We start from the raw sequence: 57,671 nt of genomic DNA, 5'->3' as shown, positions 1-57,671 counted from the left end.
TGACATATGACGACGCAGTGCCGCGATCCACAACACCCTTCATCATTGACGTCAGCTGATACGCTGTAATGGCATCCATAACTTGGCTGCGGTTAGTTTCGATAGTCGGCGATTCATCGGGCTCCAACCAGGTGGAGTTACAATCCAGGCACTGGCGGTCATCGTGGCGATAGATCGTCTTGCCGAAACGGTCTTGAATACGGTCAACCAGAGTGGGTTCTACCCGCTCGCCACCATTGGCAAACATCGCGTAGGCGGCGACCATCTTGTAGAGCGTGGTTTCCTCGGACCCCAGCGAGTTCGCAAGGAATGCTCCCATCCGGTCATAGACGCCAAACCGTTCGGCATAGCCAGCTACAACAGGCATTGTGACCTCTTGCGCCAAACGAATGGTCATCAGGTTCCGCGATTGTTCGATACCTGTACGCAGAGGCGTCGGACCGTAGAATTTGTTCGACGAGTTCTTAGGCCGCCACAGACCCTGCGGTGTGTCCACTTCGATCGGAGCATCAACGACAATAGTGGCCGGGCTGTAACCACTGTCCAGGGCCGCAGCGTAGACAAAGGGCTTAAAGCTTGAACCGGGCTGGCGCTGCGCCTGCGTGGCGCGGTTAAACACCGAGTCCTGATACGAGAAGCCACCCTGCATCGCTAGAACTCGGCCCGAGTTCACGTCCATCGCGACAAAGCCGCCTTGCACTTCGGGCACCTGGCGAGCGGACCACTGGCCCTCTTCCGCTGCCATCACCAGAATGACGTCACCGCGTTTAAAGTTGGCCGCGAAATCGCCCTGCATCCACTTGATGTCTGAGCGCGGAACGACTCCATCCGATGGGCCATCCTCGATACCGACTGTCAGGGATTGATCGCCCACGTTAAGCACGACCGCCGGGAACCATTGTGTTGGCAACACTACGTCACGGGGAATTTCCATGATTGCCAGCGCCTCACGCCACTGAGCTTCATCGGACAGTTTTTCCTCGGGGATAACTTCGCCAGTGCCACGCCATTTTCCGCGCGATCGGTCGTATTTCTGCAGTGCTGTCCGCAAGGCTTCGGCCGCTTCGACCTGCATTTCCTCGTCCACCGAGGCACGCACAGTAAAGCCGCCAGTAAAGAACTCCCCTTCCCCAAAATCTTCGCTCAGCTGACGGCGGATTTCGTCGGTGAAGTAATCACGCGGTGGCAACGCAGTGCGGAAGCTCTCGAAATCACCATTCTGAACCGAACGCAGGGGCTGCTCGACCTCGGCCTGGTAAGTGGCCTGATCGATATAACCGTTCTGCTGCATTTCGCGCAGAACATAGTTGCGGCGCGCCAAGAGCCGGTCTTTTTGTCGGACAGGATGGTAATCTGAGGGCGCTTTCGGCATAGCGGCCAAAGTCGCGGCCTCATGCGGGGCAAGCTCTTGTAGCGTCTTGTTGAAATAAGTTTGCGCTGCAGCAGTCACACCATAAGAGTTCTGACCCAGAAAGATCTCGTTCATATAAAGCTCGAGGATCTGTTCCTTGTCCAACGTATCCTCAAGCCGTGTGGCGAGGATGATCTCTTTGATCTTGCGTTCGGCCCGGCGGTCACCAGACAGCAAAAAGTTCTTCATCACCTGCTGAGTAATGGTCGATGCACCGCGGACGTTTTCGCCCTTGGATTTCACCGCCTCAACCCCGGCGGCGATGATACCGCGCGGATCATAACCCTGGTGGGTATAGAAATTCTTGTCTTCGGCAGAGATAAACGCCTGCTTTACCAGATCGGGAATATCTTCGGACGGTGTGAACAGGCGGCGTTCCTGCGCAAACTCGTCGATCAACTGACCTTCGCCCGAGTAAATCCGACTGATCGTCGGTGGCTTGTACTGCGCCAGCGACTCATGGCTGGGCAGGTCGCGCCCATACATCCAGAAGACCGCGCCAATCACCAGCGCAGCCATAAAAATACCCAATGTGACGAGGCTGAAGATCGCCCCGAAAAACGAAAGAATAAAACGGATCACGTTACTGCCTTTTACTCGCGGTGCAGCCTATATAGGGATGACCCGGCGCAGGGTCAAAACACGATGGCCAATAATAGCCGTTTTGCGCCGCAAGGTCACTGACCAATCAGGGACCGCTTAACCAAATCGTCTTGGCGCCATTGCTCTAAACCATTCAAAATCCCTAGCGCCATACCCTTGCGCCATTCCGGGTTTTGTATGTTTTTCAGATCCCTAGGACTAGAAAGAAACCCAAGTTCGACCAAAACCGATGGAATGTCGGCAGCCTTTAGCACAGAAAAAGACGCCGTTCGGATTGGGCGGCTGTTCATCGGACCACCCTGCTGAGTCATCCCAGCGGCCAAAGCACGCGCCAACGCATCAGTGCGCGGTTTGGTTTCCTGCCGGGCAATATCGAGCAAAACGTCAGCCACTTGATCGTCAGCGCCGCTCAGGTCCACGCCTGAAATAAGGTCGCCACGGTCGTGCCGCTCGGCCAGTTTGTGGCTGGCCACATCCGAGGCATCGTCAGACAGCGTATAAACGGTCGCTCCGTGCGCACGGCCCTCTGCCAGAATATCCGCATGTATCGAGATAAAGACGTCCGCCTCTGCCCGGTGTGCCAACGCAATGCGGCGTTCAAGGCTGACGAACTGATCGTCGACCCGCGTCATGACAACTTGATATCCACCTGCGCGCAACAGTGCCTCTCGCAGTTCGCGCGCGAAAGTCAGCATCAGAGTTTTTTCGTCTGTACCTCCGGCTTCGGCCCCCGGATCGATCCCGCCGTGACCGGGATCCAGCATAACCAATAAAGGCCGCCCACCATTCGCCCCTGGAGTAGCGGGAGTAACTGCAGGCTCGGGCAAATCCCACCCCGGCTGACTTGGCGCACCCGCACTGGCTGCAAAGCTGTCGAAATCTGTACCTCGCAGGCTGAGAGCCAATTTCGCCGTTCCAGAGGCTTCGTCCACCCTCAGATCAGCCACGTCTACAGCCAACGGCGCCCCAAGTTCGAGCACCATTCGGGACCAGCCCGGAACATAAGCTCCAAATTGTACTCCACTGATACGATCGGTTTGCAGGAAGGTTTCACTATTCAGACCAGTCCAATCGACCTCCTGAAAGTCCAGAACCATGCGATAAGGGTCGCGAAGGGTAAAAACCCGGTACGGCACGCCTTGGCTCAGGCCGAGTTCGACACGCACACCGGCACGCCCGTCATCAGCGATGCGGCTTTCATCCGGCAACACACGTGCTAAGGCGCTAAAATCATGCGCAAAAGCAGCGCTGGTCAGCGCCCAAAACAGCGCGATGGCGAAGATAATCCTGCTCATGGCCTCAAGTTTTTCTGAGATCGTTTGATAACTAGCCTATCTCACCCAAGCGCTTTTGTGAACGGTTTAAGCCTGTTCAGCGACTGTTCCCCGTTCAGCCACGAACTGCCTGAGCCTGCTTAAACCTTCCTCGATATCCGAAGACGAACGCGCGTATGAGAACCGCAGCGTCCGGTGCCCGCGCTCAGGATCGAAATCCAACCCCGGAGTTACAGCGACCCCGGCTTTCTCCAAAATCTCAGCAGCAAAAGCGCGACTATCATCTGTCAGATCAGAGACGTCAGCATACACATAGAAAGCGCCATCAGGCGGAGCGATGTTGGTGAAGCCAGCTTTTGGCAGCCCCTCAAGCATCAGCGCGCGGTTACGACGGTAGACGTCCAGATTGGCTTGCAGTTCATCATCACAATCCATCGCCGCCAAAGCAGCCACCTGACTGGCATGGGGCGCGCAAATGAACATGTTCTGGGCGATCCGCTCGACCACGCGCACCTGGTCCTCTGGCACCACCATCCAGCCAACGCGCCAACCAGTCATCGAAAAGTACTTCGAGAACGAATTGATCACAAAGCACTCATCGGTCAGCTCCAGCGCAGTGACGGCCTTTGCCTCATATTCCAGCCCGTGATAGATTTCGTCGCTGATAAACGACGCTCCCTGACCTTGGGCAGCATCAATCAGAGCGCCCATCGAAGAATGATTCAACATTGTTCCAGTCGGGTTGGCCGGCGATGCAACCATAAGCCCCTGTAAATCCAAACCAGAGAAATCGGCGGGCATAGGTTGCAGACGATTTTCTGGAGAAGTCGGCAAATCGACAGGTACCAGACCCAGAGCTTTCAGAATTTGGCGATAAGACGGATATCCCGGCGCCCCGATTCCTACCCGATCACCGCTGTCGAACAGCGCGGTGAAGGCCAAAAGGAATCCTCCGGACGAGCCCGGAGTAATCACCACCCTCTCAGGGTTAAGATCGACGTTGTACCATTCGCCATAGAGCCGCGCGACCCGCTGACGCAACGCGGGCAACCCCAACGCCACCGTGTAGCCCAAAGGCCCTTGCTCCATCGCTTTTGCAAGCGCCTCAACGGCACCCTTAGGCGCGCCGGTTCCAGGCTGGCCGACCTCCATATGAATGATGTGGCGCCCGGCGTCTTCGGCCTTTCGCGCAGCTTCCATCACGTCCATCACGATAAAGGGATCGACCTCGGACCGGGTTGAGTTTCGCATGTCCATCTCCCATGTTGCAGCCATGGCTTTTGAACGTGTATCCAGGCTGGCGTCAATCCCGGCCCTGTTGCTGGTTGCAGTGACATGGATGACAAGCGCTGTTCAATCCGCTGCTCAGGGGCTGATCCGCGACCCCGACATCGAATACGGCTTGCGCGAACTGGCCTTTCCAGTTTTACGCGCTGCTGGGCTGAACACGAACCGGGTGCGAATTCTTGTCGTCAACGACAGCACCTTCAACGCCTTTGTCATCGACTACAACGCAATCTACTTGAACTACGGGCTGATCCTGACAGTTGAAAGCCCCGAGATGTTACAGGCCGTCATCGCCCATGAAGCCGCACATATCGCTAACGGTCATTTGGCCCGCCGCGCCGAGAACCTCAGGGCTGCACAACGCAATGCGCAGCTGGGTACGGCGTTGGCGCTGGTCGCCGCAGCTGCAGGGGGTGGTGAAGCCGCAGCAGGAATTGCCGCTGGTGCATCATCGGCCGCTTTGCGCAGCTTTCTAGGTCACACCCGTGCCGAGGAGTCGTCGGCAGATCGCAGCGCAGCCAGCTATCTCAGATGGGCCGGTATATCCCCTAGCGGGATGGTTGCCCTGCATCAAAAATTCGCCGGTCAGGAATTGCTGAGCTTGGCCAACCAAGACCCCTACATGCGATCCCATCCCACCAGCCGAGAGCGTTTACGCGCGGCCGAAGCGTTTATGGAGGAGTTCGGTGACAAGTCGACGCCGAACGAAACCGCCGACTATTGGTTTGCCCGCACTAAAGGAAAACTGTCCGCCTTCCTCAGGTCTCCGACATGGACCATGCGGCGCGCGAAAGAGGAAAGCGCCGAAGATATCCGACTGATGCGTGAGGCAGCAGCCTATCACCAGAACCGAGACCTTGTTAACGCGCGTCGCTCTATCAACGGTGCATTGGAAATTCGCCCCGATGATCCGTTTTACTATGACCTAAAAGGGCAAATTCTTCTTGAAAACAGGCAACTACAGGGCGCTGTAGAGGCATACGAGAAAGCGGTTGAATTGGCTCCGAACGACGCTTTGATCCTCGCAGGATATGGCAGGGCATTGTTGGCTCAGGGGAAGACTAAGAACGCCCTGCAAGCGCTTGAAAAGGCACGCGCACGTGACTATCGAAACGTGCGGCTGATGCAGGATCTTGGTGTGGCATATGCCAGGGTTGGGAATACAGGAATGGCTTCTGCGGTAACGGCAGAGCGCTATGCCTTGCAAGGCCGGCTAGCTGATGCCGGCATCCACGCAAAACGAGCAGTCAGGCAATTGCCTGAAGGTTCACCGGGTTGGCAACGGGCGCAGGATGTGCTGATTGCTGCTGAAAGAATTGAGAAAAAGAAAAGGAAACGGAAATGATCCTAAGACACGCTGCACCGGCCCTTCTGGGTCTTTCCCTGATCACCGGCCCCGCGCAGGCGCTGGACCTGAACGCCATGAGCGACTCCGAGCGCGCGGAATTCGGGGCGCAGGTTCGGGAATACTTGCTGGAAAACCCCGAAGTGATCATTGAGGCGATCAACATTCTGGAACAGCGCAACGCCGTTGCCGAGGCTGCCGCGGACAAAGAGCTTGTAACCGCTAACACCGACGAGCTGTTCAACGATGGCTATAGCTGGGTCGGTGGCAATCCAGACGGCGACATCACCTTGGTTGAGTTCATGGACTATCGCTGTGGTTATTGCCGTCGCGCGGTGCCCGAGGTGGCAAGCTTACTGGCCGAAGACGGCAACATCCGGTTGGTGATCAAAGAGCTCCCTATCCTGGGTGAGGCCTCTGTCATGTCTTCTCGCTTTGCGGTCGCAACCAAACACGTCGCGGGCGATGATGCTTACAAGCAAGTACATGATGCGCTGCTTGAGTTCAGCGGTGATCCTTCCGACGTCACCTTGCGCCGAATTTCAGACGGCCTTGGGCTGGATAGTGATGCGATCTTGGCGGCGATGGACAGCGACCAGGTAACAGACGAGATCAACCGCACACGTGCCTTGGCGCAGCGGATGAAAATCTCGGGCACGCCGTCATTTGTTCTGGGTACTGAAATGCTGCGGGGATACCTGACTGCAGATCAAATGCTGCAAATTGCCCAAGGCGTACGTGCTGAGCAGGGCTAACCCGAAACGGAGGCGGAGATCCCGCCTCCCACCGCTCCTCTAAGAACGATGTGCGCCCTATCAATAGGGATAGGGTGCATCACACTTAAGCCAAACCGTCCATCGCGGTGTTCCATCCGATCGGAATTCCGCAGCAGGTACACGCGAACCTTTAACACTTGCAGGTATGACATCCCGCCCCTGTTTTCTGCTTTCAATCAATACAGCATTGATATCTTGCGGGTTTGTAATTCTGCGGACACCGTTATCCGGCGTTATTGGTCCTGACCTGCAATATGTCGAACGGGCGACTTGCTTAGCGACACCTAACGCGGCCTGAGAATCGCTCCCGTTGCGAAGTGAAACCGCAACCCGAGAAGCCAACGTCGGATCCGCCAAAACCTGCGACTTTCCTTTGGGGATTTTGGTTTGGCCACCTGGTGACAATGTAACAATTATGCTGGTCACAGTCCCATTGACGTTGTACGGCGCGAGATTGGCGGACAAATACCGCAACGGAGTCTTTGCGACCGCTTCTGGTATTGGCACGTATACGTAGGACGGCCGTTTATCCAATTCTCCCGAGCCAGTACTGCAAGCGCCCAAAAGAATGCTAGCAATTGCAGCTATGTATGATTTTAGCTTCATGAAACTGTGCCTCTAAACCAATCGAATTTAGAGGCTTTGTTCACGTTAATTTTGGCAAAAGCGTGACAGGCTATACGAGAACTTCCGGAAAGATAATCAGCTGCGGCGAGTATATGTCCGAACGGCAATTTCATGCATGCGGAGCAAAGAAACTCTCAGCGTTTGTTACTCTGCGGCTTCCGCCGCAGCATCCAGCTCTGCAGCCTTCTTCTCGACCTCTTCGACGATGTGGTCGATCATTTGGTCGTTCGACATTTTGTGGCTCGCCTTGCCTGCCAAATAGACCATGCCCGACCCTGCCCCACCGCCGGTAAAACCTACATCGGTCATCAAAGCTTCGCCCGGCCCGTTCACCACGCATCCAATGATCGACAGGCTCATTGGTGTTTTGATGTGTTCCAGTCGCTGTTCCAGCGTCTCGACCGTCTTGATCACGTCGAACCCCTGCCGCGCGCAAGACGGACACGAGATGATGTTGACGCCACGATGGCGTAGACCAAGAGATTTCAGGATCTCGTAGCCGACTTTCACCTCTTCGACCGGGTCGGCGGACAGGCTGACGCGGATCGTGTCACCAATCCCCATCCACAACAGATTTCCCAACCCAATGGCAGACTTGATTGTGCCTGAAACCAATCCCCCTGCCTCGGTGATACCAAGATGAATGGGGGCGTCAGTTGCTTCAGCAATACCCTGATATGCAGCTGCTGAAAGGAAGACGTCACTGGCCTTGACGCTAATTTTGAAGTTGTGGAAGTCGTTATCTTCCAGAATACGGATGTGCTCGAGTCCGCTTTCGACCATCGCTTCTGGGCACGGCTCACCGTACTTTTCGAGCAGGTGCTTTTCCAAGCTGCCTGCGTTCACTCCGATCCGGATGGAACAATTATGGTCACGCGCAGCATTGATGACTTCCTTGACCCGCTTTTCATCACCGATATTGCCCGGGTTGATCCGCAGGCAGGCCGCACCGGCCTCGGCTGCTTCAACACCGCGACGGTAATGAAAGTGGATGTCAGCAACGATCGGCACAGGGCTTTCGCGCACGATTTCTTTTAGGGCCTTCGATGACGCTTCATCTGGGACTGAAATCCGTACAATATCCGCCCCTGCCTCGGCTGCCGCTTGTACCTGAGCGACAGTCGCTGCCACATCGGTTGTCAGAGTATTCGTCATAGTCTGTACCGCAATCGGGGCATCGCCTCCGATGGCAACGTCCCCGACCATGATCTGACGGGATTTACGGCGATAAATATTGCGCCACGGACGAACGTGATTGAGCGACATGGGAGCGGGTCCAAGACAGCCTGAGTTGGGTTTTAAATAGTCCGCCTACCGGGGCATCGCAATGGCTAGATCACTCAGCCGGTGCGTCTGTTACTTCGGCCTGGAGTTCCGCGACCAATTGTTTCAGGGCGCTGTTCTGCTCCGCTTCCAGGTCCGCAACCGCATAGACTTCGGCAACTGCGTCTTTGGACAGCACGACGCCCTTGGCAACGGTTCCGGGCGCCCCGGCCGGACCATAGTGTTCGCCGTTCATCGAGAAATATACGGAACCTGAAGCACCCGCGCGAAGCTGAGGTGGCTCTTCAGTCAAAGGTACTTCGAACACGCTGCCCTGCTCGACTGTGCCAAGCGTACCTTCGAATATGATGCTGCCATCTGCGGCAGTCACACGCATCCATGCAGGGTCAACGGCGACGATTTTGAGAGTCGTATCAATCTGCTCAACCACCTGCGGCAACGCCTGACGCTCAACTGTGTGAACTTCGGCCACTTCGACCTGAGGCAGTTCTTGTGGGCGGAATGTCCCAACCGTGCGCGGATCCAAGGTCGAAATCGGCGCGTCCCGAGCAACCAGTACCGGAACGTCCAACGCCTGAGGGCGATAGAGCCGGTCCAACGCTTCTGCACTTGGCGTTTCTACGGCTGCCAATTCTGTGTCGACCGAATTCCGAGCAGCGTCCAGCGGGTCAAGATCAGACAAAACGACCGGCGCCTGTTCAACCGGGCTAACCTGCACTTGTTGAATCTTGTTCAACACGGCCCACCCCCCGTATCCGATACCGCAAATCACGGCCATCAGTACAAGCGAAGATCCTATGGCGCGTGGTTCAATCTGGCTGACCAGAGACTCACGACCAGGAATGTATGGTGTGTTGGGTGAGATAAAGGGATCGCGTCCCATCGGACCACGTGCAGGCAAATCGCCAGAAGGCTTTCGCACGACAGAGGCCTCTGCAGACATGCCATGCGCAACCTCAAACCCACTTTCCCTGCAGAAAACCGCGAAAGTTTCGTCAGGGTTCATACCCAGATATCGGGCGTAAGAACGCACATACCCGGCGATAAAGCCGGGTGTGTCAAACGCTTCTGGATCGGCGTCCTCGATTGCAGCGATGTAGTTGGCTTTGATCCGCAGTTCCCGTTGCACATCCAAGAGAGACTTGCCCATGGTGGCACGCTCACCGCGCATCTTGTCACCCAAGCGCACCTCATAGTCGTCATAGCCCTTTGGCCTAACGTCAAGATCACCTTCGGAATCGCGCTGAGATCTGCGCCCAATCATCCCTGCTGCCCCATTCTGCCTATGCGTGTTTCACGCTAATGGCGAATCATTCCCATAACGATTCGTCCATTACTTTTGTTAGCGTAAGCTTAACACGCGACAAACTCGTTGCACACTTTAGCGTGAGGTTAACCTGCAAGTTCGGCGCGATTTAGCGCACAATGTGACCAAAGTTCGTCCATAGCTTGTACCAGACGGTTCATTTCGTCGGGTCCATGCACCGGTGAAGGTGTAAAGCGCAGACGCTCAGTTCCGCGCGGAACAGTGGGGAAGTTGATCGGTTGAACGTAGATTCCAAAATCATCCAGCAGTTTGTCGCTGAGAATTTTGGTGTGAACAGGGTTTCCAACAATAACGGGAACGATGTGGCTGCCGTGATCAATCAGCGGCAAGCCCATTCCCTTTAGGCGCAGCTTGAGAATTTTAGCCTGCGTCTGATGCTGTTCGCGCAGTTCTGGCGCAGTCTTAAGGTAGGCGACTGATGCCGCCGCACCCGCAGCTACCGCAGGCGGTAGCGAAGTGGTAAAGATGAATCCCGGCGCATAAGAGCGCACGGCATCACACATTTTCTCACTGGCCGCGATGTAGCCACCCATCACGCCATAGGCTTTCGCCAGCGTGCCGTTGATGATGTCGATGCGGTGCGCCAGACGATCACGCTCGGTCACACCGCCGCCGCGCGGACCGTACATGCCAACTGCGTGCACTTCGTCGATATAGGTCAGTGCGCCGAATTCGTCGGCCAGATCGCAAATCTCTTCGATCGGACCAAAGTCGCCATCCATGGAATAGACCGACTCAAACGCGATCAACTTTGGCGCTTTGGGATCGTCAGCTTCCAGAAGTTCGCGCAGATGCTCTACGTCATTGTGGCGGAAGATACGCTTGGCGCCACCGTTGCGGCGCACGCCCTCAATCATCGAGGCATGATTCAGCGCATCAGAATAGATGATCAGACCGGGGAAAAGCTTTGGCAGAGTGCTGAGCGTCGCGTCATTGGCAATATAGGCGCTGGTGAACAACAGAGCAGATTCTTTGCCGTGCAGGTCAGCCAACTCAGCTTCAAGCTGCTTGTGGTAAACCGTGGTGCCCGAGATATTGCGCGTACCGCCCGACCCTGCACCGGCGGCATCAACAGCTTCGTGCATCGCGTTCAAAACGACGGGGTTTTGCCCCATGCCCAAGTAGTCATTGCCACACCAAACGGTGATGTTTTGCTGCGACCCGTCAGGGCGCGTGCGCACGGCATGCGGAAAGTGGCCGTTCCGGCGTTCGATATCGATGAAGGTCCGATAGCGTCCTTCGTCATGCAGCCTGGCAATCGCTGTATCGAGCTGAGCAGTATAGTCCACCAATGTCTCCTTGCATGCCCGGCCTTGTTCGCGCTGAACCGGACGTCTTTAGCGGCACCATAACAGAAGAGTCCGCTCTGGCACCAATGCGTTTCCTCTTACCCCCAAACATATAGACGACAAAAGCAAAGCATATTTGATTTGCATCAAATATCCGCTCTACGCCACCTCGACAAGTAAACTTACGGCTATAGGGCGTGGGGAAACGACGCAGGGTTGTCGGCGCGCGTATCCATCCTTTGCATATAATACCTGATTTACGGCAAAGCGCACTGGACGGCACTGTTGGCGCTGATAGGGTTCGCGCAAACATTTACCCAATCAGGAGCCCCCTATGTCGCTGGACGCTGTTCTGAACCGCATCGATTCTGATCTGCAAACCTCGATCGACCGACTGATGGAACTGCTGCGCATTCAATCCATCTCGACGGACCCGGCCTATAACGCTCAGGTCGATCAGGCCGCCGACTGGCTGGTCGCCGATCTAAAGAGCATTGGCATCGCAGCGGAAAAACGCGAGACAACCGGCCACCCCATGGTCGTCGGCCATATCGGAGAGGACACCGACACGCCGCATGTCCTGTTTTATGGCCACTATGATGTGCAGCCAGTTGATCCAATTGAGCTATGGAATCGCGATCCATTCGACCCTGCCATTGAAGAGACCGAAAACGGCCCGGTCATTCGTGGTCGCGGTTCGTCAGATGACAAAGGCCAGCTTATGACCTTTGTCGAGGCCTGCCGGGCATGGAAAGCCGTGCATGGCACCCTTCCCTGTCGCATAACCTTTTTCTTTGAAGGAGAAGAAGAGTCGGGGTCTCCGTCTCTGGTTCCATTCCTGCGGGAAAACGCTGCTGAACTAAAGGCCGACTTAGCTCTGGTCTGTGATACCTCGATGGTATCACGCGGCGTTCCGTCAATTGCGTCACAGCTGCGCGGAATGCTCAAGGATGAGTTCACCGTTATCGGCCCTCGGATTGACCTGCATTCGGGCCACTACGGCGGCCCCGGTCTCAACCCGCTGCGCGAACTTTCCAAGATTGTAGCCTCGTTCTATGACGACGAAACCGGTCGCGTCGCTGTCGAAGGCTTTTACGAAGGTGTTCACGAAGTACCCGCCGAACAACTGCGCCAGTGGGAAGGTTGTGGGTTTGATGAGGCTGAATACCTGAACTCTGTTGGCTATTCACAGCCCCACGGTGAAAAAGGCTATTCGACACTGGAACAGCAGTGGGCACGCCCGACACTTGAGGTGAACGGCCTTTGGGGTGGTTACAACGGAGCGGGATCGAAAACAGTGATTCCATCTCAGGCTCACTGTAAAATCACTTGTCGCCTTGTCGGAGATATGGATCCCGACGCCCTGCGCGATAAAATTCGAAAGCACGTGGAAGAACGCCTTTCACCAGACGCTAAAGTTGAGTGGGACAACGATCTGGAGGGCTCTCCCGCCTCGGTCATGAACCTCGACCGCCCCGAATTCGAAGCTGCGCGCGGCGCATTGTCTGACGAGTGGGGACGCGAGGCCGTCTTTACCGGTATGGGTGGTTCGATTCCGGTCGTGGGCTACTTCAACACTGAACTCGGTTTGGATTCGATGCTGGTCGGTTTTGCCAACGATGACGATGCCATCCACTCACCGAATGAAAAATACGACGTGAAGAGCTTTCACAAGGGCATTCGCTCGTGGGCTCGCATCTTGGAAGCACTGACACGCTAAAGAAAAAAGGCACCGCCGGATTGGCGGTGCCTTTTTTTGAGTGGTTTCACAAATTACATGTGAATGACCTTGCCGTAAGCGTCCAGAACGCTTTCGTGCATCATTTCCGACAAAGTTGGATGCGGGAAGACCGTGTTCATCAGGTCTTCTTCAGTAGTCTCCAGCTGACGCCCAACCACATACCCCTGGATCAATTCGGTAACTTCGGCACCAATCATGTGCGCGCCCAAAAGCTCGCCCGTTTTGGCATCGAACACTGTTTTGATCAGACCCTCAGGCTCGCCCAGAGCGATGGCCTTGCCGTTGCCGATAAATGGGAAGCGACCTACTTTTATGTCATACCCAAGCTCTTTGGCCTTCGCTTCGGTATAACCGACCGAAGCCACCTGAGGCTGACAATAAGTACAGCCCGCGATGCTTTCAGGTTTCACAGGATGTGCGTGTTTGCCGGCGATCAGCTCAGCAACCATGACACCTTCGTGGCTTGCCTTGTGTGCCAACCAAGGTGCGCCCGCAATGTCACCGATCGCATACAGTCCATCGACGCCAGTGCGACAGAACTCATCGGTTATGACATGGGTCCGGTCAATTTTAACGCCCAGAGCCTCAAGCCCTAGGTTTTCGACATTGCCAACAATCCCAACAGCCGAGATGACAGTGTCAAAGTCGTGTTTCTCGACCTTGCCTTTCACTTCGATATGAGCGGTGACCTTACCTTTGGCGCGATCCAGTTGCTTGACCATCGCTTTTTCCATGATGGTCATGCCTTGCTTGGTGAAGGCTTTCTTAGCCAAACCGCTAATCTCAGCGTCTTCAACCGGCAGCACACGGTCCATAACCTCGACCACAGTCGTATCTGCGCCAAGCGTGTTATAAAAGCTGGCAAATTCGATACCGATGGCGCCAGAGCCGATGACGAGCAGCTTCTTAGGCATCCGCGGCGGTTGCAGCGCGTGCTTGTAAGTCCAGACCAGATCACCATCCGCCTCAAGACCCGGCAGTTCGCGCGCCCGTGCACCAGTGGCTAAAACAGTGTTCTTCGCGGTCAGCTCTTCGGTTCCCTTGTCGGTTTTAACCGTAACCTTGCCCTTGGCGGGGATCGTGGCCTCACCCATCACCACGGTGACTTTGTTTTTCTTCAGCAGGTGGCCGATACCCCCCGAAAGTTGCGCCGCTACACCGCGCGAGCGTTTGACCACAGCGTCTAGATCATAGCCGATCTTGTCAGCCTTCAGGCCGAAATCCTTGGCGCGCTCCATAAGGTGGAAGACTTCGGACGAACGAAGAAGTGCTTTGGTTGGAATACAGCCCCAGTTCAAGCAGATACCGCCAAGGTGCTCACGCTCTACGACGGCTGTCTTCAGACCTAACTGCGCCGCTCGGATTGCGGCGACATACCCCCCAGGACCGGCGCCGATTACGATCAGATCAAAAGATTGTGCAGCCATGTTTCCCTCTCGGCCCAGGTCGATTGAAAATTTAGTTTACCGTTAAACTATTTTCCACAACGCATCAACAGGCCTTCCCCGCGACAAAAGCGACGCAAGGTCAATGGCAGCAGTTTCTGCAGTTTTCAGCCTATACCGAGCACACTTCTATGGCTAGAACATAGATACCGGGCACCCCCGGTCATCTTTAAACACAAGTCATTCGAAAGGCTTACCATGGCCAAAACGCTCAAGGACCTGCTGCTCGCCTTGCTGAACGCCACTCTCATTCTGGTCGCGTTGTGCTTATTTCTGGGATGGAAGCTTGCCTCAACGGTAGAAGATGTCACCACAGTTTTCAGCGAAAAGGTTCAGGTTGTCGCGCCTTTGAAGGGTGAAGTTCAGGGCCTGCGTGGCGAACTGACTGCGCTGCGGAGTGATCTGGCGTCCCTTCAACCGAGCGACCTTGCGGACAACAGTGTCGCTGCTCAAAAGGTTATGAACGCTTTGGATAAGCTCGAAGCACTCGAGCAGAAAATGCAGAAAACTCAGTCACGGATTGCTGAGATAACAGAAGCACCAGACGAGTTGATAAATACTGCAATAGAGAACTCGGCCGACGTCGTCGCCGACCGGATCATTGCCATTCGCGGATGCGTGCCGGCGTCTTAGCCAGCAGCCTGCAGTTCGCGAACTGTTGAGCCGTATCCACCCATGTCGACATAAGCCGCTTCGTGTTGGGTCATCGGACGTTCAAGCGCTTCGTTGCGATATGGGAAGCGTCCAAACTTGCGAATGACCTCACGATGCGCCCGAGCATGCAAAAGATTGCCCGAGTTCTTGTCGCTCATGTTCTGACACATGAGACGCACACAGCGTTCCTGATCGCACAGGTTTTCCGAGTGCATCATCGGCAGATAAAAGAACTGTCTCGCGGGCTCGTCGATCTTCAGATCCCAGCCCTTATCAACTGCACATTTTGCAGCCGACAATGCTGCGCGATCTGAGGCAAAAGCCTTTGCGCTGCCGCGGAACATGTTGCGTGGAAACTGGTCCATCAAAATGATGTAAGCCAAGGCGCCACTTGGATATGTCAGCCAAAGAGAAAACTTGCCCTCGTTAGCTACTTCCCAAGTTTTCAGAAACCTTTCGCGAATCTTCGCGTCCAGTTCGTCATCCTGCAGGTACCACCCCTCGGGACCGACCTCATCTAACCAGAAACTCAATACGTCTTCAGGCCCTACCATTGCCCTCACTCCGTCGTGTTGCCCTCCCCAGGGACGTAAGGTCATTTAAAGCCGTTTTACAGATTTGTAACAGTAAAAAATTGCAACACTTGCGACATAATCCTGTGTTTTAGGCCACATCTTGCGTTTCTTGCTCCGCTTCGGCGGCCTCGATGGCCACTTCTTGCGCAACTTCGAGCGCAACCGGTGACGCTGTCGGATAAAACGGAGACATCGTTCCGGTTTCGTCAACCGGGATCGCAGCACGCTGTGTGGTGCGATATAGGGCGTATGCCGCCATTATAACCAGCAGCGCAGCGATGAACAAAAAGAACCCTGAGGGACCAAAAACAGCGTCCCCCATCAGCCAACCGGTGATCAGGGGGCCGGCGATGGCCCCAAGGCCGTTGATGAACAGCAAACCACCCGAAGCAGCGGCCATATCCTCATGCTCCAAAAAGTCGTTCGCGTGAGCGATCAAAAGTGAGTACAGCGGGTTCGACATCCCGCCGATCACAAAGGCCGAAGCCAAGAGCAACGGGAAAGTAAACCCGAACAGCATGCCCACGACGGCGGCGCAGGCCCCTACCCCTGCAACAAGCATGATCAAGAAGCGACGGTCCATGCGATCGGACATCCACCCCAGCGGGTATTGCAGGACCAAAGCACCGACATAGAAAGCAGCGATAAAGGTTGAAATTTCGACCAGAGAAAGACCTGCTCGCGCGCCGTAAACCGATGCCATACCGAACTGAGCTGAGAAAACGCCCCCAAGTAGGAACATGCCGACGCAGCCCAACGGCGAGCTATTGAACAACTCCCGGAGTGTCATCGGTTTGGTTGTGTCGAAGGCGGGTGTAGGTGAGATCGACAAAAGGATTGGCGCAAACGAGACCGAAACCAGAATGGATGCGATCACAAAGGTATCGAACCCTGCCGGATCACTCAGTACGACAAGACCTTGCGCACTGATAATACCAGTCATCTGGAAGATCATGTAGAGCGACAGAGCCTGACCGCGGTTTTCGTTACTGGCGGCGTTGTTCAGCCAGCTTTCGGCAGTCACATACACTCCGGAAAAGCAGAACCCGATAACGAAGCGACCCAAGATCCATACGAACGGGTTGGTCATCAACGGATACAGGATCATAACCGCAGAAATGAACGAGGCTAGTGCCGCGAACACGCGCACATGTCCAACCCGTCGGATCATCTCAGGCGCAAGGCGTGAACCGCCCAGAAAACCCATGAAGTACGCCGACATCACGAACGACATCTCAAGGGTTGAGAAACCTTCGATCTCCCCGCGGACACCAAGAATGGTGCCCTGAAGACCATTACCGACCATCAGCAGGCCAATACCAAGAAGAAGCGCCCATGCGCTGGAAAGGACCTGAAGCATTGAGGCCTCCGAAAAATTTGCCGACCGGACTTAAGGATTCGTTTTGATATGAAACACGGCTCTGGTCATGCTTGTCTACGACATAGCATTGACTCGATCCCGACATCGCGCCCCTTAAGGGATTAAAAGCGACGCATCTCCATAAGAGAAGAACCGATATTTCTGTGTGATCGCATGCTCATACACTTCGCGCATCCGTTCCTGACCCATCAAGGCCGAAACCAGCATCAGCAGCGTCGACTTGGGCAGATGGAAATTTGTCATCAGCGCATCGGTGACGTGGAACTGGAAACCGGGATAGATGAAAATATCCGTCTCGCCTTCCCACGGCTCGATCTGGCCTGAACGCGCCGCGCTTTCGATCAATCGCAACGCAGTTGTTCCAACAGGAATAACTCGACCTCCGGATTCTTTGGTTGCGCGTATTTCCTCAGCGGCCGTGACGCTGACCCTGCCCCATTCCGCATGCATCTTATGAGTGGTTACATCTTCGACCTTTACTGGCAGGAAGGTGCCAGCGCCCACATGCAGGGTTACGTGGCTAAAAGTAACTCCGCGCTCCTGAAGCGCCTGCATCAGCGTTTCATCAAAGTGCAAAGAGGCGGTAGGAGCTGCTACGGCCCCGGAATTGCGCGCCCAGATCGTCTGATAGTCGGTTTTGTCCTGTTCATCGGCCGGACGTTTGGCAGCGATATAAGGTGGCAAAGGCATCGCGCCGGCCTGTTCCAGCGCAGAATCGAAATCCTCCCCCTTAAGGTTGAACCGAAGATAGGCTTGCCCATCGGCGACGCGTTCTAGCGCGGCATTAAGATCCGCTGAAAACTCAATCTCTTCACCCAGCTTAACCTTTTTGAGCGGTTTAATGAGCGCGGCCCATGTCCCATCAGCCTGAGGGTCCAGCAAGGTCGCCTCAATCGCTGCCGACACCGGGCCCTGTGCGCTGTCGCGATGACGGCGGCCATTCAGTCGCGCGGGAATAACCCGGGTGTCATTCAGCACCAATCGATCTCCGGGCTGCAGCCAATTTGGGAGTTCAAAGACCTGCGCATCTGACACAGCATCACCGTTCGCCACCAACAGTCGTGCGGACGAGCGCGGGTTCGCCGGCCGAGTGGCAATCAGGTCTTCGGGCAAGTGGAAATCAAAATCGCTGAGTTTCATGCGCGCGCCTTACATGGCCCCGTCAGATTCGGCCACATCCCAGTTCACCGATCTGTTTGCGGCGAGCCAAAAGATTGCTTTGGCTCGTCCGGTTTGGGGCGCTGTGAATTCGGCCCATCAGTGACCGTCGGCGCCGGACTGCGAAGCAAATTTCGAAGGAACAAAGGCGCAAGCCCTGAAAGCGGGTTCACAGACACCTTTGGTTGGGTCAGCGGCCCTTTCAGGGTGTAGTTAAAGCCGATCACGCCCTCACCTTTCTTGGTAAATACACTCCCGATTGCGTTGACCAGATAGATCGGGGAAATCGCGCCTCGTAGGTTCAAAATCCCAGAGACAGTGTCGACCGTACCGTCAAACGAAAGGCCCATAGAAGGCCCGATGGCACTTCCGCTTAGGACTTTGATTTCGGTTGGGGTGACCCGCATCCGGCTCTCAATGGTTGAGAAAAAGATGCCCTGACCTGCCATTTCGTTCAAAAGACCAACCAGGCTGATGGCGTTCAACAATGCCGCCATCGCAGGAGCATCCTTAATGCGAGTATTGGTGATTTTCAGGATAACGTCATAAGTCCCGGGGCCGGCCACGGGTTCAAGCTGCAGGTTCATGGACCCGCCACGCGCTTGAGTGATCACTCCTGCCGACCGCAAAACGGCCCCAGCATCGCCGGAAGTCAGAGTTACCGCGCTGCGACCTGCGCGCGGAGTGACCTGTCCGCGAACCGGGGCACCCCCATTTACGCGGGCCGAGAATGAACCATTTACGCCACCGGTCGTTTGGAACGCACCGGAAAAGCCCGTCAAAGCCACGGTTTCCGTAACTTGCAAGCGATCTAGGGCCACGTCCAACTTGGGCCCAACACCCGAGCCGCCACCGCCGCCGCCCTCACCGAACGTCGAACGCCCTAGGTTCATGACGCCCCCCAGCACTCGGATATCAGGCACCGCTGAACCCCGGTTAATCAGTTCTGCCGGGACCGCCAGCCAATTGCCCAAGTCAAACGAACTGAACTGCACGCGGTCAAAGTTCCCATTGGCAAAGGAAATTGAAGCCGTTGTTCTCAGGCCCGCCGCGTCGAGTTTTAGCTCGTCGACTTTCAACCCATCGCCCAACGTTGCAGCGGCTGTAAGGGTTCCTTTGGTGTTCGCCCCCTTACGCCATCCCAACTCGGGAATGGCCAGAACAACGCCGGAAAGGTCGGACGACGCTGTCAGTTTCGGCGGCTCTCCTGCGCCAATTCCCAGCGTAATGTCTGCGCTGCCTTTCCCGGTTAACATCCCTTGGGGCAACCCGGCCTTTAGCTCGGTCATCAACTGGGGTGAGAGCTCGATTTGCCCCGTCAATTGGCTGCGCTGTGCTTCGGTGCCCCCGATTGGCTGCCGCCAGGTGGCTTGCATCGGAACATCTCCGAACAGACCTTGCCCACCAACCTCAACTTCGGTTTGGTCACCACTCAGGTTCAACCGATCTGCACTGACGAAAAATCCTGGGACGAGCCTGTCGCTTTGCACATTGTCGATCTCCCCAAGAAAATGGAACTCCGTTTCCTCGAACTTCAGCCCCTTTTTCATGGGTATGGCCAGAGTGCCGGAAAGGCTCACCTGACCTGAGGCCAAGTTAACTGGCAGCCCCGCCTTGCTCAACAACTCGAGAGGAGGACGGTCCAGCATAGACAATGCCGCGGTCGTACTGCCGCGGGCACTAATCCGAGTGATCGAGGGGGCAACACCTCGGATAGCTGAGTCCGGAATGATGAAAGATGTACCAGACGCATCAATGGCTCCTCCTTCATCAGCAACAACTACGCCAGCCTCCGCTGTCGCGGTAAAACGACTATCAATAAGGCTTGCTTGCCCTTGCGCGTTTTCAATGGGCGGCAAAGTCTTGGCAAATCTGATCTTCGCCTTATCGAAACCAAAATCGAGATAAATGTCGGGTTTGCTTCCTGGTTCTAGGCGCAAAGCAAAATCGACGTTGGAAAAATGACCTTCATACAGGTTTTCCGCCACCCATTCCCGGGGTTTGGGCGCTAAGAGTTCAGGCCAGTAGTTCAGCAGCTGATCCGAGCCCATACTATCGAGCTGTGCATCCAATCCAGCTGCCCACCCCTCCGGTTCACCAAGCAGGTAGCCAGTAGCTAGTAATCTATGACCAGCGTCCTGTACTGTCATCTGCCCGAGTTGCAGCTCGAACGGAGCCAGTTTCATCTGTACATCCAAATCCGCGCTGGCCAATTTCAGCGGCTCGGGAAACAGATTAGCTGGATTGATATTGATACTGCTAAGCTTCAGCTGTGCAGTCAGGCTTTCCAGTGCACCGTTTTCGATGCCCTCAAGGAAAGCTTTGCCCTCTGCCTGAACGGCCCCCCATTCAGAAACAACCGATACCTCGTTGAAATTCAACTCTTTTCGCAGAGGATTGTAAGCAAAATATGTTCTGGCTGATTCAAACGGGATCGGGCGCGTTTCCTGCGTAGGCTGTACGGCACCCGCACCCAGATTGAGCGTCGCGTAAACCGGCCCAAGAGCGCCGTTGCCGTTAATGCTCCCTCTGAGAGCCCCTGATATCGGTGCTTTGAGAACCTGTAGCCAAGAAAGGGCCAGGCTTTGGCTGGCAAGATCCTCGGCCGGGAGATCTGTGATCGAGACACCAAAGCTCGCGCTGGGAGTGCCGAGAACACTGGTATAGTTCGCCTCGATCAAGCTTGCGTAATCTCGACCAGTAAGAACGGAAAATCCGGTGGACAGGCGCATCTCGTCCCCGGATCGGTTAACCGTGATATGCCCGCCGTCAAATACCCAAGCCCGCCCGAGACGCAGGTCCTGATAATCGAGCGTCAGGGATTCCAATTCGACAGACCTTAGCCCGGACAGGATTGGCGACAGAAAGACATCATCTGACGCCTCGATCAGCTGCGCCAGATCTGGTGCTTCCTGCACCGGAGCACTCCCTGAACCGACAGTCAGAGAGAGCGCACCATCCAAGCCTCGGGTCAAAGCAATCTGCGCATCCCGCAAGATAATACGACGAGGTCGAATTTGTCCCCGCAACAGCCCTCGCATGGATAACCTTGTTCGCAGATCAGCAACCTGTGCGATTTGCTGTCCGGCTGCGTCGCTGATGGTCACATCCGTCAGCCGCAATCTGGGGCGCCATTCCTCATTCACAATGAAACTGGCGTCGCCAAATCGGAATTTCAGACCACCAAGGCTTTCCTCCAAACGTTGCTCGACCCGTTTGGTGACCCATTCGGGCGCGTGCACATTCTGGCCGAACAAGAACAACCAGCCCGCAAAGACCAAAAGTCCCATAAGCAGCACGGTCCAGATAGAAAAATGCGCAGCTATTCGACGGCGCGAACGGCAGCGCCGAGGTTTCTCGGGCTGCTTCGCACTTTGATCTTCGTGCTGCACCAATTTTCTATCCACGCCTTTCAACCCGCTCGTACCGCCCTATTATGCCGGGCAGCCCTTAAAAAACTTTAGCGGAGTTTCCAATGCCCGACGTTTCAGACATCGCCCCTGATTTCACTTTGCCCCGCGACGGAGGCGGCGAGGTCACACTCTCTGACCTGCGCGGTAAAACCGTCGTTCTTTTTTTCTATCCCCGTGATGATACGCCGGGCTGCACTAAGGAATCCATCGGTTTCTCGGAACAACTTCAAGCCTTTGCAGATGCAGGCGCACAGGTTTTCGGGATCTCGCGTGATAGCGTCGCCAAGCATGACAAATTCGTCGCCAAGCACAGCCTGACGACACCATTGCTATCTGACGAAGGTTCCACGGTTTGCGAGGACTATGGCGTTTGGGTTGAAAAGAACATGTACGGTCGCAAGTCGATGGGGATAGAGCGTTCGACCTTTATCATCGATGGTGAGGGTAAAATCGCCAAGGTTTGGCGCAAGGTCAAAGTCCCCGGGCATGTCGACGAAGTGCTGGAGAGCGTGCGCGCAATCTGAGCCCTTCAACACGGTCGCCATCCGGTCTAAGACCCTCTCAACGTAACGAGCGGAGAAATCTGGTGTCAAAAACACTGACCCAAATGGCGACCGAAGTTTTGACCACGGCTGACGGGCGGGCAAAGACAAAACTGTCCAAACGTCATGCCGAGGCGTGGTTTGCCTCGCGCAAGGGCGAGGCCCCGACGATTGAAATCGGAACAGCGACACCTCCACTGCAACCGGCGCGCCCGGACCAACCTGAGCTACTCTCTCCGCGTGAAGTCCCCAAACGTAAGCCGGGAACCGAGGCTGGCCGTATCGCTCTTTTACATGCGGTGGCACATATTGAGCTGAACGCTGTCGACCTACATTGGGACATCATCGCCCGCTTCGGCCACGTTTCGATGCCAATCGGCTTTTACGATGATTGGGTCAAATGCGCCGAAGAAGAATCGCGCCATTTCGATATGGTCTGCGATTGCCTTGAACAGATGGGCAGCCATTATGGCGCCCTACCCGCCCATGCAGGGATGTGGCGCGCTGCCGAAGACACTGCCGAAGACTTAATGGGGCGCCTTGCTGTCGTTCCTATGGTGCTTGAGGCACGCGGACTGGACGTGACCCCTGGCATGATCGACATCTTCCGCAAAGCCAAAGCAGAACAGGCTATTGCAGCTTTAGAGGTCATCTACGCCGAAGAAGTTGGCCACGTGGCTTATGGGTCGAAGTGGTTCCATTTATATGCCAACCATTTCGTTCCAGAGGAAGCTTCGAGCACCTAAATTCTTGTAAATTATTTAAAATATTCTCATCAGGTCAGGTTCTCTCTTCAAAAGACTTGCTCCATCACTTGGGATTACAGAACAAGTATTTTTCGGATGGAACTTTCGAAATGTGCCCATGTTCAAATATGCAGCGCCTATAAAAATATAATTTTCACAATGCTTTACAAGATTTGACGTTTTGGAAACAAAAATGACCGACAGCACTCAATGCCAATTAGTTAGGTGCTCGTTGCTGACTAGATTTGACTTACAGTCACGGACGGAGACTCAGATGGTCCCAACTACTTCAGGTGTCTTCATTTCTGGACTGCCAACGGCGGTATGTTTTCCGACCACTGGGAGGCGTAATACCCGGCCATTTCAGAGTGACTGGCACCTTGGCACGCGCGCTCTCCAAATAGCTGGCGTGTGCCGAGGTGCCTTGGTCCGTCAGGACCAATCGAAATTCCATTTCAAGAGTCGTCTTTGAGCTGATTTGCCTGCTCTGCGTCAAGCTATAGCTGTCATCGTTCACCTTAAGAATTCTGACATGATTGGTAAGCCTGCTGAGGCCGCTTGGACCCGTGCCTCCTAGTTGGTTTGGCTGTCGAGGTTGTTCCCTTCGATCACTTGCAGTTGCGGGCTCTCCGGTGATTCGCAGCGCTGGTCAAAACTGGCGCCGACAATGCTTAAAAAAGCGTTAGACCGGCAAAAAAATTTTAGGGGCCTCATCGCCAAGAATAGACATTCGTAGGGCACTATCGCCTTTCTACTCTTATTTTATCCTTGGAACCAAGAACAGCCCTCTCATCTATCCATTAAGGAGCAAGAATAGTATAAGCGTCTGTTCTTGCTAAATATTTTAGACACCACCAAGCGCGAGAAAGTTGAAGATTGGCCCCCATTCGAGTATCGTTTGGAGACCATCCACTGCCTCGGAGAAACCCTTGAAGCCCATTTCAACAATAGGCCGACAACCTGTGAAAAAGACTCAAACTCGAGCTGGCGAAACCCGGTTTTCGATTTACCGTGAAGATGGCAGCATCGCTCTGTGGCCTTGGGCTTGGGTTGTCAGCGAGACACGTCAGCGGAACTACACCCCTGATACTATTTCCACTCGACTGTCTCACATCACCATTCTCGAACTTTGGGCAATTCACCGAGGTATCGACCTTTACACCATCATGCTAGATGGAGAATGCCTGAGCTTAGAGCAAGTCGCAGACTTAAACTACTTCCTGAATTTTCAAATCCAGGATTTGCGTAAGCTGGCGTGGGTTTTGCCCATGAATGAGCAAAAGTTTCTTACCAGGTGTCTGGAAGAGCGAAGCGTTCAAGCTGGCACAATAATCCAACGGCAGATTGGTATTGAAGAATACCTCCATTGGCTCGGCGAATATGGCAATCGCTTGCTTCGAAAAAAGCCAAGTCCAGGATCCGGACGGAAACTGTGCCGTCGCAAACAACTCTTGGAACCAGCGATCAAGCTAAGTGACGGCGGCTACCACACAGCGCCGGGGAGTTATGCGCATTACTTTCGAAAGGTTCGCAAAGGTATGCCACAAAGCCGCATCAAGGCATACGATCATGAGGAAGCTGCTGACCGCTTTTACCTATGGTTAGCGATATGCAATCCGTATGATGTTTGGCCTAAGAACCGAATTCGAGCACTACGAAACTACCTAATTTTATTGATGTTTGCCGAACTTGGTTTGCGCGCTGGCGAGTTGGGTCAAATGAAGACCGAAGATTATAAGAGCGAAGATGATTTGATCGAGGTCGTTCGCCGCCACAACGACCCAGAAGACCCTAGGAAACGTCAGCCAAACGCAAAGACCTTCGACCGAAAAATCAGTTTGACAGCGTCGCCGTTGCTGATCGAGACCCTCGATGAATGGATGGATGCGAGGGACGACATCGATTTTCAAAGCGGCCGAAACTCAAATTCCTTCATGTTTGTCAACTTGGCTCGTGATCCCGCTGAGTATGGCAAGCCCATGTCCAAGACCGCAATTGACGATGTGTTCAGAGACGCCTCCAAAGCAGCTGGAGTTCGAAAACTGACGCCGCACCCTATGCGACACAAGAAGGCTCGAGAAATGGCCAAGCATCTAAACGAACGTGGAACCAGCGGCGAAGAAGCTCGAAGGGTCTTCACCTATCACTTTGGATGGTCGCAAAAATCTCACATGATCTCTCGCTATCTCGGAGGAGAGTCCGACATTGGCGCGGCTAAAAGTATCCGAACGATCTGGGCGGAACAGGAAGCTCGAGCCGCTGCCAAAGACACGGAATCCCTCAACATAATTGGCTCAGAAACAAGTGAGTACATTAGCCTGCTCGTTCACCGCGAAAAGTTGGCCGAAGAAGCCGCGACCAAGAAGAAAGAAAAGAAATGAACAAGCACAAACCGTGCTCTCACGGCATTCCAGCACTGCGCCCAACCAATATCCGCCGAGCTGCCAATGGTGAAACTTTCGATATTACTTCCGATTACTGGGAGGTAAGTGCAACAGGGAGCATCGCTAAATTCAATTTTGAGTGGTGTACTGAGGTTTTGTCGCCGTTGATGAAAAACGCGCTCAAGGAGGTAGTAGCTTACCGGCTTGAGTCCAATCTTGCATCGACGATTAGTGGAGAGTTAACAGCCTTCAAACGGCCGTGCCTCTGGATTCAAGCGCAAGCAAACAGTCCAGTTGCCAATATCAGTTTAGAAGATGTGTTGGCGTATCGTTTGGACGGCGGAACTAAAAACGATTATTCGATGAGGAACCTTGTTGCCACGTGGCTCGATCTTGGGTTCACAGGCATAAAAAAGGAAGCGGCTGATTTTATTAATAAAATCCCTCCGCAGAGTAATGAGAAAACTCACATTCTAACTCTTGATCCGGTATCCGGACCATATCTGGATGGCGAAATCGCAATTGTGGATCGCGAACTGCAAGTCGCGTACGAAACGGGTGAAATCAACAATGCTCAGTATGTGTTGGTTCAGATGTTTCGACTTTATGGGCAGCGATCAAGCATGGTGGCGAACCTGAAACTCAGGGACGTTAAGACCCCGAAACACCATGGAGAGGAAACCTCGGTTAGATTTGAAATCCTGAAACAGAAAGGGAGCCAAGCCCAAAGGTTTGGCCCAAAGCGCCCTGCACCGATGCTGTTTACGCACGCATTAGAAGCTTATTTGGACGAATTGACAGGGGAAACTGCTGCTTCTGAGTGGGATGAAGATCAACCGTTATTTAGGGCAAAGACTGATGTCTTTTTGACCAGGAGACATGCAAACGACATACGACGGTCCACGAAGGTTAAAGGTCAAATTGCGGTGGGGTACAAAGCCCACATGACAGCCGAAAGAGCTAGAGCACGGTATCAAACTATCCTAGCCAGTTTGCGCATTATAAGCCCTCGCACGGGCGAGCCAATGGTGTTTAACCAGTTGAGGGAAAGGCACACAATCGCGACAATTATGGCGATGCGAGGATGTACGGCGGAAGAAATCGCGGCATGGCTACATCATACAAGCCCTGGAAGCTGCGAAGCCTACATCGAACTAGCCTCGCGGCATCATCAGCTCATGAGTAGTCTCCTTGACGGTAAGATGGTGCACGTCGCCGGTAGGTTCTTGGGCCAAGTGATCGAAGATAACCCTGATGACTTCGAGGTCGGTTCGGTTATCACAGCGACCGAAGCTGACGGCGCTCCTGATCTGGGTACATGCGCTTCTGGAGGTTGCAGCGCGTTGGATAGCCTCGCGGCGCCATATGCATGCTTTCTCTGCCGCCATTTCAATCTCTCAATTGAATCCGAGCTTGACCCGTTACTGCGCCTTCTAGCTGGCAGAAAGGCAGAAGCTAAAATGCATGGCGATGACGAATATTCTCGAGAACTTAATCGGCACATTGCTGCGATCTTCGCTGCTAAAAAATCGCAGCATCAGGCGCGCAAAGAAAGGGAGAGCACCGCATGACTTTTCATTTCAAGTCGAAACAACAGATTTCAGTTGAAGAATACATCGCAAAGGCCAAGAAACTGTCGATCCTTGACCCCCGTGTCGAGGGACATGTCGTTTGGGACAGTGCCACTTGGGACATCACTGCTTTTGTAAAACGGACAAGGAATTCCAAAGGAGAAACGATTGGTTTCCATCATGCGGATCGATTGCGGTCCCGCGCGAATGATCCCGAGTTCGCAATGAACTTGCCATTTGGTGACTTTGCAAAGGCATACTTCGCCTTTCAACTCAATGAAAACGCCACAAAAACAGGAAAATTTAGAAAATCCAATGTCTTTGGTCACAAAGTGAAGTTCTGCCGCATCTTAGACCGCGTTCTCGAAAGCCGAGGACTTCCCGGCCGCCTAGACCTTATAGCAAAGTCAGACCTGAACAAAGTCGTCGAGATAGCGAGTAAATCGCATAAGCGTAAGGCTGCGGAGACCATGCGATCTATTGCGAGAGTGTTGGAGGACGCGGGCATCGCGCATGACTTAAAGAGCTGGTGGCATCCAGAACTCCAGGACAAACGCTTTCGGAGCAGAGTGAATGAGGACTTTCTCCGAAAAAACTTGACCGAGGAGGAAGTGTCATGCTTGGGAGAAGCCTTTCACCGGGCAAAAACGCCGCGAGATCAAGTCGCTATGGGCATTGTCGCACTTTTGATGTGTGCCCCCTCTCGAAAAGAGGAAGTCTTCATTCTACCAGCCAAGGTTCAGGCTTTGGATAACCCGGGCGAAGGTTACGTCAACCCAGATGTGCCCTTCAACGAAGATTGTCGTTTCAAGGCTGGCCTCAGGTGGTGGCCAGTAAAAGGCGGCAAGCCTATGATAAAGTTTGTTCCGAAAGAAATGGTTCCGGTTGCTAAGTTGGCACTCGAAAGGATTTGTGAACATACTGAGAAAGCGCGCAAGTTAGCAAAGTGGATGATGGAGAACCATGGTAGGGTTTTTGTACCTGAGAATCTTCAACATGTTCGGGCCACCGGCGAAATCACACGTTCAGAGCTAGAAGAATTTCTTGGTGTCGATGGAAATTTTTGGCTTCAGTCCAGGCGCATCCTAGCAGCCAAGTATAGGACCGGCGAAAACGGAAAACCCATAGCTGTGTACGACTTCGCTCAGGTTGAAGAGAAGTGTTTGGCCGAAGCACCCGACGGTTTGCCAGTACTCAGCGAATTGTCTTCTGTAGAATACTCCGAGGCGCTGTGCGTCTGTTTGAAAAACCAATTTGCTTACAATGCTGAAGCACGGCCTTACATGATAGAAGCGTTAAGTAGTGATGTGGTCGACCTCGTCCTATCAGGCAGGCCAGAAAGATCTAAAAAGAGTGGCCAAACTCAACCTGCGGTTCCCTCCATTTTCGAGCGTTTCGATATCCGGTTAAAGAACGGTAAGTACCCCAAAATCACTACACACCAAATGCGCCATTACCTAAACACAATGGCTCAACGCGCCAACGTTCCCCAATCGCACATAGCCTACTGGAGTGGGCGTGCGAACGTAATGCAAAACCGAAATTACGACCACACAGACAAACTTTATCAAGTCGAACAAATAAAGCGCGGTGGCAAGGATGAGAACCTACCGGCAATCAGGGTCGTGGACGACTCGGATGTCGAAAATGCGGCCTACGAAACTGCAAACCTGAAGATGCATCTTCTTTCGACGTTATTCGGATATTGCAATCGTCGCTTCAATCAAGAGCCGTGCGACCGAGCTGGTGCCTGTAGAACATGCACTAGGCTGGTATGCCTAGGCGGTTCCAAAAGAGCCGCTGATCAGCTCCTTAGAGATGCGGAAAGAGATCAGAAATCTCTTGAGACCCTGCGTGCTCGCCAGGCTAAAGGAATGCGGGTCAATGAAAAAACCATAGAAGCTATCGAACATAGTCACGCTCGTAGCCAGGCTCTCGCTGAGGCCGTTATGGATCCGGCAAACGAAGGGACTCTGATCCGCAATACCGACCTCGGCCCATTGATCGAGTTCAGCCACGCTGAACGGATCATCGACAAAAAGCTGGCAGAGCTTGAAACCTCTCGAACCACGAGGAATTTGACGTGAAGCTTACGGCCGAAAAAGTGGATAAAATTTTGGTCCTGATTAGTCAAATGAGGGGCGAAATCACCCAATCCAAAATACATGTCAAAGTTGAATCCAAAGTTGTCAAAATCTCACTTAAGCAGTTGTTCAAACACCCTCTCATCCATGCGGCCTACCTAGACAAAGCGGCAGCCTTCTCGCGCAAAAAAGAGACAGATAAAGGTAAGAAGACCCGAAAGGCACCAAAAAACGCCGCTGCAATAATGGAAGAACAGCAGAAAAAGATCGCTCGACTCGAAGAGAAATTAGACGTGATCTTGTCAAACGCGGTGGCACAAGGGGTTGATCCTCGCTTGATGAAGCAACCGCTTAACGTCTCTAGACTTGGGAATACCTACCCAGAGGGACGCAGAAAATGAGTCGCAGCATGGCCGATGCTGCGCGATGCCCCAAAGACTGCAATGCGCAGTATGCGGACTTTGCAAAGTCTTTGGTACGGGTCGCAACAGAAGCCTATTTTCGCAGTATTGAACAAGTGCCCATTCTGCGGATAACTCTGTTGTGTTCTCCTATTTCGATGTCGCGCTGATACTGACAATTGTTCAAACGGTTATCGTGCCCTGAGAAGAGTTTCAGAAGGGCTTTCACCAAACAATTCACGATAATTCTTTGCGAAACGTCCAAAGCTTACAAATCCGTATTTCAGTGCGGCCTGCTTGACAGATTGAGGTGGGTCAGAAGGATCTGACAGCCAATCTTTAGCGCCAGTCAGTCGCAACTTATAAATGAACTGCATAGGTGTAATTCCATAAACTCCTTCAAACGCTTGATATAAGGTGGTTCTTCCTACTCCGGCGCCTTCACACAGAGTAGCCAAATTAACATCTTCATATCTGGTCTTTCGCGTGAATTGGAGAGCTCGACTCACAGTCTTAAAATCGCGGCTTGGAAGCAAATTCTTGTAGGCCTTCTGAGGCACGCATTCGAGAAGAAATTCGCCTAGAAAGGAAAACATATCTTTTTCATGTGTTGGTGGCATGAACAAACCGCCAGTGAAGTCTCTATGGAATTTAGTGACGGAAAACATGCGTGTTATGCGGGATTTAAGTTGGTGTAGTTGAATGTCGTGGAGTTGCAGTAGCACGTGGTTCGGGTCGATCTCGATGAAATTGGATCCAGCAATGCGGTGAATCGCTTCGATCAACCGCGTTCTGCGTATTGCAAGCATAATGGATGTACGGTTGCTAGCGCTGGTAGTGAACTCAACTCTGCCATCAAGCAGGAACACATCTCCTGGTGCTGCTTCCCAACCATCCAGTTTGTAGGTTCCTTGCCAAGTGATTGGCAGGACAAGCCCGACCCAGTCTTTTGCAGCGAGCATTCTCCAAACTGTATTGGCATCACATTTGACCTTTGAGAGGACAGCGTCGGCGCCAAATACCATCTCTGCACGCAACCCAAGCGGCCCACCACCCAGTTGAACCAACTCGGCCTCTCTGACCGGGAAGTCATTCATATAGGTGTGAAAAGTCGTTTTAGGTGACCACATTGCAATCAAAAATCTTTCAGACTCTCGGCGGTTATTCTGAAGAGTGTAATTCACGAACTTTAGTTGTCCCAACATTAATGCAAACTCGAAGTCGCAAAAATTTTAAGCAACGGAAGAATCGAACACTGAATCCTCTTTGATGAGAGCATCTTTCGTGGAAGCATCGCTAATTAAGCGGGTTAAAACCATTTAAATGCAGGAACTTAAGCAACTTTCTCCGAGGGCTTACGAGAGCTCGGTTCTCACGACCATTGGAGCAAATAGGTAAAGAAAAGGCGGGGGAGTTCCCCTGATGGGAGGCAAGATTGAACAAGAAACCAATAATTTCAGCAATTGGGCTTTCTCTTCTGTTAGCGCCATTTGCTTACGCCCAATCCTTTGACATCGTAATCAAAAATGGCCGCGTAATGGACCCCGAAACGGGTTTCGACGCTACGGCCAATGTTGGAATCAACAACGGCTTTGTTACTGAAATAAGCACTGACAACTTGGAAGGCATTAGAGAGATTGATGCGTCCGGACATGTGGTTGCGCCTGGGTTCATAGATTATCATTCACACGGTCAGGACCTATTTGCCCAACGCCTATATGCTCGTGATGGCGTAACAACTCCCATGGATTTGGAAATCGGTCAGTATCCGATAAACAGCTACTACGACTATTGGGACGGAAAATCGATTGTAAACTACGGCGCCAACGTATCCCACGCTTTCGCCAGATTGGCTGTTCTGGATGGATTGGACCCCGGGGGAAGGGTTTTTTACGAAGGTTCGGCCACGCGCGCGATGGATGATGGTCAGCAGTGGAAAACGAAGCTGTATGATCCCCTGGACGAGGCCGCAATTTTGGAGGCGGTCGAAGAAGGATTGCAGCAGGGTGGTATCGGGATTGCATACCCGATTGGGTACTACACCGTTGTTGGAAGTCCGGAGGTCATGGCCGTTACTTCTCTAGCGGCAAAGTACGATCTCCCGATAACAACACACGTTCGGTATCTCTCTCAAATTCCACCCAGCGGCTTCATGGGTATTACCGAAATGCTGACAATTGCCAGGGAAAACAACGTTCCGCTGCTGGTTCACCACGTCCCAAGCAATTGCCTTGGCTTGACAGAGAAGTGTTTGGATTTAATCGACAACGCACGTGCGCAAGGGCAGAAGGTCATCGGTGAATTCTATCCGTATAATTACGCAGGAACCTACGTGGATGCAGACTACAACAAGCCCGGATACAAGGAGCGATTGGGCGTTGAAGCGTCAGACTACATTGTAACAGAAACTGGAGAGCCGCTGACCGACGAAGAGTTTGATCGACTGCGGACGGAAGCGCCTGAAACACAGTTGCTAATGTACACAATGAAAGACGAATACATCATGGAGGCGATGACCAGGCCTGGTGTAATCGTTGGTTCAGACGCGATGCCCTACATAGTCGACGGCGGGCTGAATGGTGATTTCGAGACGCCGTACGGTGCCGGCGCCGGGCACGCGCGGGGTGCTGGTACTCATGCAAAAATACTCCGCATGGCGCGGGAAACTGGCGCCATCTCGCTGATGGACGCGCTTTCTAAGATGACCTACGAGCCAGCGGCTTTTCTGGAAGACCACGTCCCGCAGATGAAACTTCGCGGGCGCATTCAGGAGGGCTCAGTCGCGGATATTACAATTTTCGATCCGGAAAACGTGACCGATAATTCCGGGCCGGAAAACGGAAAAAACTCTCTCCCATCGTCAGGTATTCCCTATGTGATAGTCAATGGCACCATCGTTGTGGACGACTCAGTGGTTCAGAATGTCTCGGCCGGCGTACCGATTAGAGGCAAGGTGAGCCAGTAGCCATAGCCGGTATACCCGACTCAAAACAACAAATGTCACACCTCATCAAGCTCCATGGCGCCGCTTAACCGAAAAATCTTTGACCGGTAGAGAGCCCTTCAAATCAAGGAGAACATCATGACTTGCAACAGATTATTCGGAGCAATTTTTTACACGGCCTCGATCTTTGGAGCCACAGCGAACGCGCAAGATAGCTCTGTACTCATTACCAATGTTGATGTTTTTGACGGCGTAAATGAAACGCTCATAGAAGATGTGAACGTCCTCATCGACGGCAATATCATCTCAAAGATTTCGCAAGAAGAACTTTCGGCAAACGACGGCCTGGTTGTTGAGGGAAATGGGCACACTCTGATGCCCGGCATCATTGAGGGACACTCTCACTTAGCTTTGTCTGGGATTACGTTCGCTGACGTGCTTTTCGAGTTGCCAGGTTACCAATCCATCCGTTCGGTCGATACGGCTCGAAACATGCTGATGAATGGTGTGACCACAGCACGCGATATGGCCGGTGAGGTTTTTAGCCTCAAGCGTGCAATTGACGAGGGTTCTATTGTCGGACCTCGTATTTACCCGTCAGGTTCAATGATATCTCAAACAAGCGGCCACTCGGATTTCAGAGTTAGGAACGAGCGCAACCCATTGCTGGGTGGAGAACCACCAATCACCGACTTAACGGGAAACAGTACACTGGTAGATGGGGTCCCAAAGGTGCTCGCCGCGACACGCGAACAACTGCGGCTTGGAGCATCACAGGTCAAACTTGCTATTGGCGGCTCAGTTAGCGGACCCAACGACCCATTAGACACAACGCAGTTTACGTTTGAAGAAATCCAAGCAGCTACAGCAGCCGCGGAAAACTGGGGAACTTACGTTACCGTACACGGCTACACTCCTCGAGCCGTTAATCAAGCAATTGATGCCGGAATTAAGGTGGTCGAGCATGGTCAACTTCTCGACAAGCCAACATTGGAGAGGATGGCGAAAGATGGGATCTGGCTAAGTATTCAACCTTTTACGCTATGCAGCGAGCCTGGACTGAATGATGCACAGAACGCAAAACAAGCTATTGTGTGCCAAGGTACGGGATCAGTCTATGAGTGGATCAAGGGGCTTCCTGAACTAAAGGTTGTTCACGGAACCGACATCTTTATTAGCCCTGGGCCAGGAATTGGTGTCAGCGAGCAGGTCGAACAGATGGAACGGCTTCTGGACTGGTTTACACCCTACGAAATACTGAAAATGTCGACCGGTAACTTTACAGAGTTGCTCCAGCTTTCCGGGCCAAGAAACCCATACCCAGGTGTGATCGGGCGCGTTGAAGAAGGCGCGTTGGCGGACTTGTTGCTAGTCGACGGCAACCCACTCGAAGACCTAAGCGCAGTGACGGATCGCGAAAACATCAAAATCATCATGAAAGACGGGGTGATCTACAAAAACACTCTCGAGTGAAGGTGTTGTACGCAATCGGAAGGGATGAAAAGTGAATTTTCTCGAACCCAAAAGTCTATCACAACTTACACTATCTACCCTCGCCGCAGCGACACTTACAGCATCCACGGCAGCAGCTGAGGAAGATTGGCAATGGGGTGCCCAACTCTACTTCTGGGGAGCGTCCGTTGGAGGAGAAACCACAACTGGTGGCAATGTTGATATCAGCATAGACAAGATTATCGAGGACCTGAATTTTGGTGTCATGGGCACTCTCGTCGCGCGAAACGACCGATTGTCTTTGATAGCTGACGTCATCTATCTTGATGTAGATGAGTCTGATAGCACTTCCGTCAACTTGGGTGGAGCAAGTGTTCCAGTTACTGCGGATATTGGTCTCAAAGGCTTCATAACCACGTTAGGAGCCGGCTACCGCGTGCTTGAGACTAGTGGTGGGTCTCTTGATATCACCGGTGGCGCAAGGGCCTTGTATTTAGATGGCGACGTGAGTGTTAGTGGACTTGGCGCTCCAATCGCCGAGTCGGAATCTGGCACAAACTGGGATGCGGTGATTGGCTTCAGAGGTGAGACAAATATCAATGAGGATTGGTATTTCAGCTACTACGCAGACATCGGCACCGGCGACAGTGATCTAACGTGGCAAGCAGCGGCAGCCATTAACTACAGGTTAAATTCTGTCGACCTAACCGTCGGCTACCGATACTTGGACTGGGACTTAGGCGAATTTGGACCTTTCAATGAAGTTACCCTTTCCGGCGCATTTTTGGGAGTAAAAGTACCTTTCTAACGTTGCGGTACGTAAAAGTTGAGCCCCGCGAAACTCGAATGGTTCGACTTAAAAATCTGAACGGAAGGGATTAGCCGGATGCCAAGATTCTCGATGCGCGGAGCCGCAATGGCTTTTCTTACATTCGCTTTCTTCTTTGCGGCAGTGCCGTTGCTGGCCGCAGAAGATAACCTTGTTTCGTGGGATGCCCTTGTGCCCTCGGTAGAGCCTTATGACGACCCGTTTCTGGAAATGAAGTACGAGCATAAGTCCGACCTGCGGAAAATTCTGCTTGACCAAATTGCCAAAGAACAAGGCCAAAATAACCCCGAAGCTAGCAAAGCAGCCGAGCAGGCCCGCAACAGGTTAGATGCAGCTGGGCTCAATGCCGACCAGCTCTTGGAACAGCGTCTAGTTGTCATGGAGCGGCGCGAAGAAGAATCAACGGGTGTGACCACCAGACTCCTAGGTGCTGAGCTGACTTTGGACGGCTATGCGCTGCCACTGTCTGTCACGGCGGGAAAAGTTTATGAATTCCTTCTGGTGCCTTGGATAGGCGCTTGTATCCACACTCCGCCTCCACTGCCAAACCAGATCGTCCATGTGTCGGTCCCAAAAGGTTTGATTCTGGAAAACCGTTTTCAAAGTATTCGTTTGTCCGGCGTTCTGCGGCACGAGCCTAGGGTTCATAAGCTGTTCCTCGTCGACGGATCTACTGACATCCCTGTGTCATACAGTATGGAAAACGTCACAATATCCGGAACACCGCAGAATATTGTTGCATCATCAATGTCGGATCTGCCTGTTCTGGACCGCGCGCAGGTGTGGGTAAACAGCCTTTTCACAACGGCCATGACATCTATCCGTAATGGAGAAACAACCGGGGCATTGTTTACAGCCTTATTTCTTGCCTTCGGATACGGCGCTTTACACACCTTGGGCCCGGGGCACGGGAAAGCGGTCGTTATTTCCTATTTTGTCGGCTCTGGCGGTAGCTTGCGGCGCGGACTCGTGATGGGCTTCCGTATAGCAATAATTCACGTTGTTTCGGCCGTGGTAATTGTATTCTTGTTGGATTTCGCCGTACGTCAAACCACTGGCGCAGCACCTTCAGACTATCGAGCCATTCGCCTAGTCAGTTACGGGCTGATTATTGCGATTGGTATGTTCATGCTATGGAAAGCGCTTTCAGCAATGCGGCTTGCGTTGAAAGCGGGGGATCTCGGAGCCCCGGCACATGATCACGATCACCACGATCACCATGTTCACGGATGCGCCGCCTGCGCCGCGAGCACCGCTCCAGCGGGCAGCGTTTGGATCGCGGCTGCTGTCGGTATTGTGCCGTGCACCGGCGCTTTAATTGTCATGCTTTTTGGGCTCGCAAACGACTTAATCGTACCAGCAATTCTAATGGTTTGCGCAATATCACTCGGCATGGCTATGGCAATGTCAGCCATTGGCATTGCTGCCCTTTGGGGCCGCAGCTGGGCCTATGGCCGCTTTGACATGACGGAAAAGAGGCGACAAACGTTCGAACTGAGTACGCGCTTGGTAGGTGCCATTTGTGTTCTTGCAATCGGCGTGACCCTATTCTGGATCAACTACAAGCATTCACCCGCTGTGACTTTGCCTCAAGCAGAGTTGGCTTCAAGCTTTTATTAGCGAGAGTTCTTGTAAATTGACGACAGCAGGTTTACTCGCCCCGCTTCTATTAATCTTGATCTGGCGAGCGGTACGTCGAGCTAGAAGAATTCAACATGTTCTGACAGCTCACCTGTGGATTTACGCAATTTGGAGAAAAAGCGTTCCAAACATATTTGCTCTCGGTATCAAAATGAAACGATTTGGTACTGTCAAAATGGAGAGTTCGCAGACCAAGGACCTGTCGAAAGCAACATGTAACCTTGTGCTAAGCAGCCGTCCAAAATCCTTTTTCGTGGCTTCCTTATTGTTGGTTTTACCCTCAACCCTATGGGCCTTGGATCCAGCTAACCGAGCCGTGAGTATTACTGATGATGTAGCAACTGACTCCGACGTGGGCGTTCGAAGTGGAGATTTTATAGCTGCACCTATTCCGTTTTCGAACGAAACGATAGGAAGTGGCGCAACACTTGGCGCTGGATACCTATTTGCCCTCCCGGGATCAAAGACTTCCGGTATTGGTGCCGGATACTTCGGAACGAATGAGGGATCCTCGGGATATGGAATCGGAGGAACGGTTAACTTCAATCAAGGGAGATGGACTGTAGGTGCAATTTATGTAGATGCCGATTTGAATTACGATCTACCGATATCCGGCAGCTTTGAACTACCTTTAACGCAGTCAGTTGATGGTTATGCCATTCGTATGGAGTATGGTTTCACAGACACGACCAAAATCGGGTTTGGATATGCTTTTGCGGATTCTAAGTTGTCACTCAACTCCGATTTCATCCGCCAACTCCCAGAGTTTCTCCAACCCGATTTGCATATCCTATTGAAAAGGCTGACATTCGATGTTGTGCACGACACAAGGGACGATACATTTTATCCAAGTTCAGGACTGTTGGTGACCGGCAACTTCTCGTATGGCGATGTCACAGACAAAATTCTCAATGATAGACTCACAATAAGTGACAGAAACTACGGTAAAGTGTCCTTTCGTTGGCGTCCTACAATCCGGTGGGACGGAAAGGCGTTTTCGCTTGGCGGGCGGTAATGTGCGGTGCAGCTAAAGAAGCTCCATTCTTTGATGGGTGTGGTGTCGGATTTGTCGATGGGTTGAGGGGGTTTTCTGCATTTGATGCTCTCGCTAACTGGTCGACATCCGCACAGATCGAATACCGTGGCCGCCTCTCTCAACGTTTCGGATATGTCTTGTTCGCAGGAGCAGGTGGTGGTGGACCAGGATTGGATTCCTTGTCATTTGACCGAGGTGGTGCCGGGTATGGTGCAGGCTTGCGTTATCGGTTGTCGAAGCAGAACAGGCTCGACTACTCTATCGACTACGCCTTCAATGACGATGGTGATGGCTTGCTCTATCTATATATCGGCCAGCGTTTCTGAGACGAAAATGAAATCTGGGGCGAATGAGAAATTGATTCAAGCAAACGGCTTTAACTGTCTTGGCTCTGACTCCAAAAAAATGGTCCCCGCCCGTGTCAGCGCTAAAATCAAGGTAAGCGTAGAAGATACCGATGTCTAATCCATCCGATGTTTTGACGGCAGAGTCACCCCAACTCGTCCTCGCCTTTGCGGCCGTCGTTTTTCTTCTTGTTTGGCGGCTTGCGTTGCTAAGCCCACACATTCGAAATTGCGCGCGCGTTCATCTTTGGCCAGCAGCCATACTCGACATGTTCCTCCTGCCAGCTGGAGCACTTGGACTTTATGAGTTAACTGCCGCCCTGTCAGAAATCGGTGAATCATTCTACTGGACGCGACATGTCCTGACACTATCCGAACTCCTGGTGTACCTCGCTGTCGCATCCAGTCTCGCAAGGCTGGTTGAAACCTGGGTTCGATATCACACGTACAGTGGCCACTCTGGCCAACACTCGCATCTTACACTGACAATTCTCTATGCACTCTTTTGGCTCATCGGCGTTTTGGTCTTTCTTGCAGTCAAGGATATAGCACCAACCGAGCTGTATTTGTCGACAGGGGCTGTTGCCGCAGTTTGCGCTTTTGCAATGCAACAAACTCTTGGTGACTTTTTTGCCGGGATAGCCGTGGGAATGGAACGGTCTTTCAAAATCGGCGATTGGCTGCGGTTCGATGATGGAACGGAAGGCAAAGTCATCGACATCAATTGGCGCTCTACCCAGTTAAGAGGATGGAGCGGAGGAACTTATGTCATTCCAAATGGACAGCTGTCACGACAGCGTTTTTTGAACCTTCACGGTCAAAACAGCCCATATGCGGAAGTGTTCGAAGTACAAATTTCCAGCAAAGCAGACCCTACCACCATAGTTAATCTGCTTTCGGATGCGGTTGGAAAGTGTAGCACGGTCATGAAATCACCACAGCCGTCAATTCGCTTGAAGAACGGATCAAGCCAGCCCTACATCTACTATGCATGGGTATTTTTCCCTAACTATCCCAGCATGTTCCAAGGCCGGGAGGAGTTGTACACAAACATCCATGAAGCGCTGCTGAACGCCGGATTGGAAGTATCTGCGGATGTTTACGAAATCAAGAGCAACAAAGTATCGAACAAAGACTGATCGTTCTCCCGCAGCACCTTTTGTTATTCATCCCATCTTCGAACACTCGAATACACTTAGCAATTGCACCGCTTTTTGTCGGACGTCAGGAACGGCGTCGCTAGATCGGTGTTAGACGGGTCATGTGTGGCTTAGCGCATAATCCCCCTCTAAGCGAATTTCGGATACGCAGCCGTTCAGGCAAAGGACCTGATCTAAAACCAGCTAAAGAGCGGAATTAACATTGATTTTGGGCGAGCTGGATGGCGTTAGAATTTCGGATTTAACCTTGAAACAGAAATGGGAGGTCACTTTGACCTCCCATCAACATTTTACCACAAGGCCTTGAACGGAACGTGCAACACTTTTTCGTCTACCATTCCTTAGTGGCCGGCGTGGTGGTTGTACGCTCCAAGCAGAATTTCTGCGCGCGAGTTTCTTATTGTATCTTCAGCGCCCGTACTTCACCCGCCAGAGACACGTATTCGCGCACCGCAATGATATCCTCTGGCGAGGTTAAGTGCCCAGCCTTTGGGAATTCGGCAAGCAGCTTTGATTAGCTCCATTCTGCACGGCCTCCGAATTGACGAGCAACAACCGGGGCAATCGATGGTTCATTCTGCAACACCGTTGCAACAGCGCCTCGAACAACATTTTGCGTTTCTTCATCCCCGGAAAGACTGCGAATTGCGAATGCCTCAACAATCTGTTTCCGTTTTTCAAGCGGAAGTGTCACATCTGCCAAGTAACGCATCGACAACTCAGTAGCGGCGCTAGCGAACCTCGTATTCAGGTAGTTGGAGTAGAAGACCGCATCATCTATCGTCGAACGCATGTCGGACAAAGGGCAACATTTTCAACGAAGGTTGGCGGCAATACTGGCTGCGGATGTCGTTGGGTATTCGGCGCTTATGCACAAAGATGAGCAAGCTACAATTCTAATGCTTGATCATCTGGAAAGCCACATCGTCAACCCAACGATAGCAGGCCAATCAGGTCGTGTCGTAAAGAGCATGGGCGATGGTTGGCTGGTGCAATTTGACAGCGCCGCGCAAGCTGTAACTGCTGCAATGCAGCTACAAGAGCAGTTGGCTGACCACTCATTAATGAACATGCGGATCGGTGTTCATGTGGGTGACATCACAGAAAAAGGTGACGACATTCTAGGCGACGGCGTGAACATTGCCGCTCGGCTTGAGAGCATTGCGCCATCCGGTGGTATCGCAATTTCTGAACCAGTACATTTGAACCTTGAACACACTCTGGCAGACGCTTTCAAAGCAGTTGGGAAAAAGAAGCTCAAGAACATCCAGCGCAGCTTAGACGTGTGGATTCACGATGGACCACGCCTGGGTGCGTCGCAAAGCGCGCCTTCTTTCACAGAGACGAGCTTGCCAAAGCTATCCATCCATCCTGTCACGTGCAGCGACCAACGCGCTGAGCTAAAGGAAATGGCCTCTGCTCTCACTTCAGATTTCGGTTCTTATTTTAGAACGATCAACTGGTTAAACGCTGCGATATCTTCCACAGAACAATCAGAGGGATATGCACTTCGCGGCATGCTGCGTGGACACGGTAACCGATTGCGCCTGGAAGCCCGCTTAAATGACCCTTCTGGTTCCGAAATCTGGACCCAGAAGTTCGATGGCTTGGTCGAAGACATCTTTGATTGGCAGGACGAGGTTGTAGAAAAGCTGTTGGATGCGGTTAGCGGACTCTTGATCCAGTCTGAGACCGCAAAGCTCGCCGCATTGCCAGAAGACGAACTGACTGCCGAGCAGTGCGTTCTTATGGGCATGATCGCTTGGTCGGATGCCGGCATCGACAGCTATGAAGAGACGTTGTCGTATCACGCCAGGGCCATCGAAACCAAACCAACCCTCGCTGCCGCCTATGCCGAAGCTATTTGGACAATGAATGGCGCGAAAACCTATGATTTGCGTCGCCAGCTGTCATCCTACTACGAGAAACTGCCACACTGGATCGAGGCCGGAAGACAGATGGCAGGGCAAAGCCCAACGCTTGATCTGAGTGTTGCAGTGGCTGACTACAATGTTGACGGAGACGCAGATCGACTTTCCGTGGCGCTGGAGCAAATCCGGCAACGAGCGCCACTAGATGCGCGCCTCCAATTATTCATGGGTTGGGGGTACAACTGGGCCGGGTTTCCAAAAATGGCACTAAGCTGTTTTCAGACAGCGCTTCGGTTGGGCCGATATGGGGCTGTCTTCGTGGGTGCTTCCGGAGGTGCTGCAACCTCGTGCGTAATGCTTGGTCGAGACCGTGATGCTATCGCCTACGCAGAGGCAGGTTTGCGCTTCTCAAAAAACTATGCCGCACTTCACAGCACGAGGGCCGCTGCTCACGCCATGCTTGGGGAACCTGAACAAGCGTCTGCTGCTTTGACGCAAATGCTGCAAATGGAACCTGGTGAGACGATTTCGAAGTGGCGTAGCAACGTGGACTATGGTGGCTCTGAAGGCGCTGAACGCTACTTTGAGGCGCTCCGCCGCGCAGGGTTGCCAGAATAGCAGTGCCGGAACCAAGTTGCGTTAAAAAACCGGCAACTTGATCGCGCATCTTAGTAGTTGCAGAGCTCGGATTTGAAGGGCCGCTTTGGGCTGCCATCAGCCAATCCGCACACCGCAGATAATGACTATTTCGAGCGTCGATGCAACAATCGCATCAGGCCATGCAAATGAAGCGGTATGTCAATAACCGACGTTCATCCAGAGCAAGAAGTTGGTTCTGAACCATATCGCTGGCGATGTCCCCAAATAGAATCTGTGTCGTAACAGGCATGGTGCTCTTAGACTTGGGCTTCGAAATTCTCGCCTTAAGCCATTCAAAACTTTCAGTCGTCGAGTCTTCTTCATGCAATACCTTAAAACCCGCATCTTGCAGAAAGCCGACCATTTCTTTCGGGGTTGCGAGATAACTGATCGAGGCGTCCATAGCCCACGGCATCGGATAAACGACGTCACCACCTTCACCCTGTAGTATGTCGTAAACTCCAAATCGTGCTCCCGGCTTCAGAACACGATGCGCCTCTTTGTACACCGAAAGTTTGTCCGGGATGTTCATCGCAACATGAACCGTTACCGCGCCGTCAAAACTGCTGTCCGAAAATGGGAGCTTTGTGGCATCTCCCTGAGTAAACGTGGTTTGTTCATTGAGAGCGACCCAATCTGAAATGGTTTTAGCTGCGTCGCAAAACTCTTGCGTCAGATCAATGCCGGTAACCTTAGCGCTTGCTTCTTCGGCAATTGTTCTGGCCACCCCGCCCAGGCCACTACCAATATCAAGCACATTCGAACCTGGCGCTAGCTCCAGTTTCTCCAATAGCTGTAAAGTCGCCTGTCTGCCTCGAAAATGAAACTCATCAACTGGTTCAAAGTCAGCAGCGCGCAATTTCTCCGGGTCAATGCCCTCGGCCTTCAGGCTATCAGCTATCTGGTCGATCAGTCTGCGGCTGCGACCATAGTGGTCGGAAACTTGCTCTCTCATTCTCAACCCCTGTTGCCAATCATGTTGAATGCTACTGAATGCCCATCAGATCAAAATTCGCGGAGGGTCGGCGGGCACTCAAGTGCTCAAGGTAGAGCTTCGAACCAGTCGAGCACCGCGTCCCGCCAGCCCTCTGGCACACCGTGCCCGCCTTTGGTGACCTTCAACCGGATGGAGCCTGCGTCACAGTCCACCCAATCCTTCTGCATCGAGTCATCGTCGCCAAAGCTGTTTTCCGCGCTACCGAAGCAGGCGTTCTCGCGGCGCCAGACATCCAAGCCCTTCATGACGTTACCCTGGTGAAAATCAACACCCTCCCATGTCAGCTGTCGGCCTTCGAACGGCACCATTCGGTCTTTGAAGCCATGTACGTGAAATAGGTGAACTGGCGCATCGCACTCAGTGGTCATGGGCTCCCAGAATGCTCCAGCCGCAGCGGCAAAGCCTCTTGCCATCTCTGGCGCTTGGCACGCAATGTCCCAGACCATCGAACCACCGCGGGAGAAACCTGCGATCAGTATTCTCGACGGGTCTATACCGAAGCGCTCCACTGCGTCGGCGCGAACTGCGCCGACAAAGGAGACATCATCGCGCGCCAGATCATACCCGTCAGCCACACCCCAATCGAGGTCTTTGCTATTAATACTGGGCTGCCCGCTCGGCATAATCACAGCGTAGCCGCGCCGGATGAAAGGATCGACATAGGCGGAGTTCTGGATCATCCCTTTCCCAGACCGTCCATAACCGTGCAACCAAATGACGGCAGGCGGTTCATCCGGAACATCTGGTAGGGCCACGTAGTACTCACCGCCTTCCAGTGTGCAAGGTGCATCTGGCGCGCCACACTCTCCGTCCGAGGCAAAGGCCTCTTTCGGACTTGCAGCAATAACAGCAATGACAATACTGAGCGTCAAAATGCGATTGCGCGTTTCGGGTCGCATCAAAAGTGTACCTTTGTGGTTAGGTCACAGAAAATCATAGCACAGCGTTGCGCATCTCCGAAGGCAGCGGCCAAGCGTTTGTGAACTATCTGAAGTTTAGGCAAAGTTGGCCGGTCGATCTCTTTCCAAATGAGTAGTTATGAGCTTGGGTAAGAACTTAGATTTTGTTCGAGAACCCAGGTAACTTTCATTAAAGTGGTACGGGGGGACTTATGGAACGCCGTCTAACCGCCATTCTGGCTGCGGATTTTGTGGGATTCTCACGCCTGATCGGGCGTGATGAAGAGGGCACGATTACCACCCTAAAGAGCTACCGAAAACTCATTGATGACCTCATCTCAAACTATGGTGGTCGCGTGTTCGGCAGCGCGGGTGACAGCGTCATCGCTGAATTCACAAGTGCAACGGACGCGTCCCGCTGTGCATTGGAAATTCAAAGAGAACTGAAAGCTCGCAACCTCGATCTGCCGGAAAAAGGGCGCATGAACCTTCGTATCGGAATACATCTCGGTGACGTCGTGGCAACTGGCGATAATCTGCTGGGAGACGGCGTCAACATTGCCTCTCGGTTGGAAGCAATCGCACCGCCCGGAGGCATTTGTGTTTCCAAAGCAGTTGCCGATCAACTTTCGGGAAAGGTGGACGCGGAATTTGCGCATGCTGGCGCCCATGCATTGAAGAATATCGCCAATAAGGTCGAGGTTTGGACCTGGCCTCCGGAACTTGCGGTCAAACCCAAGCGCAGCGCAGCGATCCGATGGACTGCCGCGACGGCTGTTGTCGCCACAGTTACCGCGATTTCAGCTTTTTTTGTCTTTGGAAGAGATGATCCGCGCGACCTTCCGTCAGGTGCGCGGATTGTCATTACACCTTTTGAAACAATCGGGGAAAACAAGGAAGACGAGTATTTCGCTGAAGGTTTGACGCGTGATCTTAACGCCTTGTTGGCGAAGTTCTCAAACCTGTTTGTTATAGCTCCCGAAGCTGGCGCCGACTTCAGCAGTCAGAAAGATTGCGAAGCGATCAGGGATGCGTTAGGGGCCGATTACATACTTGGCGGCACGGCCCAACGGTCTGACTCGAAGCTGCGGGTGACAACTACGTTCATCAATGCAAGGACTTGCCGTCAACTCACGCCGCCGGGCCCCTTTGATGTGGACCTAAGCATCGCAAATGTCCTGGATATCCAGGTTGAGATTGCAAGAAAGGTCGCCTCGCAAATCGGCTCAAGCGATGCCCCGTTGTTCAACGCTTCTGTACAGCAGGCTATCCGCGACAAGGCACCGGAAAACCTGGAAGCCTATGAATGCTATCTGTTGGGATTCTGGTTTTATCAAAGTTTCAGCATTGAAACGCATCGCAAGGCTCGGGACTGTCTACTGCGAACCGTGAAGGAAGAACCTGGTTACTCTCTTGCTTGGTCGCGATTGGCCTTTAACTATCTCGAGTCTAAGAAACGATCATTCGACACCGATCCGGATTGGGCAAATAAGGCCCGAGACGCCGCCACACGTGCACTTGAGGAAGACCCGGACAATGCGGATGCGCACTACGCCCTGGCAATCCTCAGCAGAATGACGGGAGAAGACAAGGCGATCTTCTTTGAACACGCAAAAAACGCCACGGAGCTTAGTCCCAATGATTCCTGGATCCTCGCGGATCTGGGTATCTTTCTTGCTTACTCCGGCGAGTTTGAAAAAGGTAAAGAGTGGATTTCCCGCGCAAAAGACCTCAACCCCAAACTTCATCCTGGCTACAACAACGCTTGGGTGCTGCACGCGATCTTGCAAGGCAATTATGATGAAGCACAAAAAGTCATCTTGAGCTGGGGTACGCCGAAATCCACCATGTCGATGGCAAGCCTGACTGCAAGCTATGCTTTGGACGGCGAGCAACAAAAGGCGCAAGAGATGGCGCGACGCTTACAAAACGAACACCCGGAGTTTCTTGACGATCCACGCGCACCGTATCGAGCACGTGGAATGCCAACGGAGCTGATCGAAAAGATTATGGGTGGGCTTCGCATTGCCGGTATTGAAGTTTCAGAGAACTAATGCCGAGATTGCTTGCAAACATCGCCTTCAGAATGGCGGGCATAGAATGTTTGTAGCGGTTCTGGAACCAAGTTGCGCTTGCTACCTAACGCTGTTGCCGACACCGAATTAGGAGATTCGTTATTTCTAAGGACAGTTTTGCGGACACAGAGATTGGAAGACACTTGGCGAACGCAGCACGTCGTTGCCGCATGGTTTTCTTCACTGGATTACCGGCATCTGGAAAGTCATTCCTGTTGCGTCAGCAGATATCCATTGCGATCTCCTTGGGACGTCCTGTGCATATCATGCGTTGGGATACGGGGCTCGCGGCGTTTCAAACCGAAGATATACTCGCGAGGTATCCGGATGTTTCGGATGGAACTCATCCGTTGATCCGAAAGGCAGCCGGGCTGTGGGGGCGGAGAGCACTGACGCGATGGCTGGCGGAGAATACCGACCCCACAGGCATGATTGTCGGTGAAGTCCCTATCATCGGAAACAGGTTTTCAGAGTTCATCCAGACGCAGCCCGATCAGATTGAGCCTGCCTTAGCTTCCGAGGAAACCACATTCATGTATCCGGTTCCTACAAAGGGCTTGCGCGGCAATCTCGAAGCTATTCGAAGATCTACATTTGCGAACCCCAGACATCCTGATGAGGCTAGGGACGCGCCACCATCCACAATGGAACTGGCTTGGCGCCAGACATGCGCCAAGGCTGCGGAGTTGGGCTTAGTCTCTGAGGTGGACATCCATTCTCCGTATGAGGAGGCGATCTATGTCCGGTTTTTTGAGCACCTGCTGCAACACCGAAACGTCGTCAGAATTGCGGTCGATACGATTTTTTCAGGTGCCGGGTCAGCCCATGACCTGAATGCGAACGTCTTAGAACTCAGTGCTAGCTCAGACGAAGTAAAGTACGCAATCGCAGAGGTAGAGACTACTTTTACAGCCGAAGCAGCCGCCCGAGAAGTTGAAAACTGGTATCGGGTGTAGTCTCGGACAAAGGTCTGTTCGGTTGGCATTTCGGAATTTGCAAAGCTTGGTTGCGAAGGTCCGTTTTGGGCTGCGACCGGTCAGTCATGCTCGTTGCAGAAAATGTCGACTACTCCAAACCGGTCACTGCGGCACTCCGGCTTTTCGCAGCCCCTCTACCAAATGTTCAAAGTAGTCTTGATTGTAGCCGGGCAAACTTTGGGCGACGAATGACAGCGAGAATTCGGGGTTGAGAGCTAGAGCTTTGGTAACGGCTGCGCGGGCTTCATCTAAATTGTCTTGTTGCGCCAGTGCTGCTGCTCGGAACAAGTTTGGCCAATACTCACGCTCGTTTTCTCTAACGGCTTTGCCCGCCCAGTGTTCTGCAAGCTTGTAGTCTTTCAATTGATAGTGAGCTGATGCGTTGTTGACATAGAACGTCCATAACAAGGGATCGTTGGGACTAAGTTTAATGGCCATGGCCACATGAGCCAGCGAGTCCTCCGCACGCCCTCCGGCTTTCAGCGCGAAGGCCATGCCGTGATGTGCTAGGGCAAAGTTTGGATTGAGCGCGATGGCCTTTTCCAGGCTGGCGATCCCTGAATCCGTGTCCCCAGCAAGACAGAACGCCCGGCCGAGTGCGTAATGGGTCAAAGCTTCACGGTCGTCCAAAGCCTTCGCTTTTTCCGCCAATCTTATGGCATTCTTCACAGTCTCGGAAGACTGGTCGGCAATTCGCATTATGACGTCTGAGACGCCTACAAGAGCGCAGCCGGCGTAAGCCAAGGCAAAATTCGGATCAGCCCGCGTGGCCGTCTCAAACAACTGACGAGCCTTTTCATTGCCTTGCTTGGTAAAGCGATTTAGATGCCAGTTTCCCCGTTGATACAGGCCCCAAGCGTTGAGATCTGAAGTTGGCTTATGCTTCGCCCGGTCTTGCTCAGCGCCGCGCAGTTCTGAATCGATACTGCCAACGATTGTCTCAGTAATCTCGTCTTGCAGTGCGAAAATGTCATCGAGCTCCCGGTCGTAACGGTTGGCCCAAAGGTGATTGGAACTTTCGGCATCAATCAGCTGTGTGGTGATGCGAACCCGGTTTCCGGCTTTTCGGACACTGCCTTCAAGCACGTAACGAACGCCAAGCTCTTGTGCCAACCGACGCACATCCACCGCCTTGCCCTTGTGAACAAACGTTGAATTGCGGGCAATTACAAACAACCAGCGAATGCGTGATAGCGCGGTGATTATGTCCTTGCTGACCCCGTCTGCAAAATACTCTTGCTCGGGATCGCCGCTCATATTGTCAAAAGGCAAAACAGCAATCGATGGTTTTTCGGATGCCGATTGCGTACTGTCGGCGGTGGGTTCGATTGCGTCTTGCTCATTTGGTGCGGACCAATGCCAAGCTCTCACCGATTGGGCAATGTTTTTCAGATTTTGCTCACCAAGATCTCTGAAGATCGGCCCGGTTTTCATGCGCACGGCTTGTTGGACAATATCGGACACACAAACGCCGCCGGGTTCTGCCAACGCCTCCAGCCGCGAAGCGATATTGACACCGTCGCCATAGATGTCGTCCCCATCAATGATAACATCACCGAGATTGATCCCGATGCGTAGGCGGATTGGGCCACCGCACTGCACCAGCGCTGACTGGACGGCCATTGCACAATTCACAGCATCCACAACACTGGCAAACTCCACCAGCGCACCATCACCTATCAGCTTGATAATACGGCCGTTATGTTCGCTGACCGTCGGATCGAATGTTTCCAGTCGATGTGACTTCAAGCGTCCCAGCGTGCCTTCCTCGTCGTCTTCCATAAGTTTGGAAAAGCCAACAACATCGGCGGAAAGTATGGCGGTCAGCTTGCGGTCCAATTTCCGTTCCTCCACAGGGCAACGTTAGACCCGATGGGGCGCAAAATCCATGCAGTACAGTTGATGATAGAGCGGCCGCGTTTGGCAAAAAACTAAGGCAACGCTTGGCGAATTCGGGCTGCCGCCGCTAACCCATCGGCAAGACGTTCAAAATCATCCGGTCGCCGCCACATAGACCGAAACCCGCGAGCAAGGCTATCTAACGTATCATCCTCAACCACAATACCTCGACTTGTGAACTCATCGTGACGTTCAGAAACAAATTCTTGCAATGCGTCAGAGGCGTCTCGCTCCCGTTTGAGCTGCGCGTAGGACGCGGCGACAAATGCTGTGGCCAACGAGTTAAGCCGCGCTGCTCCCATTAGAAAATTAAGCGCTGCTTCAAAGTTGCCGTTGAAAAATTCGACCTGCCCCATAATCCAGTCGATGGCAGGCGGATGTAGCGGGTCCAGCGCCATAGCTTCCGAAACTACGTCGCGCGCCTTTTCGTGCAAGCCGAGCAATAGGAAAGCGTAGCCGCACCATGCCATCGACTCCGCCTCGCTTTCTATCATGGAAAGTGTCTTGTTGAATTGCGCTTCGGCCTCGCTCCACAGCCCGGCACAGAGATAAGCAAACCCAAGCTGGTCTTGAATGTAGACGTCCCGGTTATCCAGTGCCACGCCCTTTCGGGCGATCTTCAACGTGTGGGCCGGTGCGTCAGCGTCTGCCAGACCAAGCCACAAGTCTATGACATACGTGTCCGAAAGATACATGTAAGATCGCGCGATGGTCGGATCGAGCGCGACCGCTCGTTCCAACAACGCTCTCGCCTTGGCCGTATCTCGTGCGTTCAAGCCGTCGCGTAGTGCCTTGCCCTTTAGCATCAGCTCATAGGCCTTCATCTGATCCGTTGGTTTCTGTGTCGAACGGTCGACAACATCGTGCTGGACCCTGCCTGGCAACACTGCGACGATACTTCGGGCCACCTCGTCTTGTACCGCCAGAACGTCCTCCAGTTCGTGGTCGTATCGATCCGACCAAAGTTGAGTACCTGTACGGGCGTCAGCGAGCTGTACCGAGATCCTCACGCGGCTGCCAGCCTTCCGCACGCTGCCTTCAACCAGGTAATCTGCGCCGAGAGCCTCCGCGATTTTGGCTGGATCTGTGTCCTGTGTCCGGAACCTGAAAGACGCATTTCTGGAAACAACCTTGAGCGTTCGAAAACGCGATAAGCCCACAATAATGTCTTCCGCAATCCCGTCGCTAAAAAAGGCCTGCTCGGGGTCATCGCTCATGTTGTGTAGAGGCAGGACCGCAATAGTGGCTTTTCCTGATGATTCAGGCCGAGGCGGTTCAGCACATACTGCGCTTAACCCGCCAATGCGCCAAGCATGTACCGGTTCGGCAACGTTCTTTACCGTGTGCTGACCAGCATCCTCCCAGGCGACCGGTATACGGTTCCCGACCACACGATATACAGCGTCAGACACCAACACACCGCCGGGTGGGGCAAGCTGCTCCAACCTAGACGCAAGGTTCACACCGGATCCAAAAACATCTCCGTCGCGCATGATAATGTCGCCAAGAGTGACACCGATGCGAAAGCGAAGTGGGTCGGAGCCCACCACTGGCGAATTTTGCAGTTCAACCGCGCATGAAACGGCATCGACAGCACTGTCGAACTTGGCGAGCAGACCGTCACCCATCTGTTTGACAATGCGACCGTGATGCCGACCAACAAGCGGAATAAAGGTTTCGTCAATGTGCGCTGAGCGGACTTCGAGCGTGCTTTTCTCGTCCCGCTCCATTCGGGCGGTAAAGCCGACAAGGTCAGCAATCAGGATGGCCGCCAGCTTTCGCTCCAAGTATTGTCCTCCTTTCTTTTTCATACTGGTCGCTACGTGTTTAGACCATGCGAAAGTGCACAGGACTGACTTCTGACTTTGCTTGAAGTCGGCTTCAGCGTTGGGAAGCGCTGCGATACGTCTGCTTGAAGAGCTCACACCGCAAACGGCCTTTTTAACCTCATCTTGCAAAAGGTCATGGCCGGTTTGGGTAGTTGCTATCCATTCGAGTTGAACACCTATTACAGTTATATCAAGTGAGCAGGCGTCCATCTGAAAAGGCTTTTCTCATATTCGGTAATTGAGTTCGAAAGCCACTTCTGAAACACCTTTGCCGCTGGGCGAACTGGTCCAGGCAGCGTGACGAGGTGATATCCGATCTGCGGGATTGGATCATCGAATAGCGCCACGAGATCTCCAGACTTCAATTCATCAGAGATGAATGCCGGAACCGTCGCCCCAACACCATCACCCCGGCGGATTCCATCAAGCAGCATGTTGCCCGGCAGGCGAACAACTCTCCTATCGGCATTGGGTGGTACTCCAACCTTTTCCAACCACAGGTCAAATTCGACCGAAGCCTGCTCCTGAAGAAGAGTAAAGTCGAGCAATTCAATTGGGTCTTTGAGCACTCGTTCCCCAATCAATTCTTTTGCAGCGACCACTGTCAGACAGCCAGGTAGCAACATTTGCGAGATCAGTCCCGACCAGCGCCCGGTGCCGTATCGAATGGCTATGTCAATGCCCCCTGGTTTGAGGTCGACAGCTTGGATTGTTGAGTCGATCCGAAGCTCAATATCCGGGAACTCCTGAACAAATGCCGATAGACGCGGCATGAGGAATGCGCTTGAAAACATCGGTGTCGCACTGACTACCAGCGGGCGAACCGCCTCTGCACTTGATATGCTCTCAGTCAGGGACGCCATTGAGGCGAATGCTTCATGCAGACCTGCCGCTAAGAATTCTCCCTGTGCAGTCAGAGCGATACCGTGTCGCGTCCGAGTAACAAGCTGGGTTCCTAGGTGCTGCTCCAGGCCTCGGATTTGTTGGCTGACCGCGGAATGGGTCACATTCAGCGCCTCTGCTGCGCGGGTCAAGTTTCTAAACTCTGCGGCGGCGGCAAAGGCTCTGAGAGACGTCAACGAAGGTAACGTGTGCCAATCCATAAGTCAGAAAATCTTACAATACAGAAAAATTTACAACTACGCGATTTCTCAATTCTCACGCATGTTGACGAGAAACACCAATGACCAGAACAGGAGGGAACCATGGAAACGCTTGCGGTACTCGGATTGGGCAACATGGGTTCTGCGCTGGCGCATTGCCTGCTCAAATTAGGTTACAGCGTCTGCGTCTGGAATCGGACACCTGAAAAGACAAAGCCGTTTGCAAAGGTAGGTGCAGTTATTTGCGTATCGCCGGAAGATGCTGTTGCCGCGTCCGATTTCGTCATCGTCTGTATCAAAAGTCACAAGGAAACTGTCGATTTGATCAGCGGTCTAAGTGTATCGTTGAAGGGGAAAACAATCTGCGACATGAGCACCGGCGACACGTCCGATGCTGATTCACTGGTCTCATTTCTCAGCGAAAAAAACGCAGACTACATGCTGGGCATGATCAATGCATACCCTTCCGGCATCGGTAGCAGCGACACCACCATCCTTACCGTGGGCAGTGCCGGAACTTGGGATCGCTACGGCGAAGTGATAAGGTCTCTTGGGGGAAAGTCCGCTCAAGTCGGTGAGAAACCCGCAGCTCTTGCAGCACTTTTTGCTGGTCTCTTCACTGTCCGGCAAGGGTTCATGTTTGGGATGATATACGGCGCACTGGTTTGCCAGAAAGCTGGTGTTCCTATGCAGGTCTATGCCGATCAACTTCCTGCGACGATCAAGCTGGTAAATGACTACCACGATCTCTTTGTCCGTACCGTTCCAACCGAGGACTATGACGACGCCGAAGCCTCGTTGAAAGTCTACGCATTGGCCCAAGAGGACGCGCTAAAGACCTGCGTTTCTCTGAATGCACCAGCTGACTTTATCCGAATGATGCATGACCGCACAAAAGCGGCGTGGGCGGATGGATATGGGGACAAACAATTGACCTCGTTGGTCGAGCACATGGCGGACGCCGGATAACGTCGGGCGATTTCTGTCAGAATGGTAGTTCGACTTGGACAAAAAACGGCTGCAAAGCTGCATACACGGGATTGCGAAGTTTCGGCGCCAATGTCTAGTTTGGGCTGAGAGCGGTCATCGATTGGTCGGGTTCTCTACTAAATTAGACAAAATCATCCCCACACGACTTATCCACAGGACACACTGTCCGGGAATTATGGGCACAGTGACATTTGTAGAAGCGCTTATCTTGTTTTTTGCGCCTTGCAAGAAAGAACACCCCCGCGCAGTGCGTCGCCATAGACTTGTCCTTTCGGCCCTATAAAGACCAGACGCGTGTGTGGACCTGTCTCTGTCCAACAGTCGCCCTCTCGCATGCTCCATCTGGAACCGACTCTTTGGAAGATCAAACGCTGATCCGGCTTTTGGGCAATGAAAACAAATCCCTTTGCCCTGAGTATCGTATCAGGCAGATCAGAGAAGAACTGCTGCAAAGCTTTTTCGTCGAGCGCGTCGTTGGTTTCCACACTGATGGTTTCAAAACCGTGTTCGGCTTCGGGCACAGGGGATTCATAATCGGAGACGTCTTGTTTTGTGTCAATGCCAAGCGCCACATCTGTCGGTATCCGGCCTTCAATAGCCTCAAGTATTGGCGTATCCGCATACAGAGCCCCGACGCGCGACTTTGCTCGAGCGCGGCTTTCATCGGAAAGCAAATCAAGTTTGCTCAGCAAAATCATGTCCGCTGACACGAGTTGGGCGTTGAATAATTCGCGTGTCGCAGGGTCGCTCGCACGTGCTTCAAGTGTTTCCGCGTCGACAACTGTGATGATACCGTCAAGCCGGATCGCTTCATTTGCAAGCGCGATCTGAGCAATCGAGCCGGGTTCGGAAATGCCGCTACATTCCAGAACGATGGCATCTGGGCGATCTCTACGCTGGGCAATGTCGACGAGTGATTTGGACAGGTCACTCGCAACAGCACAACAGGCGCACCCGTTGGTCAAAGTAATCGTGTCGTCGGTTTGTTCGGCAATAAGTTCCGCATCGATGTTGATCTTGCCGAAGTCGTTCACCAAAACAACGATTTTGCGGCCTTGCGGGTCCGCCAGTAACCGATTGAGTAGAGTGGTTTTCCCCGCGCCGAGAAATCCTCCGATGATTGTTAAAGGCAGCGACCTTGCAGGGGCCGCCAATTCGCGAGGCATCGACATGGCGGCAAAGATCAAGCCAGCAATTGTTTGCCTCTGGTCAAGCGCTCGCATGAATTGATCATGCCGCGACGCGGTGTTTTGAGCATGCGGGCGCTCAGTCATTCGGCGCCTCAATAACGCGTCCACCCAAGACTGTGCCCCAAATACCAATGTCTTTGATTTTCTCTGGTTCGACTTCCATCGGGTCTTCCTCCAAGACGCAAAAATCCGCGAACTTGCCAACTTCAAGGCTTCCAATTTCGTTTTCGAGATTGAGAATGTAGGCGGCATCAATAGTAACAGCGCGCAATGCCCGCTCCACACTGATCCGCTCGCCAGGTGCGACGACTGTCTTTTCGTCTTCGGCCAGACGAGTGACGGCTGCATACACGGCAGTCAAAGGATGCATTGGCACGACGACCTGCGGGTAATCGGAGTGCAGCGCAAAAATCACGCCCTCTTTTTCCAAACTTCCAAGGCGGGCTTCGGTCTGCGCGCGGTCTGGGCCATAGGCATTTTCAGAATGCAGGAGAGCGCGGAAATGCGAGAAGTAATTGTTCACACTGGCGTTACCGCCTAGGGCCTTAAGGCGGCGCGCCTGCATCGGGTTGCTCATGGCATAGTGCTCGATGGTAAACCGATGATCGAACCGAGGATGTTCTGCCTGTAATCGAGCAAGTAAGTCCAAAGTAAAGTCTACCGCCTGATCGCCATTGGCATGGCAGTGGATCTGGTGGCCACCTTTCCAAAACGGCACCATGCCTTCATAAGTGGCGTCGCCCGGGAAACCATTTCCACCGTCCAGGTAGCCGGGAAAGTTCAACAGCGCTCCCATGAGTGGGAACGACCCGTCGCTCAGGAATTTAACACCGCCAATAAACAGGTTGTCCTTTTCGTGCTTGGCGAGCTCCCAAACAACGTCCGATGCCTTGTCCCCATGCGCCCCCACAAAGGACATGGCATGCGGTTTCAGACAGAACCGGATAGGCAGGTTCGGGTCTTCTGTTGCAGTTTCGTGGTCATTCAGTTCGGCGTCAATGTTCATCACGCCGAACATAAGGTCGGCGACTGTCGTAATGCCTGCCTTTAGAGCAATTTGACCAAAAAACTTCAAGCCGTCCACGCCACCCAATTGGGCGATAATTGGCATGATCGGGGCGATGCCAATCGAAACACCTTCCACCTCCGTGAAAACGCCGTTCAAGCGCCCGTCCGGATACTGCAAAATGTGGGTCGGGTTTGCACCATCCGCCACGTTGGCCATTTCGATGGCAGCTGAGTTCAGATAGGCGAAATGCGGTGCAAAACCCAAAATGTAAATGGGCCGCGTGGCCGTGATCTTGTCGAGCGTGTCACGATCAATCGACCCGCCTTGGTTCGCAGGGTCAAAGCCCCATGCGATGATGGGTTCACCTTCCTTTTTCGTCTCGTGGAGTTCGCCAAGATATTCGATCACATCGTCAAAGTGCGGATGCGCAGGGTTCATGCCCTCGCGTCCCGGCCAAGGCAGCGGCCCGATGTAGTCGACCGCCATGAAGCCTGCGGACATCCAGCAATGCGAATGCGGCTCGATCAAGCCTGGCAAGACGATTTTGTCTTTCAGAGTTTCATCGACCGTCACGTCGTAGCGCGACAGCCAAGGCTGCATCTGATCTATCGTTCCGAGCGAAAGGATACGGCCGTTCAAAACCGCGACGGCATCAGCCTCAGGTCGGCCCGGGTCCATCGTGCGAAATTTCTTAGCGATGAAAACCGTGACTTTTTCCTTGGTCATCCCAAACTCCTAAAATATCTCCATAACAAGGTTAATGCTCGGGATCGGGCAATCAAAGTAAATTGTGGAGAGTCGGACAATGCACACAACCGCAATCCTCGCCTAAAACGAAAAATAAGCATTTTGAGTTACGTGAGTGGGAGGATCCGTGTCAGCATCGTGTATGAGACTGGACACAGATTCTTATGAGCCACTTCGGGCTTATCCCTCGTGATTATGGAAACAAGAATTCTAAAATGTCGTTTTGGACACTTCTCATGATAAAAGTGCCTGCGGAGAAGGCAAAGCAAACCGCAGAAGCATTCATTCACCGCAACATTATCGAGGAATGCGCCGATGCCATTCCAGGCTTTCGCCACGGCGAGTTGATGGTGTCGCATGAAGGCGATGGGCAGCTTTGCGTTATGTGCAACTGGACGGATAAAGCCGCCTACGAGCAATGGGTCGCAAGCCCCATTCGTGACAAGCAAAATGTGGACGCCCTCGGCTTCCTAACAGAAAAAGGTTACGAAGCGACTGACATGCATACACTCATGTTCGACAGTCTGCACACCGTCGCACAAAAATAGCAACAAAATCGCTTTTGCTTCTTGGCTTTTCCCTGCGCCTGAGGGCAGACGCAGGACTCCGTTTTTAGTGCGTCATTTGTAAGACTGCGCCGCCGGGCAGCGATGCTGGCTCTTTCGATGGTTTGAACCGATGCACAATTTCGCCACTGGCCGGCACCCCGTCACACCCGGCGGGTTTTTTGTTTTTAGCTCCAATCATTTATTGGCTTGAGAGAGCTTTGACTGATACCGCCCTGCCCTTCTCAGATAGCATAAGTCCATTTTTCATTGGCATCTCACATATGCATTTGTATGAAAAGTTTTTTAATCATGCAGTTAGCCGCATAGTCGCCAAAGTTTCAACGCGTTCCAGAAAGCGACCCCAAGACGGAAAATTTTCGGCCCTCTAAGTTGAGGTTCGCCGCTGCGGTAGTTCGCTGGGTTCGGAACCATAGGACTCTTCCGCGGTCACGGAATCTGGGATTTCATCCCGCTTGAACTTTGTAATTCCAATACCAATCAAAACGACGGGTGTGATCCAGAGCAGGACGGCGTAAGGAGCTATCGAAAGAACGCCTATGCCCATTGTGCCCGCCACAAAGGCGCCATGAACGTTCCACGGAATCAATGGTGAAAAAATGGACCCTGATCCCGCTATTGCTGCTGAGGCGACATATGGTTCCAGACGAGCCTTTATATAGCGTTCTCGATAGGTCGCTGAATTTAGTATTATCGACATGTAAGGATCTGCCGTAGCCGCGTTCAAGCCAATTCCAGTTACTGCTGTAGCGACAATCAGACGTGCGCCTCCAGTGGCCCATGCCAGCAGCGGAGCAAGCAAGCGCCTAAGCATCCCGGAAAACTCGACCAGCGCTCCAAATGCAGCCGCAACGAGTATCAACCAAATAGTCGGCAACATGGACACAACGCCACCGCCTACGAATGTGGAGTCGAGTGTTTCACTCCCGCTGTTTAGTGAAAAACCGTTGCCCAATACTTCAAGTGAAAGCTTACCCCAGCCTCCTAACGTTCCAAGGCCCTCGTCGATCATTAACGCGTCAATCAGATCCTGCTGTGTAAATGCAGCGAGTACTGCCGCAGTTATTGCTCCTGCCATTAGCGACAAGAACGCGGTCGTCCGCGCCGACAGCACGAGAACCAAGATGAGTGGCAAGAATGAGATGAAAGACACGGTAAAATGCTCTTCAATAGCCTGGAGTATTTGAGCACTGTCATAGTTGTCAGACATACCGTGTCGCCAACCAAGAAAAAGGAAAAGCACTGCGCTAGCAATCCAGCCAGGCGCAAGGACAGTACGTAGCGCGCGTGCGTGGTCCTTAGCTTCGGCACCCACCACCGATGCCGTGAGAATGAAGGTATCCGAAATTCGACCTAGGCTGTCCCCCGTAAACGCTCCACAAACGGCAGCGGCTGCTGTGACCAGTGGAGAAACATGCATAGCTGGTGCGAGAGCTACAAACGGCAAACCCACAGCGGCTATCGTGGTGAATGAACTTCCAATTGCATACGAAAGACCAGATGCGACCACAAAGACGATTATGTACAGAAAGCGCGGCGAACCGTATTGAGCTCCGAAATAAATCACTGAAGCAATCGTCCCAGACATAAAAAGTGCTCCAATTAGAGCACCCACCGCAATCAGCACAAAAATTGTTCCCAGAGCTGAATTGATACTATCGGACATGACCGCCGCGAGGTCTTCGGCGGAATTGCCAGTCGTGATGGCGATCACAAGTGCAAGTGTGAGACCAAGCGTCATGGCAATCTGTAATGGACCATCTTCGGCTTTTTCACCGAACAGCAAAACTGATGCGAATATCAGTGACACCATTCCACCGACGGTTACGAGCGAGGCGATCAAAGAACTGGTAGCGCGAGATTCCACTTCATCGTTCATAACATCAATCCCCTGAGCCGATTATTTTAAGGTTCAATTGGTTTGCAACCTGGCGTTGCTTCCATATTGATATCGAAACGTGTTTCCGTCCCGCAGACTGCAACAAAGCATACTTGGTCGTATCTTTCTAGTTTCCGGTTGTTTGCGGCCAAGTTCCTAAAACCAAGTGGGGGTTTGAAGGTGGGACTTTCCACGGCTTTCGTTCATGAGGGTTTGTCTTCTCGAGATTGACGGAGCGGGCTGTTTTCTTCATCGTTCGGTGTACTTTCCTCGCTCT

At 53.0% G+C, this 57,671-nt stretch carries 45 protein-coding genes (2 of these 45 cut by a window edge); 23 read left to right on the top strand and 22 right to left on the bottom strand.

Translation table 11 applies throughout. The features are described 5' to 3' along the window. The 3 genes from ACR0EO_RS01610 to ACR0EO_RS01600 all read right to left on the bottom strand — a co-directional run. Positions 1-1,993 carry the 5' portion of a penicillin-binding protein 1A gene (locus ACR0EO_RS01610; protein WP_480686651.1) on the bottom strand. Its footprint begins 494 nt before the window's first position, so only the first 1,993 of its 2,487 coding nucleotides appear in the window; the start codon lies at positions 1,991-1,993; the stop codon falls past the left edge of the window. 95 nt (positions 1,994-2,088) lie between these two features. Beyond that, the gene (locus ACR0EO_RS01605; protein WP_480686650.1) at positions 2,089-3,309 is read right to left on the bottom strand and encodes an N-acetylmuramoyl-L-alanine amidase; all 1,221 of its coding nucleotides are present in this window, start codon (positions 3,307-3,309) and stop codon (positions 2,089-2,091) included. Between the two features lie 66 nt (positions 3,310-3,375). Further along, a complete protein-coding gene (locus ACR0EO_RS01600) occupies positions 3,376-4,539 on the bottom strand; it encodes a pyridoxal phosphate-dependent aminotransferase (protein ID WP_480686649.1) in 1,164 nt (387 codons plus the stop codon). Here ACR0EO_RS01600 and ACR0EO_RS01595 point away from each other — a divergent pair. Both ACR0EO_RS01595 and ACR0EO_RS01590 read left to right on the top strand, forming a co-directional pair. Next, on the top strand, positions 4,538-5,920 hold the full coding sequence (locus ACR0EO_RS01595) for a M48 family metalloprotease (RefSeq protein ID WP_480686648.1): 1,383 nt from the start codon (positions 4,538-4,540) through the stop codon (positions 5,918-5,920). The genes ACR0EO_RS01600 and ACR0EO_RS01595 overlap by 2 nt on opposite strands. Next, positions 5,917-6,675, top strand: coding sequence for a DsbA family protein (locus tag ACR0EO_RS01590; protein ID WP_480686646.1), 759 nt, complete (start codon positions 5,917-5,919; stop codon positions 6,673-6,675). The genes ACR0EO_RS01595 and ACR0EO_RS01590 overlap by 4 nt, the downstream gene beginning before the upstream one ends. A 792-nt stretch (positions 6,676-7,467) precedes the next feature. On the opposite strand, the gene ispG is transcribed toward ACR0EO_RS01590, so the two are convergent. The 3 genes from ispG to hemA all read right to left on the bottom strand — a co-directional run bounded on the left by ispG (position 7,468) and on the right by hemA (position 11,223). Continuing rightward, a complete protein-coding gene (gene ispG / locus ACR0EO_RS01585) occupies positions 7,468-8,589 on the bottom strand; it encodes a flavodoxin-dependent (E)-4-hydroxy-3-methylbut-2-enyl-diphosphate synthase (protein WP_480686645.1) in 1,122 nt (373 codons plus the stop codon). Between the two features lie 70 nt (positions 8,590-8,659). Continuing rightward, positions 8,660-9,871, bottom strand: a complete 1,212-nt coding sequence (locus ACR0EO_RS01580; protein WP_480686644.1) for a helix-turn-helix domain-containing protein — start codon at positions 9,869-9,871, stop codon at positions 8,660-8,662. Between the two features lie 128 nt (positions 9,872-9,999). Continuing rightward, positions 10,000-11,223, bottom strand: a complete 1,224-nt coding sequence (hemA, locus tag ACR0EO_RS01575; protein ID WP_480686642.1) for a 5-aminolevulinate synthase — start codon at positions 11,221-11,223, stop codon at positions 10,000-10,002. 334 nt (positions 11,224-11,557) lie between these two features. On the opposite strand from hemA, the gene ACR0EO_RS01570 reads away from it, so the two are divergent. Then, on the top strand, positions 11,558-12,943 hold the full coding sequence (locus ACR0EO_RS01570; RefSeq protein ID WP_480686641.1) for a M20/M25/M40 family metallo-hydrolase: 1,386 nt from the start codon (positions 11,558-11,560) through the stop codon (positions 12,941-12,943). 53 nt (positions 12,944-12,996) lie between these two features. On the opposite strand, the gene lpdA is transcribed toward ACR0EO_RS01570, so the two are convergent. Beyond that, positions 12,997-14,391, bottom strand: coding sequence for a dihydrolipoyl dehydrogenase (lpdA, locus tag ACR0EO_RS01565; protein WP_480686639.1), 1,395 nt, complete (start codon positions 14,389-14,391; stop codon positions 12,997-12,999). A 216-nt stretch (positions 14,392-14,607) separates the two neighbouring features. Between lpdA and ACR0EO_RS01560 the strand changes: the two genes are divergently transcribed. Then, positions 14,608-15,042 (top strand): hypothetical protein, encoded by a 435-nt coding sequence (locus tag ACR0EO_RS01560; RefSeq protein ID WP_480686638.1) that lies wholly within the window; start codon positions 14,608-14,610, stop codon positions 15,040-15,042. Here ACR0EO_RS01560 and ACR0EO_RS01555 read toward each other — a convergent pair. The 4 genes from ACR0EO_RS01555 to ACR0EO_RS01540 all read right to left on the bottom strand — a co-directional run bounded on the left by ACR0EO_RS01555 (position 15,039) and on the right by ACR0EO_RS01540 (position 21,584). Further along, complete coding sequence (locus ACR0EO_RS01555) at positions 15,039-15,617, bottom strand: DUF924 family protein (protein WP_480686637.1); 579 nt, start codon at positions 15,615-15,617, stop codon at positions 15,039-15,041. The genes ACR0EO_RS01560 and ACR0EO_RS01555 overlap by 4 nt on opposite strands. 109 nt (positions 15,618-15,726) lie before the next feature. After that, positions 15,727-16,998, bottom strand: a complete 1,272-nt coding sequence (locus ACR0EO_RS01550) for an MFS transporter (protein WP_480686636.1) — start codon at positions 16,996-16,998, stop codon at positions 15,727-15,729. A 114-nt stretch (positions 16,999-17,112) separates the two neighbouring features. Then, a complete protein-coding gene (gene queA, locus ACR0EO_RS01545) occupies positions 17,113-18,159 on the bottom strand; it encodes a tRNA preQ1(34) S-adenosylmethionine ribosyltransferase-isomerase QueA (protein ID WP_480686635.1) in 1,047 nt (348 codons plus the stop codon). Between the two features lie 44 nt (positions 18,160-18,203). After that, complete coding sequence (locus tag ACR0EO_RS01540) at positions 18,204-21,584, bottom strand: YhdP family protein (RefSeq protein WP_480686634.1); 3,381 nt, start codon at positions 21,582-21,584, stop codon at positions 18,204-18,206. A 68-nt stretch (positions 21,585-21,652) separates the two neighbouring features. On the opposite strand from ACR0EO_RS01540, the gene ACR0EO_RS01535 reads away from it, so the two are divergent. The 7 genes from ACR0EO_RS01535 to ACR0EO_RS01505 all read left to right on the top strand — a co-directional run bounded on the left by ACR0EO_RS01535 (position 21,653) and on the right by ACR0EO_RS01505 (position 29,488). Beyond that, positions 21,653-22,114: a peroxiredoxin gene (locus ACR0EO_RS01535; RefSeq protein WP_480686632.1), complete on the top strand. Its 462-nt coding sequence runs from the start codon at positions 21,653-21,655 to the stop codon at positions 22,112-22,114. Between the two features lie 83 nt (positions 22,115-22,197). Further along, the gene (locus ACR0EO_RS01530) at positions 22,198-22,878 is read left to right on the top strand and encodes a ferritin-like domain-containing protein (protein ID WP_480688212.1); all 681 of its coding nucleotides are present in this window, start codon (positions 22,198-22,200) and stop codon (positions 22,876-22,878) included. A 962-nt stretch (positions 22,879-23,840) separates the two neighbouring features. Continuing rightward, a complete protein-coding gene (locus tag ACR0EO_RS01525; RefSeq protein WP_480686631.1) occupies positions 23,841-25,259 on the top strand; it encodes a tyrosine-type recombinase/integrase in 1,419 nt (472 codons plus the stop codon). Continuing rightward, positions 25,256-26,833, top strand: a complete 1,578-nt coding sequence (locus ACR0EO_RS01520) for a hypothetical protein (protein ID WP_480686629.1) — start codon at positions 25,256-25,258, stop codon at positions 26,831-26,833. Before ACR0EO_RS01525 ends, ACR0EO_RS01520 begins: the two co-directional genes overlap by 4 nt. Next, positions 26,830-28,920 (top strand): hypothetical protein, encoded by a 2,091-nt coding sequence (locus ACR0EO_RS01515; RefSeq protein WP_170724862.1) that lies wholly within the window; start codon positions 26,830-26,832, stop codon positions 28,918-28,920. The genes ACR0EO_RS01520 and ACR0EO_RS01515 overlap by 4 nt, the downstream gene beginning before the upstream one ends. Further along, on the top strand, positions 28,917-29,318 hold the full coding sequence (locus tag ACR0EO_RS01510; RefSeq protein ID WP_480686628.1) for a hypothetical protein: 402 nt from the start codon (positions 28,917-28,919) through the stop codon (positions 29,316-29,318). Before ACR0EO_RS01515 ends, ACR0EO_RS01510 begins: the two co-directional genes overlap by 4 nt. Then, positions 29,315-29,488: a hypothetical protein gene (locus ACR0EO_RS01505; RefSeq protein WP_480686627.1), complete on the top strand. Its 174-nt coding sequence runs from the start codon at positions 29,315-29,317 to the stop codon at positions 29,486-29,488. The genes ACR0EO_RS01510 and ACR0EO_RS01505 overlap by 4 nt, the downstream gene beginning before the upstream one ends. A gap of 21 nt (positions 29,489-29,509) precedes the next feature. On the opposite strand, the gene ACR0EO_RS01500 is transcribed toward ACR0EO_RS01505, so the two are convergent. Continuing rightward, a complete protein-coding gene (locus ACR0EO_RS01500; RefSeq protein ID WP_480686626.1) occupies positions 29,510-30,502 on the bottom strand; it encodes an AraC family transcriptional regulator in 993 nt (330 codons plus the stop codon). A gap of 251 nt (positions 30,503-30,753) precedes the next feature. Here ACR0EO_RS01500 and ACR0EO_RS01495 point away from each other — a divergent pair, with 251 nt between their 5' ends. From ACR0EO_RS01495 to ACR0EO_RS01465, 7 genes are all read left to right on the top strand, one after another. Continuing rightward, entirely contained in the window at positions 30,754-32,283 is a 1,530-nt protein-coding gene (locus ACR0EO_RS01495) for an amidohydrolase family protein (protein WP_171106006.1), read from the top strand. 117 nt (positions 32,284-32,400) lie between these two features. Continuing rightward, positions 32,401-33,735, top strand: a complete 1,335-nt coding sequence (locus ACR0EO_RS01490; protein ID WP_480686623.1) for a metal-dependent hydrolase family protein — start codon at positions 32,401-32,403, stop codon at positions 33,733-33,735. A 31-nt stretch (positions 33,736-33,766) separates the two neighbouring features. Further along, on the top strand, positions 33,767-34,522 hold the full coding sequence (locus ACR0EO_RS01485) for a hypothetical protein (RefSeq protein ID WP_480686621.1): 756 nt from the start codon (positions 33,767-33,769) through the stop codon (positions 34,520-34,522). A gap of 78 nt (positions 34,523-34,600) precedes the next feature. After that, positions 34,601-36,163, top strand: a complete 1,563-nt coding sequence (locus tag ACR0EO_RS01480; protein WP_480686620.1) for a HoxN/HupN/NixA family nickel/cobalt transporter — start codon at positions 34,601-34,603, stop codon at positions 36,161-36,163. A 172-nt stretch (positions 36,164-36,335) separates the two neighbouring features. Further along, the gene (locus ACR0EO_RS01475; RefSeq protein ID WP_480686619.1) at positions 36,336-37,199 is read left to right on the top strand and encodes a hypothetical protein; all 864 of its coding nucleotides are present in this window, start codon (positions 36,336-36,338) and stop codon (positions 37,197-37,199) included. Then, a complete protein-coding gene (locus tag ACR0EO_RS01470; RefSeq protein ID WP_480686618.1) occupies positions 37,199-37,546 on the top strand; it encodes a hypothetical protein in 348 nt (115 codons plus the stop codon). Before ACR0EO_RS01475 ends, ACR0EO_RS01470 begins: the two co-directional genes overlap by 1 nt. Before the next feature lie 287 nt (positions 37,547-37,833). Next, entirely contained in the window at positions 37,834-38,703 is an 870-nt protein-coding gene (locus ACR0EO_RS01465) for a mechanosensitive ion channel family protein (RefSeq protein ID WP_480686617.1), read from the top strand. A 535-nt stretch (positions 38,704-39,238) separates the two neighbouring features. Here the strand turns inward: ACR0EO_RS01465 and ACR0EO_RS01460 are convergent. Beyond that, on the bottom strand, positions 39,239-39,517 hold the full coding sequence (locus ACR0EO_RS01460; RefSeq protein ID WP_480686615.1) for a hypothetical protein: 279 nt from the start codon (positions 39,515-39,517) through the stop codon (positions 39,239-39,241). On the opposite strand from ACR0EO_RS01460, the gene ACR0EO_RS01455 reads away from it, so the two are divergent. After that, positions 39,516-41,213 (top strand): adenylate/guanylate cyclase domain-containing protein, encoded by a 1,698-nt coding sequence (locus tag ACR0EO_RS01455; protein WP_480686613.1) that lies wholly within the window; start codon positions 39,516-39,518, stop codon positions 41,211-41,213. The genes ACR0EO_RS01460 and ACR0EO_RS01455 overlap by 2 nt on opposite strands. A gap of 154 nt (positions 41,214-41,367) precedes the next feature. Here ACR0EO_RS01455 and ACR0EO_RS01450 read toward each other — a convergent pair whose 3' ends face one another. Then, a complete protein-coding gene (locus ACR0EO_RS01450) occupies positions 41,368-42,189 on the bottom strand; it encodes a class I SAM-dependent methyltransferase (protein WP_480686612.1) in 822 nt (273 codons plus the stop codon). Positions 42,190-42,275: 86 nt separating this feature from the next. Then, positions 42,276-43,130 (bottom strand): CE1 family esterase, encoded by an 855-nt coding sequence (locus ACR0EO_RS01445; RefSeq protein ID WP_480686610.1) that lies wholly within the window; start codon positions 43,128-43,130, stop codon positions 42,276-42,278. A gap of 212 nt (positions 43,131-43,342) precedes the next feature. On the opposite strand from ACR0EO_RS01445, the gene ACR0EO_RS01440 reads away from it, so the two are divergent. Both ACR0EO_RS01440 and ACR0EO_RS01435 read left to right on the top strand, forming a co-directional pair. Then, the gene (locus ACR0EO_RS01440) at positions 43,343-45,184 is read left to right on the top strand and encodes an adenylate/guanylate cyclase domain-containing protein (RefSeq protein WP_480686608.1); all 1,842 of its coding nucleotides are present in this window, start codon (positions 43,343-43,345) and stop codon (positions 45,182-45,184) included. 164 nt (positions 45,185-45,348) lie between these two features. Next, complete coding sequence (locus ACR0EO_RS01435; protein WP_480686607.1) at positions 45,349-46,161, top strand: DEAD/DEAH box helicase family protein; 813 nt, start codon at positions 45,349-45,351, stop codon at positions 46,159-46,161. A 123-nt stretch (positions 46,162-46,284) separates the two neighbouring features. Here ACR0EO_RS01435 and ACR0EO_RS01430 read toward each other — a convergent pair whose 3' ends face one another. The 3 genes from ACR0EO_RS01430 to ACR0EO_RS01420 all read right to left on the bottom strand — a co-directional run bounded on the left by ACR0EO_RS01430 (position 46,285) and on the right by ACR0EO_RS01420 (position 51,013). Further along, on the bottom strand, positions 46,285-48,021 hold the full coding sequence (locus tag ACR0EO_RS01430) for an adenylate/guanylate cyclase domain-containing protein (protein WP_480686605.1): 1,737 nt from the start codon (positions 48,019-48,021) through the stop codon (positions 46,285-46,287). 92 nt (positions 48,022-48,113) lie between these two features. Beyond that, positions 48,114-49,868 carry an adenylate/guanylate cyclase domain-containing protein gene (locus ACR0EO_RS01425; protein WP_480686604.1) on the bottom strand — a complete coding sequence of 585 codons (1,755 nt, stop codon included), beginning with the start codon at positions 49,866-49,868 and terminating at the stop codon, positions 48,114-48,116. Positions 49,869-50,095: 227 nt separating this feature from the next. Continuing rightward, a complete protein-coding gene (locus ACR0EO_RS01420; RefSeq protein WP_480686603.1) occupies positions 50,096-51,013 on the bottom strand; it encodes a LysR family transcriptional regulator in 918 nt (305 codons plus the stop codon). 102 nt (positions 51,014-51,115) lie between these two features. On the opposite strand from ACR0EO_RS01420, the gene ACR0EO_RS01415 reads away from it, so the two are divergent. Then, on the top strand, positions 51,116-51,982 hold the full coding sequence (locus ACR0EO_RS01415; RefSeq protein ID WP_480686601.1) for an NAD(P)-dependent oxidoreductase: 867 nt from the start codon (positions 51,116-51,118) through the stop codon (positions 51,980-51,982). Between the two features lie 224 nt (positions 51,983-52,206). Here ACR0EO_RS01415 and ACR0EO_RS01410 read toward each other — a convergent pair whose 3' ends face one another. Both ACR0EO_RS01410 and ACR0EO_RS01405 read right to left on the bottom strand, forming a co-directional pair. Continuing rightward, a complete protein-coding gene (locus ACR0EO_RS01410) occupies positions 52,207-53,277 on the bottom strand; it encodes a CobW family GTP-binding protein (RefSeq protein ID WP_170788790.1) in 1,071 nt (356 codons plus the stop codon). Continuing rightward, positions 53,270-54,928 carry an amidohydrolase gene (locus tag ACR0EO_RS01405; protein ID WP_170788791.1) on the bottom strand — a complete coding sequence of 553 codons (1,659 nt, stop codon included), beginning with the start codon at positions 54,926-54,928 and terminating at the stop codon, positions 53,270-53,272. The genes ACR0EO_RS01410 and ACR0EO_RS01405 overlap by 8 nt, the downstream gene beginning before the upstream one ends. Positions 54,929-55,164: 236 nt before the next feature. On the opposite strand from ACR0EO_RS01405, the gene ACR0EO_RS01400 reads away from it, so the two are divergent. After that, positions 55,165-55,497: an antibiotic biosynthesis monooxygenase family protein gene (locus ACR0EO_RS01400; RefSeq protein ID WP_480535170.1), complete on the top strand. Its 333-nt coding sequence runs from the start codon at positions 55,165-55,167 to the stop codon at positions 55,495-55,497. A 385-nt stretch (positions 55,498-55,882) separates the two neighbouring features. Here ACR0EO_RS01400 and ACR0EO_RS01395 read toward each other — a convergent pair whose 3' ends face one another. Together ACR0EO_RS01395 and ACR0EO_RS01390 are read right to left on the bottom strand one after the other, a co-directional pair. Then, positions 55,883-57,394, bottom strand: coding sequence for a Na+/H+ antiporter NhaC family protein (locus ACR0EO_RS01395; protein WP_170724473.1), 1,512 nt, complete (start codon positions 57,392-57,394; stop codon positions 55,883-55,885). Positions 57,395-57,597: 203 nt separating this feature from the next. Then, a protein-coding gene (locus ACR0EO_RS01390) for a mechanosensitive ion channel family protein (RefSeq protein ID WP_170724472.1) crosses the window boundary here: on the bottom strand, positions 57,598-57,671 show its 3' portion. The gene runs 2,014 nt beyond the window's last position; the window shows 74 of its 2,088 coding nt (coding positions 2,015-2,088); its start codon lies beyond the right edge, outside the window; its stop codon occupies positions 57,598-57,600.

The organism is Ruegeria sp. BE9, assembly GCF_056538765.1.
The sequence above is the reverse complement of the archived record's forward strand: the minus strand, read 5'-3'. Positions and strand labels throughout refer to the sequence as shown.

Bases quoted from the DNA above. Each gene is read 5' to 3' on its own strand.
- ACR0EO_RS01605 (WP_480686650.1), bottom strand. From the start codon at position 3,309: ATGAGCAGGATTATCTTCGCCATCGCGCTGTTTTGGGCGCTGACCAGC.
- ACR0EO_RS01595 (WP_480686648.1), top strand. From the start codon at position 4,538: ATGTCCATCTCCCATGTTGCAGCCATGGCTTTTGAACGTGTATCCAGG.
- ACR0EO_RS01600 (WP_480686649.1), bottom strand. From the start codon at position 4,539: ATGCGAAACTCAACCCGGTCCGAGGTCGATCCCTTTATCGTGATGGAC.
- ACR0EO_RS01590 (WP_480686646.1), top strand. From the start codon at position 5,917: ATGATCCTAAGACACGCTGCACCGGCCCTTCTGGGTCTTTCCCTGATC.
- ispG (WP_480686645.1), bottom strand. From the start codon at position 8,589: ATGTCGCTCAATCACGTTCGTCCGTGGCGCAATATTTATCGCCGTAAA.
- ACR0EO_RS01580 (WP_480686644.1), bottom strand. From the start codon at position 9,871: ATGATTGGGCGCAGATCTCAGCGCGATTCCGAAGGTGATCTTGACGTT.
- ACR0EO_RS01570 (WP_480686641.1), top strand. From the start codon at position 11,558: ATGTCGCTGGACGCTGTTCTGAACCGCATCGATTCTGATCTGCAAACC.
- lpdA (WP_480686639.1), bottom strand. From the start codon at position 14,391: ATGGCTGCACAATCTTTTGATCTGATCGTAATCGGCGCCGGTCCTGGG.
- ACR0EO_RS01560 (WP_480686638.1), top strand. From the start codon at position 14,608: ATGGCCAAAACGCTCAAGGACCTGCTGCTCGCCTTGCTGAACGCCACT.
- ACR0EO_RS01555 (WP_480686637.1), bottom strand. From the start codon at position 15,617: ATGGTAGGGCCTGAAGACGTATTGAGTTTCTGGTTAGATGAGGTCGGT.
- ACR0EO_RS01550 (WP_480686636.1), bottom strand. From the start codon at position 16,998: ATGCTTCAGGTCCTTTCCAGCGCATGGGCGCTTCTTCTTGGTATTGGC.
- queA (WP_480686635.1), bottom strand. From the start codon at position 18,159: ATGAAACTCAGCGATTTTGATTTCCACTTGCCCGAAGACCTGATTGCC.
- ACR0EO_RS01535 (WP_480686632.1), top strand. From the start codon at position 21,653: ATGCCCGACGTTTCAGACATCGCCCCTGATTTCACTTTGCCCCGCGAC.
- ACR0EO_RS01530 (WP_480688212.1), top strand. From the start codon at position 22,198: ATGGCGACCGAAGTTTTGACCACGGCTGACGGGCGGGCAAAGACAAAA.
- ACR0EO_RS01520 (WP_480686629.1), top strand. From the start codon at position 25,256: ATGAACAAGCACAAACCGTGCTCTCACGGCATTCCAGCACTGCGCCCA.
- ACR0EO_RS01515 (WP_170724862.1), top strand. From the start codon at position 26,830: ATGACTTTTCATTTCAAGTCGAAACAACAGATTTCAGTTGAAGAATAC.
- ACR0EO_RS01505 (WP_480686627.1), top strand. From the start codon at position 29,315: ATGAGTCGCAGCATGGCCGATGCTGCGCGATGCCCCAAAGACTGCAAT.
- ACR0EO_RS01490 (WP_480686623.1), top strand. From the start codon at position 32,401: ATGACTTGCAACAGATTATTCGGAGCAATTTTTTACACGGCCTCGATC.
- ACR0EO_RS01480 (WP_480686620.1), top strand. From the start codon at position 34,601: ATGCCAAGATTCTCGATGCGCGGAGCCGCAATGGCTTTTCTTACATTC.
- ACR0EO_RS01475 (WP_480686619.1), top strand. From the start codon at position 36,336: ATGAAACGATTTGGTACTGTCAAAATGGAGAGTTCGCAGACCAAGGAC.
- ACR0EO_RS01470 (WP_480686618.1), top strand. From the start codon at position 37,199: ATGTGCGGTGCAGCTAAAGAAGCTCCATTCTTTGATGGGTGTGGTGTC.
- ACR0EO_RS01465 (WP_480686617.1), top strand. From the start codon at position 37,834: ATGTTCCTCCTGCCAGCTGGAGCACTTGGACTTTATGAGTTAACTGCC.
- ACR0EO_RS01455 (WP_480686613.1), top strand. From the start codon at position 39,516: ATGTCGGACAAAGGGCAACATTTTCAACGAAGGTTGGCGGCAATACTG.
- ACR0EO_RS01460 (WP_480686615.1), bottom strand. From the start codon at position 39,517: ATGCGTTCGACGATAGATGATGCGGTCTTCTACTCCAACTACCTGAAT.
- ACR0EO_RS01450 (WP_480686612.1), bottom strand. From the start codon at position 42,189: ATGAGAGAGCAAGTTTCCGACCACTATGGTCGCAGCCGCAGACTGATC.
- ACR0EO_RS01445 (WP_480686610.1), bottom strand. From the start codon at position 43,130: ATGCGACCCGAAACGCGCAATCGCATTTTGACGCTCAGTATTGTCATT.
- ACR0EO_RS01440 (WP_480686608.1), top strand. From the start codon at position 43,343: ATGGAACGCCGTCTAACCGCCATTCTGGCTGCGGATTTTGTGGGATTC.
- ACR0EO_RS01420 (WP_480686603.1), bottom strand. From the start codon at position 51,013: ATGGATTGGCACACGTTACCTTCGTTGACGTCTCTCAGAGCCTTTGCC.
- ACR0EO_RS01415 (WP_480686601.1), top strand. From the start codon at position 51,116: ATGGAAACGCTTGCGGTACTCGGATTGGGCAACATGGGTTCTGCGCTG.
- ACR0EO_RS01410 (WP_170788790.1), bottom strand. From the start codon at position 53,277: ATGACTGAGCGCCCGCATGCTCAAAACACCGCGTCGCGGCATGATCAA.
- ACR0EO_RS01405 (WP_170788791.1), bottom strand. From the start codon at position 54,928: ATGACCAAGGAAAAAGTCACGGTTTTCATCGCTAAGAAATTTCGCACG.
- ACR0EO_RS01400 (WP_480535170.1), top strand. From the start codon at position 55,165: ATGTCGTTTTGGACACTTCTCATGATAAAAGTGCCTGCGGAGAAGGCA.
- ACR0EO_RS01395 (WP_170724473.1), bottom strand. From the start codon at position 57,394: ATGAACGATGAAGTGGAATCTCGCGCTACCAGTTCTTTGATCGCCTCG.